Origin of the sequence: Massilia niabensis, assembly GCF_042655085.1 — a bacterium.
GTDB classification, from domain to species: Bacteria; Pseudomonadota; Gammaproteobacteria; order Burkholderiales; family Burkholderiaceae_D; genus Telluria; species Telluria niabensis.
The window spans coordinates 115344-172356 of the sequence record NZ_JBHSMU010000019.1 but is presented as its reverse complement, the minus strand read 5'-3'; the positions used below and the strand labels follow the sequence as shown (position 1 = coordinate 172356).

The following is a 57013-nucleotide window of genomic DNA, read 5'->3' as shown; positions in this document are numbered from 1 at the left end:
GTCGGCCTCGGTGCTTTCCCAGACCAGCCCCCCCGATCCCACGCCGGCGTTATTGAACACCAGGTGGATCCCGTGGAAGCGCGCGATGGCCGCGTCCGCCAGCTCCTGCACATGGGCGCCCTTGGCGACGTCGCAGACCATGGCCAGCACTTCGGCGCCCTGCGCCAGCAACTCGTCGGTGGTACGCTCGAGCGCATCGGCCTGCACGTCGGCGATCACCAGTTTCATGCCGAGCCCGGCAGCGACGCCGGCGAATTCACGGCCCAGGCCGCTTCCGGCGCCGGTGATGACGACCACCTTGCCATTGAAATCCTTCATGCGTTTTCCTCCTTCGCTCCCCTTCAGACGGCGGAGACGCCGCCGTCGACGGCCAGGATCTGGCCGGTAATGTGCTTGCCGGCGCTTGATGCGAACAGCACCACGGCGCCCTTCAGGTCTTCGTCGTCGCCGAGGCGCCCGAGCGGCGCGTCTTTCGCCAGCGCGTCGGCCCCAAAGGTGGCCAATACGCCCTTCGTCATTTTAGACGGGAAGAAGCCCGGCGCGATTGAATTGACGGTAATGCCATGGCGGCCCCACTCGCCGGCCAGGGCGCGCGTGAAATTGACGAGCGCGCCTTTCGAGGTGTTGTAGGCGATCGTGCTCATCGTGCCGGGCGGATTGCCGGCCAGCCCGGCGATCGAGGAAATGTTGACGATGCGCCCGTAGCGGCGTGGGATCATCGACAGTTTTCCCACTGCCTGCGACACCAGGAAAATGCTGCGCACGTTCAGGTCCATGACCTTGTCCCATGCCTCCAGCGGGTGCTCCTCGGCCGGCGCGCCCCAGCTGGCGCCGGCATTGTTGACCAGGATGTCGATGTGGCCCAGGCGGCGCAGCGCTTCCTCGACAAACGGCAGCACGTTCTCCTCCGCGGCGAGGTCGACGGCGATGCTCGACGCATCGATGCCGCGCGCTGCCAGGTGGCCGACGGCCGCATCGAGTTCTTCCTGCCGGCGCGAGGAAATGACGATCCTGGCGCCCTGCTCGCCAAGCGCTTCAGCCATCTGCAGCCCGAGGCCGCGCGAGCCGCCGGTCACCAGCGCCGTCCTGCCCTGCAATGAAAAGAGTTCCTGGGTGGTGCGCATGCGCTCTTCCTTCTCGTTAGTCGATGCGTTCGTCGATGGTCAGACTTCGTAATCCATGCACTGGCGTCCCTCGCGCACCGCCTTGAAGAAGGGCATCAGGGCCTGGTGCGTCGGGTGGGCCGCGTAGGCCTCGAGCGCCGCCTTGTCCTCGAATGCCGAGTACAGCACGACGTCGTAGGTCGCTTCCAGGCCCGGCTGGGCGAGGGCCACCTCGAAGGAGAGGATGCCGGGCACGATCTGCGCGCATTCCTCGAGGCGGCGCTTCATTTCGCGCGCATTCGCGAGGCGGTCCGCGCCTTCGGCCTCTTCCTTCAACTTCCACATGACGATGTGTTTGATCATATCTTTTTCGAATCTTTCAAGTTGGTACGAAAGGGTTGTGCCTGTCAGGGCGCGATCTTGCCTGCGGCCTGTTGATCATGTCAAACGAGCATAGCACTTCAGTCCGCTCCCTCGCAAAATCCGGGTGCAAAAAGGGCCTGTTCGGGATCTTCCAGCCGGGGACGCTGTCGAACAGCGCAGGCGAGCCACCATGGCCCGAGCCACAAGCGGCCACATCAATTCAAGCGTAAGTTTGGAGTAAGTTTGGAGCAAGCATGACGTAAGTTTAACGGTCCACACTGCGTCACAGCTGACCGAGTATCGGCTATCCGATAACTTATATTACTAGACGGAGACATATAACATGGCAATCACACCCGGCATGGCCGCGGGCGGGAAGGCAGCACCTTCCTCCCAAGCGATGACCAAGGAAGAGCGCAAAGTGATTTTTGCTTCCTCGCTTGGGACGGTTTTTGAATGGTACGACTTCTACCTCTACGGTGCGCTTGCCGCCATTATCGGCAAGCAGTTCTTCCTCGGTGATCCCACCACCTCCTTCATCTTCGCCCTGCTCACCTTCGCGGCCGGCTTCATCGTGCGCCCGTTCGGTGCGCTCGTGTTCGGCCGCTTGGGCGACATGATCGGCCGCAAGTACACCTTCCTGGTCACCATCCTGATCATGGGCGCCTCGACCTTTCTGGTCGGCCTGTTGCCGGGCTATGCCACGATCGGCATCGCGGCGCCAATCCTGCTCGTCACCTTGCGCGTCCTCCAGGGCCTGGCCCTCGGCGGTGAATACGGCGGCGCGGCGACCTATGTGGCCGAGCACGCGCCGGAAGGCAAGCGCGGCTTCTTCACTGCCTGGATCCAATGCACCGCCACGCTCGGCCTGTTCCTGTCGCTGCTGGTCATCCTCGGCACCCGGACTGCCATCGGCGAAGCGGAGTTCGTCGCCTGGGGCTGGCGCGTCCCGTTCCTGGTGTCGGTGATCCTGCTGGGCGTGTCGGTCTGGATTCGCCTGGCCATGGCCGAATCGCCGGCCTTTGTCAAGATGAAATCCGAAGGCAAGACCTCGAAAGCCCCACTATCGGAAGCCTTCCTGAACTGGAACAACGCCAAGATCGCGCTGCTCGCCCTGTTCGGCCTGACGATGGGCCAGGCCGTGGTCTGGTACACCGGCCAGTTCTACGCCCTGTTCTTCCTGACCCAGACGCTGAAGATCGACGGCCCGACCGCCAACATCCTGATCGCCATCGCGCTCGTGCTGGGAACGCCGTTCTTCCTCGTGTTCGGCATCCTGTCGGACAAGATCGGCCGCAAGTGGATCATCCTCGGCGGCATGGTCATCGCCGCGGCGACCTACTTCCCGATCTTCAAGGCCATCACCCACTACGGCAACCCGGCGCTGGCACAGGCGATTGAAACCTCGCCGGTCGTCGTCGTTGCCGACCCGGCGTCGTGCAACTTCCAGGTCGACCCGAGCGGCACGCGCAAATTCCCGGCGTCCTGCGACATCGCCACGCGCATGCTGACCAACGCTTCCGTGAACTACACCACGGTCGACGCGCCGGCCGGCTCGGTGGCGCAGATCAAGGTCGGCGACAAGGTCATCCAGTCGTTCAATGCGAACATGACGGCCGACGGCATCGACTTCGACGCCGACAGCAAGGCGCGCAACACCGCGCTGACCAAGGAGGTTACCGCCAGCCTGAAAGCGGCCGGCTATCCGGAGAAGGCCGACCCGAACACGATCAACAAGCCGATGCTGGTGCTGCTCCTGTTCATCCTGATGATCTACGTAACCATGGTGTATGGCCCGATCGCGGCAATGCTGGTCGAGATGTTCCCGACGCGGATCCGCTACACCTCGATGTCGCTGCCGTATCACATCGGTAACGGCTGGTTCGGCGGCCTGCTGCCAACCATCTCGTTCGCCCTGGTGGCGGCCAACGGCAACATCTACTACGGCCTGTGGTATCCGATCATCATCGCCCTGATATCGTTCGCCATCGGCGCCCTCTTCGTCCGGGAAACGAAGAACAACAACATCTACGCCAACGACTGATGTAAGGCTGGAGGTTTGATAACGAAAATGCCGCTGGAGACAGCGGCATTTTTTTATGGGTGGAGGCACCGGCAGCACGCGCCGGCCGGGCTCAATCCGCGTGGCTGACCAGGTAGGCACAGCGCCGCGCCCCCTCGAGCTGGTGCTCGATGCGCACCACGGCCACGCCAGGCCCGAGCACGCGCCGGAATACCTCCAGCTCCGAGCGGCAGAACTGCTGGCAGGCCCGGGCCGCCGAGCAGATCGGGCAATGGTTCTCGATCAGGAGCAGGCTGCCATCGACGCGGGGCTGGACTTCGGCCATGTAGCCGTCGAGCGAGCGTGCGTCGGCCAGCGCCGCCACCCGGTCCTCGAGCGTGGCGCAGCCTGCTACCCGCTCGCGGTAGGCGCGCTCGGCCGTTTCCTCGCGGGCGGCAATCAGGCGCTCCAAGCCCGTTTCCCCGAACAGGGTGCGCACGCCCTGGATCAGGTCGAGCGTCAACTCCGCATGGCGGTCCGGGAAACGCTCCTGGCCCAGGTCGGTCAGCAGCCAGCGGCGCACCGGGCGTCCGACCTTGCCGGAGGTGTCGGTATGGGTGACGAGCCCCTCGTCTTCGGCTGCCTCGAGCTGGCGCCGCACCCCCATCGGGGTCAGGCCGACCAGGCCAGCCAGGGCCTGCGCCGTCTGCGCGCCGCGCGTCTTGAGCAGCATCAGGAGCTGGTCGCCGGTATTCATTTCGCCTCCATGGTGACTGCCACGGTCGCTGTTACTGCGCGCGCGCTCCAGCGGCGCATCGCGAAGGCCGCCCAGGCCGCAAGCAGGCCGCCGACGATCAGCACCAGGCGCGTGTCCACCAGGGTGAGGATGCCGCCCGCCAGCGCCATCACGATGTTCGCCAGGCAGAATGTGGTGGACAGCAGGCCCATCACCGCGCCCTGCCCATGCATGGCGAACTGGTCGGCCGACCAGCCCTGCAAGGTCGCGTTGTAGTAGGCGTGCGGCAGGCCGAACAGGACGATGGCGGCCAGTCCGACCCACAGGTTGCCCAGGCCCACCGCCAGGATGGCGATCGCGGCGATGGCCGCATGGCCGCTGGCCCGCCGCCGCGGCTCGACCGGGCTGGCGCGGCCCGCGAACAGCGCCGCGAAGGTCATCAGGGCGCACATGCCCATGTTCACGAACGCGATCTGGCGCGTGTCGTAGCTGCCGATGTCCACCAGCCACAAGGGAAAGAATTCGTAGAACGAGGCCACGCCGCAGGCATACGCGAAGTGGACGACAAACAGCGTACGCAGCGGCGCGTGGCGCAGGAGCGTGAGCGAATGGCCCTGGCGCGCCACCGTCCACCAGCTGCCGGCCCGGGGTGTCACATATTCGCGCTCGAGCGCGACGGCGGCCATGCCGGCGCCAAGCAGCAGCGCGCCGGCGGCGATGTAGAACGGGACGCTGATCCCCGCGCCGACGGTAAAACCGGCCAGCAGCGGACCGACCAGCCAGCCCAGGTGGAAGGCGCCGTTCAGCCACGACAGCGCATGGTTGCGTAGCGGCCCGCTCAATCGTTCGGCCAGCATGGCACGCATGATCGAGCCATTGCCTTCCAATAGCCCGGTCGCGAATCGCGCCAGCAGGAACAGGGGATATGACCCGGCCACCAGTGCGGCGGCGGTTAACGCGTGGCCGGCGGCCGCGCCGATACTCGTCGCCAGCAGCACACGGCGCCGCCCCAGGCGGTCCGAGATCGGCCCGAGCATCGCACTGCCGATCAGCAGGCCCAGCGGGTTGACCATGAGCGCAATCCCGAACAGCAGCTTGGGCGGCAGGCCGAGGAAGCCCGTCAGGTCATTCGCGGGGTTACCGGAACCGCCGGCAAACAGCGGCGGCAGGATCGGATACGGCAGCGAGGCCCCGGTCGTGGACAGCAGACCCAGCAGGCAGGCACTGGCGATCAGGAGCGCGGTCTTCACGGGATGTCCATTCGGTTGCAATAGAAGCATCGTATGCTTGAGCTAAGGATAAGTAAACGAATTTGTTTATTTATTGCCGAACCGGTCCAGACGCGCAAAAAAAAGCGGCAGACACCCGTCTGCCGCTTGGCGTCAATCGTGGCGGGCTCAGCCGTTAAAACCCTTGCCCTCGCCGGCAAGGCGCGCGAGCAGCGGCGCCGGCGCCCAAGCCTCCCCGTGGCGCCCCTGCGCAAATCCGCGGATCGCGTCCAGCACCTTCGCCAGGCCCACCGTGTCCGCGTACAGCATCGGACCACCGCGATGCAGCGGGAAGCCGTAGCCGCTCAGGTAGACCATGTCGATATCCGAGGCCCGCAAGGCGATACCCTCTTCCAGGATGCGCGCGCCCTCGTTAACAAGTGCATACACCAGGCGCTGCACGATCTCGTCATCCGGAATCGCGCGGCGCCCGATCCCTTCGGCAGCCGATTGCGCGACGATCATGTCGTTCACCGCCTGCGACGGATAGGCGGTGCGGTCGCCCGCCTTGTAGTCATACCAGCCGGCGCCGGTCTTCTGGCCGAAGCGCCCCTGTTCGCACAACAGGTCGGGCACCTTCGAGTACACCAGGCCCGGGGACTCGACAGCGCGGCGCTTGCGCACATACCAGCCGACGTCGTTCCCGGCCAGGTCGCTCATGCGGAACGGCCCCATCGAAAAGCCGAACTGCTCGATCGCCTTGTCCACCTGCTGCGGCAGCGCGCCTTCTTCCAGCAGGAAGAAAGCCTGGCGCAGGTATTGCTCCAGCATGCGGTTGCCAATGAAGCCGTCGCACACGCCCGACACCACGCCGGTCTTCCTGATCTTTTTCGACAGCGCCAGCGCGGTCGCCAGCACGTCCTTGCCGGTCTGCGCGCCGCGCACGATTTCCAGCAGCTTCATCACATTGGCCGGGCTGAAGAAATGCAGGCCGATCACGTCCTGCGGGCGGCTCGTGAAGCCTGCGATGCGGTCGAGGTCGAGCGTGGAGGTATTCGAGGCCAGGATTGCACCGGGCTTCATAGTCGCATCGAGCTGGCGGAACACGGTTTCCTTGACCCCCATGTCTTCGAACACCGCTTCGATCACGATGTCGGCCTGGGCGATGTCCCCGTACGAGAGGGTGCCGCGAATCAGGGCAAGGCGCTCCTCGGCCTTGTCCTGGGTCAGCTTGCCCTTCTTGACCGTGTTTTCGTAATTCTTGCGGATGGTTGCCAGGCCCTTGTCGAGCGCTTCCTGTTTCGTCTCCAGGATGGTGACCGGGATGCCGGCGTTGGCGAAGTTCATGGCGATGCCGCCGCCCATGGTGCCGGCGCCGACGACAGCGGCCGCCTGGATAGTGCGGGTCGGCGTGTCGGCCGGCACATCGGGCACCTTGCTGGCGGCGCGCTCGGCAAAGAAGGCGTGGCGCAGGGCTTTCGATTCGGTCGTCTGCGCCAGTGCCAGGAAGCGGTCGCGTTCGAACTTCAGGCCTTCCGCGATCGGCATGCCGACCGTGGCGCCGACGCACTCGACACAGGCGAGCGGCGCCGGGAAGGCGCCGGCGCTGGCCTTGACCGTCTCGCGGGCCGTCGCCAGGAAGGCTTCGGCATTCGGGTGCTCGACCTTCAGTTCACGCACCTTGGGGAGCGGGCGCAGGTCCGCGATGCCGGCAGCAAATTCCACGCTCGAGGCCACCAGGTCGGCGCCCGCATCGAACACGCGGTCGAACAGTTTGGTGGCCGCCAGCTTCTCGGACAGCACCGGGGTGCCGGTGACGATCATGTTCATGCCCTGCTCCAGCCCGACCACGCGCGGCAGGCGCTGGGTGCCGCCGGCGCCGGGCACCAGGCCAATTTTGACTTCCGGCAGGCCGATCTGTGCGCCGGGCAGCGCGACACGGTAATGACAGCCGAGCGAGAGCTCGAGGCCGCCGCCCATGCAGACACCGTGGATCGCGGCGACCACGGGTTTGCCCAGGTTCTCGGCGGTGGCGATCAGGGTATGCAGGGTCGGCTCGGTCAGCGCTTTCGGCGAATTGAATTCGCGGATGTCCGCCCCGCCCGAGAACACCTTGCCGCCGCCGGTAATGACGACCGCCTTGACCGCCTCGTCCGCTTCGGCGCGCTGCAGCGCCTCGACCGCAGCCGTGCGCGTGGCCAGCCCCAGCCCGTTGACGGGTGGATTGTTCAGGGTGATGACGGCAACGCTGCCATGCACGACGTAGTCTGCACTCATGTCTCTTCCTTATAGTTGTTGGGCCAATCTTTTTACTATAACCGAAAAAAGTACGGTCGTCTTATTCCATCGACCGGCATGCCGGGTATGTCACAATCCACGCCCATAGGTATTTGGAACTGGATGAACTGGATGTCGAGCTGAGCATGGAAAAACTGATTTCGGAATTGCTGCGCCTGTACCTGACGCCGCAGGATGGGCTGCGCGAGCGTCTGGCCGCGCATTTGCTCGGCCAGGATGCGGTCGCCGTTCAGGCCGCGAACGGCATGACGCGCGTACTGGTCATTCCGTTTGACATGCAGAACGACGGCACCGATGCGCACTGGGCCGCTTTATGCGAGCTGGCCAGTACCTTGCAGGTGCAATTCGGTTTTCCAGCCCCTGCCGTGAGCGTTTCCGGCGCGGTCGGCTACCGCCTCTGGCTATCGCTGGCGGCGCCGGTACCGGTTGCCGATGTGCAGCAATTCCTTGAGCGCCTGCATGGTGCGCATGGCTTCGGACTCAAACCTGGCCCCGGGGCTGCCGCCAGCCCCCATGCCATGCCCCCATGTTTGAACGCCGCCAGCGGCAAGTGGGCCGCCTTCATCAATCCGGGCATGGGCGCCTCCTTCGCCGATGAACCCGGCCTGGAAGTCGCGCCGCCCCTCGCCGCGCAAGCTGCTTTCCTGGACGGACTGGAGAGCATCAGCCTTGCGCAATTCGGGCAAGCCCTGCATGCGCTCGAGCCGGTTTCCGAATCGATCGCGCCTGAAGCTCGCCCCGCCGCCTCTGCGCCTGCGGAGGGCTTACTGCTGCGCGACGCCACGCTCGAAGACATCATCGCCCACCTGCACGCGAAGAACATCGAGCCGACCTTTCGCCACCTGATTCCGCGCACCGCATAGGGCACTGCTTGCGGCGGCGGCTATTCACGCCGTCGGCAGCTTGTGCTCGCGGTACTGCTCGCGCAACTTGTTCTTCTGGATCTTGCCGGTCGCCCCCATCGGCAAGGCCTCGACAAACACCACGTCGTCCGGCAGCCACCACTTCGCGATCTTGCCTTCGCAGAAGCCGCGCAGCTCCTCGCCGCTCACTTCCTGGCCCGGGCGCTTGACCACCACCAGCATCGGCCGCTCGTCCCACTTCGGATGGGCCACGCCGATGCAGGCCGCCTGCAGCACCGCCGGGTGCGCCATGGCAATGTTCTCGATGTCGATGCTGCCGATCCACTCGCCGCCAGACTTGATCACGTCCTTGCTGCGGTCGGTGATCTGCATGTAACCATCGGGGTCGATCGTGGCCACGTCCCCGGTCGGGAACCAGCCATCCTTCAGCACGTCGCCGCCCTCGTCGCGGAAGTAGCCGGACACGATCCACGGTCCCTTCACGTACAGGTGGCCGTAAGTCTCGCCATCCCAGGGCAGCTCCTCGCCATCGTCGTTCACGATCTTCATGTCGACGCCGAAGATGGCATGGCCCTGCTTTTGCAGGATCTTGCGCTGCTCTTCTTTCGGCAGCGCCAGGTGCTTCGATTGCAGCCCGCCGGTGGTGCCGAGCGGCGACATTTCGGTCATGCCCCAGCCGTGGATGACGTGCACGTCCAGCTTGTCGATCAGCGTGTCCATCATCGCCGGCGGGCAGGCCGAGCCGCCGATCACGGTGCGCCGGAACGTGGAAAACTTCAGGTTGTTCTGCAGCGCATGGTTGATCAGGCCCAGCCAGACGGTCGGCACGCCCGCCGAAAAGGTCACGCCTTCGGATTCGAACAGCTCGTAGAGCGACTTGCCGTCCAGCGCGGCGCCGGGAAACACCATCTTCGCGCCCGACAGCGGCACCGAATACGGCAGGCCCCAGGCGTTCACGTGGAACATGGGCACCACCGGCACCACCGAATCTTTTGAGGATACGTTGAGCGCGCCCGGCATGGCGGAGGCGTAGGCGTGCAGCAAGGTCGAGCGGTGCGAGTACAGCGCGCCCTTGGGGTTGCCGGTCGTGCCCGAGGTGTAGCACAGGGAAGCGGCGGAGTTTTCGTCGAACTGCGGCCAGGCGTAGTCGTCGCCCGTGGCTGCGATCAGGTCTTCGTAGCACAGCAGGCTGGCGATCTTCGTTTCCGTCGGCATGTGGGCGCGGTCGCTCATCAGCACGAAACTCTTGACCGTCTTGCAGTGCGCGGCCACGGCCTCGATCAGCGGCAGGAAAGTCAGGTCGAAGAACAGGTACTGGTCTTCGGCGTGGTTGACGATATAGGCGATCTGCTCCGGATGCAGGCGCGGATTGATCGTGTGCAGCACCGCGCCCGAACCGGACACCGCGTAGTACAGCTCCATGTGGCGGTAACCGTTCCAGGCCAGCGTGGCGACGCGCTCGCCCATCTGCACGCCGAGACCCTGCAGCGCATGCGCCATCCGGCGCGCTCTCGCCTCGCATTCCCGGTAGGTGTAGCGGTGCAGGTCGCCTTCAACGCGGCGCGATACAATCTCGTTGCTGCTGTAATGGCGCGCGGCGAATTCGATAATGCTCGAGATCAGCAGGGGCTGGTCCATCATCTGGCCCATGACCGGGCTCTTCGGGTACGGCGTCATCGGGGTCTCCTGTGGCGGCGAATGGTAACTGAGTGGCAACTAAGGCAACTCCGGTCGAGTGTGATTCGGCCTGCCCGAGCGCGTCAACAGGTTTCGATGTTGCGCCGCAGCAGCCCAGCCTTCGCCGTCATGCAGGCTGGTTACCGCTTGTAACGGACCTTGCCAACGAGTCGTGCGCCAATAGAATCGGCCCTGTACGGTAGAATCTTGCAGTCCTTCGTCCACCTTGCCCGTTTCACCACCTGGAGCTGCCATTACACCCGACGAACTCACTTTCGGCAGCGGCTTTGCCGCATTGCCACCCGCGTTCTACACGCGGCTGATGCCCACGCCCCTGCCCGCACCCTATTTCGTGGCGAGCAGCAGCCGCGCGGCGGCCCTGGTCGGCATCGACCCTCAGGCCCTGGAGCAGGAAGATTTCGTAGCCGTCTTCACCGGCAACCGCGTGCCCGACGGCGCGCAGCCGCTCGCAGCTGTTTATTCCGGACACCAGTTCGGGGTCTGGGCCGGCCAGCTTGGCGACGGCCGCGCCATCCTGCTGGGCGACCTCGATGGACCTGCAGGCCGCATGGAGCTGCAACTGAAGGGCGCCGGCAAGACCCCGTATTCGCGCATGGGCGATGGACGCGCCGTGCTGCGCTCCTCGATCCGCGAATTCCTCTGCTCAGAAGCGATGGCCGCGCTCGGCATTCCAACCACGCGCGCCCTTGTCATCACGGGCTCGAACCAGCGCGTGATGCGCGAGACCATCGAGACGGCATCGGTCGTCACGCGCATGGCGCCCAGCTTCGTGCGCTTCGGCTCGTTCGAGCACTGGCATTCCCGCGACCGCGAGGAGGAACTGCGGGTCCTGGCCGACTATGTGATCGACACCTTCTATCCCGACCTGCGAAGTGCTGCCAACCCCTACAAGGAATTGCTGGCCGAAGTCACGCGTCGCACCGCGCGCATGATCGCCGGTTGGCAATCGGTCGGCTTCATGCATGGCGTCATGAACACCGACAACATGTCGATCCTCGGTCTGACACTCGACTATGGCCCCTTCGGCTTCATGGAAGCCTTCGACGTCAACCACATCTGCAACCACACCGACCAGGGCGGACGCTATTCGTATGCCAACCAGGTCGCCGTCGGCCACTGGAACTGCTATGCGCTGGGCAATGCCCTGCTGCCGCTGATCGACTCGGTCGACGCCGCCCAGGAGGCGCTCGACGTCTACATGCCCGAATTCGAGCGCAAGCTCGACGAGTTGCTGCACGCGAAGCTGGGGCTGGCGACGGTCGAGGAAGGTGACCGCGCGCTGATCGACGGACTGTTCACGATCATGCAGGCGAGCCACGTCGACTTCACGCTGCTGTTCCGGCGCCTGGGCGACCTGCAGCGCGAGGTGCCCGGCGCCGACACGGCCACGATCGACGCGCCGCTGCGCGACCTGTTCATCGACCGCGCCGCCTTCGACGAGTGGGCCGTGCGCTACCGCGCGCGCCTGGTCCGCGAAGCCGCAAGCGACGAGGCGCGCCGCACCGCCATGAACGGCGTCAATCCCAAGTACGTCCTGCGAAACTATCTGGCCCAGCAGGTGATCGAACAGGCACACAATGGTGACTATTCCGGCGTGCGCGAGCTGCTGGCCGTGCTCGAACAGCCTTTCGACGAGCATCCGGCCCATGAAGCCTGGGCCGCGTTGCCGCCGGACTGGGCAGCCCATCTCGAGGTGAGCTGCTCCTCGTAAGCTGTTCCTCACAAGTTTAAAACGAAAGACCACCATGACCGACAAAGTAAACAAGACCGACGCCGAGTGGCGTGCCCAGCTCGACCCGATGGAGTACCAGGTCACGCGCCATGCCGCCACCGAACGTGCCTTTACCGGCAAGTACTGGGACCACCACGAGCACGGCATCTATCATTGCGTTTGCTGTAACACGCCCCTGTTCGAATCCGACGCGAAATTCGAAAGCGGCTGCGGCTGGCCCAGCTACTTCAAGGCGCTCGATCCGGAGAACGTCATCGAAAAGGTCGACCGCACCCATGGTATGGTGCGTACCGAAATCATTTGCGCCGTGTGCGACGCCCACCTCGGCCATGTGTTTCCGGACGGCCCGCCACCAACCGGGCTGCGCTATTGCATTAACTCGGCCGCCCTGCGGTTCGAGGACATTTAAGAACCATTTTTTGGAGCACCATGAAATTCCTGTTCGACTTCTTTCCGCTGATCCTGTTCTTTCTGGTCTATAAGCTGGGGGGCAGCAACCCGGCGGCGGCAAGCGCCCTCGCCGACCAGTACCTCGGCGGCATGGTCTCGGGCGGCAAGATTATCGCGGACCAGGCACCGATCATGCTCGCCACCGTGGTGGCCATCCTCGCGACCTTCCTGCAGGTCGGCTACCTGATGATGCGGAGGCGCAAGGTCGACACGATGCTCTGGGTCTCCTTCGTCGTCATCGTCGTGTTCGGCGGCGCGACCATCTATTTCCACGACGAGACCTTCATCAAGTGGAAGCCGACCATGCTGTACTGGCTGTTTGCCGCGGCGCTGTTCGTCAGCCAGGTCTTCTTCGGCAAGAACATGATGCGCTCGGTGATGCAGGAAGCACTGCCCCTGCCCGAGGCCATCTGGCCGCGCGTCGGCTACACCTGGATGATCTTCATGTTCCTGATCGGTGCGCTGAACCTGTTCATGGCCTTCGTCGTCTTCCGCGATAACACCCCGGCCTGGGTCAACTTCAAGGTCTTCGGCATGACCGCCATCTTCTTCGTCTTCAGCATGGGACAGGCGATGATGCTGATGAAACACGTCCCGCAGGAGGAAGCATGAACACCGTTGCGAATACAGGCAGCGACACGCGCGTCGAGCGCATTCGCACGGCGCTGCAGGCGGCGCTGGACCCGCTCCAGCTCGAGGTCGGCGACGACTCCGCGCTGCACGCCGGACATGCCGGCGCAGCCTCCGGCGGCGGGCATTACAGCGTGAAAATTGTCTCCAGCCGCTTCGAGGGACTAAGACTCGTCATGCGTCATCGACTGGTGTATGATGCCGTGCACGATATGATGCGGGCCGAAATCCATGCCCTTGCGATCACGGCCCTGGCGCCATCCGAGCGGGACTGAGGCCTGTTCAGGATGGCTTAAGAAATCTATCGCACAATTTGTTGAACTGCTCCGCAAAAGTGTTGAACTGCTCCGCAAAAGAACTAATCTAATCTCGTCCAAGCAACTCCCTCCACAGGAATTCAATAATGACTTTTAAGCCAGCACGGCTGCTGTTAGCCCTGATCGCCGCATTTGCAGCCCTCGCCGCACCCGCATTCGCCCAGAACCTCGCCGTCGTCAACGGCAAGGCAATCCCGACGTCGCGCGTCGACGCGGTCGTGAAGCAGGTCGAGGCTGCGGGCCAGGGCAAGGACTCCCCTGAACTGCGCCAGCAGATCAAGCAAAGCCTGATCGAGCGCGAAGTGCTGATGCAGGAAGCGATCCGTCAGGGCTACGACAAGAAGCCGGAAGTGCGCCAGGCACTCGACAGCGCCCGCCAGGCGATCGTCGTGAACCAGCTGGCACGCGACTACATTGCCAAGAACCCGGTGACCGAAGCCGAGATCAAGGCCGAGTACGACCGCTTCGCCAAGCTCCAGGCCGGCGAAAAGGAATACCACCTGCGCCACATCCTGCTGGAAAACGAAGCGGACGCGAAAGCCGTCATCGCCAAGCTCAAGGGCGGCGCCAAGTTCGAAGAACTGGCCAAGCAGAGCAAGGACACCGGCACCGCTGCCACTGGCGGCGATCTCGACTGGGCCAGCCCGTCGGCCTTCCCTCCTGAATTCGCTGCCGGTTTCACCAAGCTGCAAAAAGGCGGCGTAACCGATACCCCGGTCAAGACCCAGGCCGGCTTCCACGTCATCAAGGTTGACGACGTGCGCGCCGTCAAGGTTCCAGCCATGGCCGAGATCAAGCCGCAGATCACCGAGAGCCTGACCCAGGCCAAGCTTGCTGCTTACCAGCAAGAAATGGTCAAAAAGGCAAAGGTGCAGTAAGATGTTGTGCTACCGGTGTCGCCATGCGACGCCGGGTTTCGTCGCCAGCGGGCGATATTTCGCGTTTTTATAGGATCTGAACAATGATTTTGAAGCCAACCCGCCTGTTGATCGCCATGGCCGCGATGGTGGCACTGCCTGCTCTCGCCCAGAATGTCGCGACCGTGAACGGCAAGGCAATCCCGGCCTCGCGTGTCGACCAGATGGTCAAGCAAGTCGTGGCCCAGGGCCGTGCGACCGACTCGCCGCAACTGCGTGAAATGATCAAGAAGGAACTGGTCGGCCGTGAAGTCCTGATCCAGGAAGCCGACAAGCAAGGCGTGGGCAACCGCGCCGACGTCAAGGCGCAAATCGACAACGCCCGCCAGAGCATCATCATCAACGCGATGCTGGCCGACTACGTCAAGAAGAACCCGGTGAAGGATGCCGAGGTCAAGGCCGAGTACGACAAGGCGAAAGCCGGCGCACCGGACAAGGAATACCGCGCACGCCACATCCTCGTCGAGAAAGAGGAAGACGCCAAGGCAATCATCGCCAAGCTCAAGGGCGGCGCCAAGTTCGAGGAACTGGCCAAGCAGAGCAAGGACCCGGGTTCGGCTGCCAATGGCGGCGACCTGGGCTGGACCGACCCGACCCGTTTCGTGCCTGAGTTCTCGAAGGCCATGGTGGCGCTGCAAAAAGGCGGCATCACCGAGACCCCGGTAAAGACCCAGTACGGCTTCCACGTGATCAGGCTGGAAGAAACCCGTCCAGTGCAGATCCCGCCGCTCGATCAGGTCAAGCAGCAGGTCTCGGAACAGATCCAGCAGCGCAAGCTGGCGGAATACCGCGATTCGCTGATGAAGAAGGCCAAGGTCCAGTAATCCTGGATGGATTGGTAAAGAGAAAGGCGCTTCCAAGGAAGCGCCTTTTTTTATTGCTAACGCTGCTTCGCGCCGGGTCGAGACTCCGCGGCCTCGCTGGAGGGACGTAGGGTGTGCGGCTCCACCCGGGTGCGTGCAGTCCGGCGACCCTGGCGCCGCCCACGCGTTCACCCCCAGCGTGCACCGCCGCGAGGTTTCATGGGCCGCTTGAACGCGTGGGCGGCGCACACGTCGCGACCATGCAGGTGATCCGGTGGAGCCGCACACCCTACCTCCCTGCGCCTGGCGTCTTCCCTGATCCACCAAATGAAAAGCGCCTCCCGAAGGAGGCGCTCTTTGCTCGCCGGCTAAGCGGTCAACCCACCCACTTGCGCGCGTTGCGGAACATGCGCATCCACGGCGCGTCCTCGCCCCACGACTCCGGCGCCCAGGAATGGACCACGGTGCGGAACACGCGCTCGGCGTGTGGCATCATGGCCGTGAAGCGGCCGTCCGCGGTCGTGACGGCGGTCAGGCCGCCTGGCGAGCCGTTCGGGTTGAACGGGTACTGCTCGGTGGCCTGCCCGCGGTTGTCGACATAGCGCAGCGACTGCACGACCTCGTTCAGGTCGCCGGTCAGCGAGAAGTCGGCAAAACCTTCGCCGTGCGCGATCGCGATCGGCGCGTGGGTGCCGGCCATGCCCTCAAAGAAGATCGACGGCGAATCGAGTACTTCGACCATGCCGAAGCGCGCTTCGAACTGCTCCGACTTGTTGCGGGTGAACTTCGGCCAGGCGTGCGCGCCCGGGATGATCGACTTCAGGTTCGACAGCATCTGGCAGCCGTTGCACACGCCCAGGCCAAAGGTATCCTGGCGCGCGAAGAAGGCGGCGAACTGGTCTGCCAGCGCATTGTTGAACAGGATGGTCTTGGCCCAGCCCTCGCCGGCGCCGAGCACATCGCCGTAGGAGAAGCCGCCCACCGCGATCACGCCATGGAAGTCAGCCAATTTCGCGCGGCCTGCGATCAGGTCGCTCATGTGCACGTCGATCGCCGCGAAACCGGCCTGGTGCATCGCCCAAGCGGTTTCGATGTGCGAGTTGACGCCCTGCTCGCGCAGGATCGCCACGCGCGGGCGCACGCCCGTCGCGATGAACGGCGCGGCGACGTCCAGGCTCGGATCAAAGGTGAGCTTCGGGCTCATGCCGGGATCGGTTTCATCAAGCAAGCGCTCGTATTCCTGGTCGGCGCAATCCGGATTGTCGCGCAGGCGGGCGATGCGCCAGCTGGTATCGGACCACAGGCGGTGCAGCTCGCGCCGCGGCTGGTTGTAGACCACTTTAGCGTCGCGCGTGAATTCGATCACGCCTCTAGCGTTGACCTTGCCGATGATGTGGCTGCAGGCGCCCAGGCCCAGTTCGCGCAGCACGTTCATCACCAGCGTGCGGTCCTCATGGCGCACCTGGACCACGGCGCCGAGCTCTTCCGAGAACAGGGCGCGCAGCGTCAGTTCGTTGCGGCGCTCGCCGACCTGGCTGGCCCAGTTCTTGGCGTCGCCCCAGTCGGCGGCATGCTCGCCTTCCATCGCCAGGATGTCAAGGTTGACCGACACGCCGGCGCGGCCGGCAAAGGCCATCTCGCACAGGGTGGCGAACAGGCCGCCGTCGGAACGGTCGTGGTAGGCCAGCAGCTTGCCTTCATTGTTCAGGCGCTGGATGGCGGCGAAGAAGGCTTTCAGGTCTTCCGGCGAATCGACGTCCGGCGCGGAGTCGCCCAGCTGCTGCGTGACCTGGGCCAGTGCCGAGGCGCCGAGGCGGTTCTTGCCGCGGCCGAGGTCAATAAGAATCAGTTGCGTCTCGCCGGCGTCGAGACGCAACTGGGGCGTGAGCACGCGGCGCACGTCCGGCACCGGCGCGAAGCTCGACACGATCAGCGACACCGGCGAAATCACCGACTTGTCCTGGCCCTCGTCGTTCCAGGTGGTGCGCATCGACAGCGAATCCTTGCCCACCGGGATGCTGATGCCGAGCGCCGGGCACAGTTCCATGCCAACGGCTTTGACGGTGTCGAACAACGCCGCGTCCTGGCCCGGCTGGCCGCAGGCCGCCATCCAGTTGGCCGACAGCTTGATGTCCTCGATACTGCTGATTGGCGCCGCGGCGATGTTGGTAATGGCTTCGCCCACGGCCATGCGGCCGGAAGCGGCGGCGTCGATCACGGCCAGCGGGGTACGCTCGCCCATCGCCATCGCTTCGCCGGCGTAGCCTTCGTGGCTCATGGCGGTGACGGCGCAGTCGGCGACCGGCACCTGCCACGGACCGACCATCTGGTCGCGCACGGTCATGGCGCCGACGCTGCGGTCGCCGATCGTGATCAGGAAGGATTTGTCGGCAACGGTCGGCAGCAGCAGCACGCGGCGCGCGGCTTCTTCCAACTCGATGCCGGTCAGGACGACGGCCGGCAAGCTGCGCTGGACGTGCTCGACGTCGCGCGTCATCTTCGGCGGCTTGCCGAGCAGGACGTCCATCGGCATGTCGACCGGCGCATTGTTCCCTGAACTGCCCGCTTGCTCGTCGACCAGCTTCAGCTGGCGCTCTTCGGTAGCAACGCCGATGACGGCGAACGGGCTGCGTTCGCGCTCGCACAGCGATGCGAACAGGGGCAGGCTTTCCGGCGCGATCGCCAGCACGTAGCGCTCCTGCGATTCGTTCGACCAGATTTCCTTCGGCGCCATGCCGCTCTCTTCGAGCTGGATCTTGCGCAGGTCAAAGATGGCGCCGCGCTTGGCGTCGTTCACGATTTCCGGGAAGGCGTTCGACAGGCCGCCGGCGCCGACGTCGTGGATCGAGATGATGGGATTGTCCGCACCCATCTGCCAGCAGCCATTGATGACTTCCTGGGCGCGGCGTTCCATTTCCGGGTTGCCGCGCTGGACCGAGTCGAAGTCGAGGTCGGCCGTATTCGTGCCGGTCGCCATCGACGAGGCAGCCGAGCCGCCCATGCCGATGCGCATGCCCGGACCGCCGAGCTGGATCAGGAGGCTGCCGACCGGGATGTCGTTCTTGTGGGTGTGCTGGTCGGCGATGTTGCCGATGCCGCCCGCGATCATGATCGGCTTGTGGTAGCCGTAGACGCCGCCGGCCGCCTGCGCGTTCTGCTCGTAGGTGCGGAAATAGCCGCCCAGCACAGGGCGGCCGAATTCGTTGCTGAACGCGGCGCCGCCGAGCGGGCCGTCGATCATGATCTGCAGGGGCGAAGCAATGCGTTCCGGCTTGCCGTAGACGGGGGCATCGCCCTTCTCTCCGGCGCCGGTCACGTCCGCCGCGTTCTCCCACGGGCGCTGCGCATCCGGCAGCAGCAGGTTCGAGACCGTGAAGCCGGTCAGGCCCGCCTTAGGCTTGGCGCCGCGGCCGGTCGCGCCTTCGTCGCGGATTTCGCCGCCGGCGCCGGTCGAGGCGCCCGGGAACGGCGAGATCGCGGTCGGGTGGTTATGGGTTTCCACCTTCATCAGGGTGTGGGTCAGGTCCTGGGCAGGGGCGTATTCCTGGCTGTCGCCGCGCGGGAAGAAGCGCGTGACGACCGTGCCTTCCATGATCGACGAGTTGTCGCTGTAGGCCACGATCGTGCCCTTCGGCTGCAACTGGTGCGTGTTCTTGATCATCTGGAACAGCGACTTGTCCTGCTTGACGCCGTCGATGATCCAGTCGGCATTGAAGATCTTGTGGCGGCAGTGCTCGCTGTTGGCCTGGGCGAACATCATCAGTTCGACGTCGGTCGGGTTGCGCTTCGCCTTGGTGAAGGCTTCGTACAGGTAGTCGATCTCATCAATCGACATGGCCAGGCCGAGTTCGGTATTCGCCCGTACCAATGCGTCGCGTCCGACGCCAAGCACATCGATCGATTCCAGCGCCTTGCCTTCGAGTTCGCGGAACAGTTGCGAAGCGTCGCTTGCACTGCGCAATACGGTTTCCGTCATGCGGTCGTGCAGCAGGTTCGAGACCGCCGCGCTCTCATCTGGCGACAGCTTCTTCGGCGCGCCGAAGCTGCTGCCGAGGATGCCGCTCTTCAGGACCACCGTGTAGGCGACGCCGCGCTCGATGCGGTGCACGTGCGTCATGCCGCAGTTGTGGGCGATGTCGGTCGCTTTCGAGGCCCAGGGAGAAATCGTGCCCAGGCGCGGGATCACGAAGAACTCTTCGGTCACGCCCTCGTACAGCACCTCGGGAACCGGCTCGCCATAGGTCAGCATGGCGGAGAGGCGCTCGGTGTCGCCCGTGGACAGGGGCGCGCCCGTGTCGATGAAATGATAGAAACGTGCCTGGACCTGGGCGATCGCGGGTGCGGCGGCTTGCAGTTGGCTCAGGAGGCGTTGGCTACGAAAGACGGACAGGGCATTGGAACCCGGCAGAATCAACATGGCTGGAAGTCGGTTGATGCAGCGTGGCTGCGGGTGGAAGATAGCCCGCAATTATACAGGGTTGACAATGTTGCCTATGCACGGGGCCAAGTCCGGCACAGACTGGCAGTTGCCCGTTGGGACGCTTGGCGTTATTGTTGCGCCTGAGACGGCCCGAGCAGGTCACGCAGTTCATTGGGAAAGCGCGGCGCAAACGAGAGAATGATGCAAGAAAACAGCAACCTGTCGGTCCTGATAATCGACCCCAACCCGGGCATGCGCAGCAACCTGCAGAACATGCTGAACCTGACGGGTATCAGCAAGGTCGAGTACGCCGTGAACGCGGGCACCGCCATCCGCCAGCTGGCGCGGCGCAGCTACGACATCGTCCTGTGCGAATACGACCTCGGCGGAGGCGGGAGTAGCAGCAACAGTGGCGCCGGCGGCGGCCAGGACGGCCAGCAACTGCTGGAAGACCTGCGCCACCATCGCCTGCTGAGTCCCTGGGCAATCTTCATCATGCTGACCTCGGAAGCCGTGTACGGCAAGGTGATCGGCGCGGCCGAACTGGCGCCCACCGATTACGTACTCAAACCCTTCACGGCCGAGACGCTGGGCGCGCGCATCGCGCGGGCGATCGAGCGGCGGGCGGTGTTCCTGCCGGCTTACCAGATGGTCGCGCAAGGCAAGGTGCTGGAGGCCATCCGCACGGCCGCTGCGCTCGAGGTCGCGCAGCCGCGCTACGCGCTCGACTGCGCGCGCCTGCAGGCTGAGCTGCGCGCCAGCCTGGGCCAGCACGCTGAAGCCGAGTACATCTACCGCAAGGTGCTGGCCTACAAGCCGCTCGGCTGGGCCAGCCTGGGCGTGGCGCGGGCCGAGTTCGCGCAGGGCCGCATCCAGCAGGCGCGCGACACGCTGCAGGGGCTGGTCGCCGCCAACCCGCGCCTGATGGCCGCCTACGACCTGCTCGCGCGCTGCCATGAGGCCGCCGGCGAGCACACGCAGGCGCAGAAGATCCTCGAGGAAGCGGTCGCCATCTCGCCGCACCTGGTGCGGCGCTTGCGCAAACTCGGTGAGGTCGCGCTCGAAGCGGGCGACGCGCAGGCGGCGGAAAAGTCGTTCAAGCAGGTCGTCAGCAAGGCGCGCTACTCGGAGTTCCGCGACCCCGAAGACCATGTGCGGCTGGTGAACGCGCTGGTGCGGCGCGGCGACATGCTGGCAGCGAGCGGCGTGGTGCGCGACCTGGAGCGCTCGATGCGCGCCAGCCCCGAACTCGACGCCTGCATCGGCGTGGCCAACGCGGCCCTGCACGACGCCGCCGGCAACCGGGACGCCGCCGTGCTCGGGCTGACGAATGCGGTGGCGGCGGTACGAACCAGCACGACCCTGTCGACCGGCCTGAAGGTGGGCCTGGTGCGCTCCTGCCTCGAGCACCGCCTCGACGCGCCGGCACAGGACGTGATGCTGGCGGTGGTGAACGACGCCGGCAGCGGCGTCACCTCCCAGGACGCGCTGCGCATCTTCACCGACGCGGGCCGGCGCGACCTGGCCGACGGCATGAGCCAGCAGCTCAAGGCGCAGGCGCAGATCCTGCTCGGCGTGGCCGACGAGAAGCGCAACATGGGCGACGTGCGCGGCGCGGTGCAGACCCTGCTCGAGGCCCTGCACATGGCGCCGCAGAACCTGCAGGTGATGATCGCGGTCGCCGGCGGGGTGCTACGCCAGATCAACGAACTCGGCTGGGACCATCCGCTGGGCGAGCTGTGCCTGGCGCAGCTGGAAAAGATCCGGGCGGTCGACGCCCAGCATCCGAGGTTGGGGCCTTTGATGGAGGAGTATGCGGCGATGCGCAGGAAGTACGGTATTTCGACATAACCGCATCCGGCGGCGCACAGCTCATTGCCCCTTGCCATACCCTCCCCCGCCGGGCGTTTCGATCACGAACATATCCCCGGCGGCCATCTCGACCTTGCCGATATGCCCGATGCGCTCCTCGCGACCATCGGCGCGCACCACGGTGTTGACCCCGCGCTGCGCTGCTTCGCCGCCGGCCATGCCGAACGGCGCATACACCCGGTTGTTCGACAGGATCGCCGCCGTCATCGGCTCCAGGAAGCGCACCTTGCGCACGCCGCCATTGCCACCGCGCCAGCGCCCCGCTCCGCCGGACCCCGGCCGGATCGCATAGCTTTCGAGCCGCACCGGGAAGCGAAATTCCAGGATCTCGGGATCGGTGAGCCGGGAATTGGTCATGTTGGTCTGCACCACATCGGTCCCGTCAAAGCCCTCGCCCGCGCCACTGCCGCCGGAGATGGTCTCGTAATACTGGTACTTCGCATTCCCGAATGTAAAATTGTTCATCGTCCCCTGCGAGGCCGCCATCACGCCCAGGGCGCCGTACAGGGCGTTGGTGATGCAGGTCGAGGTCTCGACGTTCCCCGACACCACCGAGGCCGGATAATGCGGGTTCAGCATCGAGCCGGGCGGGATGATGACCTCGAGCGGTTTTAGGCAGCCGCCGTTGAGCGGGATCTCGTCGTTCACCAGCGTGCGGAACACGTACAGCACCGCAGCCATGCACACGGCGGACGGCGCGTTGAAGTTGTTCTCGAGCTGGGGCGAGGTGCCGGTGAAGTCGATCTGCGCGCTGCGCGCCGCGCGGTCGACGCGCACCGCCACCACGATCTTCGCGCCGTTGTCGAGGTCGACGGTAAAGGCGCCATCCTTCAGGGCCGTGATCACGCGGCGCACCGCTTCCTCCGCGTTGTCCTGCACATGACCCATGTAGGCGCGCACGACGTCCAGCCCGAAATGCGCCACCATGCGCCGCAGCTCCTCGACGCCCTTCTGGTTGGCGGCTACCTGCGCGCGCAGGTCGGCCAGGTTCTGGTCAGGGTTGCGCGCGGGGCAGCGCGCGCCGGTGAGCAGGCTTCTGGCTTCCCCCTCGCGCAGTACGCCGTCGGCCCCGTCGACCAGCTTGAAGTTGTTGATCAGGACGCCCTCGTGCTCGATGTGGGTCGAGTCCGGCGGCATCGAGCCGGGGGTGGTGCCGCCGATGTCGGCATGGTGGCCGCGCGAGCCGACGTAGAACAAAATGCTGTCGCCGGCTTCGTCGAACACGGGGGAAATCACGGTCACGTCCGGCAGGTGAGTGCCGCCGTTGTACGGGTCGTTGAGCACATACACGTCGCCCGCGCGCATGCGCCCGGCATTCGCGCGCATGACGGTCTTGATGCTTTCGCCCATCGAGCCGAGGTGCACCGGCATGTGCGGCGCGTTGGCGACCAGGTTGCCGCCGGCGTCGAAAATCGCGCAGCTGAAGTCGAGCCGCTCCTTGATGTTCACCGAATAGGCGGTGTTCTGCAGGCGCAGCCCCATCTGCTCGGCGATCGACATGAACAGGTTATTGAAGATCTCGAGCATCACCGGGTCGGCCGTGGTGCCGATCGCATGCCGTTCCGGCAGCGCCTCCACGCGCGTGAGCACCAGGTGGCGGTAGGACGTGACCTCGGCCTGCCAACCCGCCTCGACGATTGTGGTGGCGTTGTCCTCGGCGACGATGGCCGGGCCGCGGATCACGTCGCCCGGCTTGAAGTCGGCCCGGCGGTAGACGCCTGTATCGCGCCACTGCCCGCCTGCGAACATGCCGACCATATCGAAAGCCGCGGCGGCGCCGCCCGGTTCACCGCTGGGCGCGGGCGTCTCCGGCGGCGCTTCCGAGCGGCCCAGCGCTTCGACCGACACCGCCTCGACCACCAAAGCGCGCGAGGGCATCAGGAAGGAAAAGCGCCGCTTGTACGCCGCTTCGAACTCGGCCTGCATGGCCGGGGCGTCGCCGAAAGCGACGACGAGCGCCGAGTCGGTGCCTTCGTAGCGCAGGTGGACGCGCTTGACGACGTCGATGCATTCGGCGCCGACGCCCTGGGCCCGCAGTTCGTTCCTCGCCGCATCGGCCAGCCCGTCCAGCCGCCTTGCCAGCACGCCGCCTGTCACGGCATCAAGCCTTTCCTCGACGGCCTGCTCGCGCATCGCGCTCTGGTCGGCCAGGCCCATGCCGTAGGCCGACAGCACGCCGGCCAGGCTGTGGATGAAGACCGTCTTCATCCCGAGCGCGTCGGCCACCAGGCAGGCGTGCTGGCCGCCGGCGCCACCAAAACTGGTGAGCGCATACTCGGTCACGTCGTGCCCGCGCTGCACCGAGATCTGCTTGATCGCGTTGGCCATGTTGCCGACCGCGATCTGGATGTAACCTTCGGCGACCTGCTCCGGGGTGCGCACGTCGCCCGTGGCGGCCTCGATCTCGCGGGCCATGCCGGCAAAGCGCGCGCGCACCGTCTCCCTATCGAGTGCTTCCTCGCCACTGGCGCCGAACAGGTGCGGAAAATGCGCGGGCTGGATCTTGCCGAGCATGACGTTGCAGTCGGTGACCGTGAGCGGTCCGCCGCGGCGGTAGCAGGCCGGGCCGGGATTGGCGCCGGCGCTGTCCGGCCCGACGCGGTAGCGGCTGCCGTCGAAATGCAGGATCGAGCCGCCGCCGGCGGCCACCGTGTGGATGCTCATCATCGGCGCGCGCATGCGCACGCCAGCCACCAGGGTTTCGAAGACGCGCTCAAACTCGCCGGCGAAATGCGACACGTCGGTCGAGGTGCCGCCCATGTCGAAGCCGATGATGCGCTCGAAGCCCGCCAGGCGGCTCGCCCTGACCATGCCGACGATGCCGCCGGCCGGGCCAGAGAGGATGCTGTCCTTGCCCTGGAAGGCGCGCGCATCGGTCAGGCCGCCGTTCGACTGCATGAACTGCAGGTTCACGCCGGGCAGCTCGCATGCCACCTGGTCGACATAGCGGCGCAGGATCGGCGACAGGTAGGCGTCGACGACTGTGGTGTCGCCCCGGGCCACCAGCTTCATCATCGGGCTCACCTCATGCGAGGCCGAGACCTGGGTGAAGCCGATCTCGCGCGCGATGCGCGCCACCGCCGCTTCATGCGCGGTATAGCGGTAGCCATGCATGAAGACGATGGCCAGGGCGCGCGCGCCACGGTCGTAGGCAGCCTGCAGGCTGCTGCGCGCCGCTAGCTTGTCGAGCGGCTGCACGACGTCGCCGTGGGCGCCGATGCGCTCGTCGATCTCGATGACTTCGCCGTACAGCAGTTCCGGCAGCACGATGTGGCGCTCGAACAGGCGCGGGCGGTTCTGGTAGGCGATGCGCAGCGCGTCGCGGAAACCGCGGGTGATAGCCAGCAGGGTGCGCTCGCCCTTGCGCTCGAGCAGCGCGTTGGTGGCGACGGTGGTGCCCATCTTGACCGCCTCGATGGCATGCACCGGCAGCGGATCGCCGGGCGCGACGCCCAGCAGGTGCCGGATGCCGGCCACCGCGGCGTCCCGGTACCCCTCCGGGTTCTCCGACAGCAGCTTGTGGGTCACCAGCTGCCCCCCGGGCGTGCGCGCGACGATGTCGGTAAACGTGCCGCCGCGGTCGATCCAGAACTGCCAGTCCATATGCGTTTCCTCATGCCGATTGAAGTATGGCGCCTATTGTATTCGCGCTTACGGCCGAAATTGGCGAAAATGCATGCTCATGGAACCCGAATGGAGTTGGAATGGACAATGGTCTCTACAGCGTGGCGCAAATCCGTGCGATCGAAGGCGCAAGCGCGCAAGCAACGGCGGAGGGAGAAGCCGGTGAGGCCGGGAGCCTGATGCGCCGCGCCGGCCGTGCGGCGGCAAACCTCGCCCTGGAACTGATCGGCACCGCGCGCGAGGAGTCGCGACTGCGGCCCGTGCTGGTGCTGGCCGGGCCGGGCAACAACGGCGGCGACGCCCTGGAACTGGCCGCCAACCTGGGCGAGGCCGGGGTCGATGTGGTGGTGCTGCACCTGGCCGGCAGCGGACCCAGTTCGCCGGAAGCGGCGCAGGCGCTGGCCCGCGCCCGTGCCAGCTCGGCCAATTTCGCCGACGTGGCGCCGGACGTGCGCGAATGGGCGATGGTCGTCGACGGCCTGTTCGGCATCGGCCTGGCGCGTCCGCTGGAGGGGCGCTACCGCGAGCTCGTCACGGCGATCGACCGGCTGCGCTGCCCGGTACTTGCCCTCGACGTGCCGAGCGGGCTCGATGCGGATACGGGCGCCGTGGTGGGCCCCGGCGGCGTCGCTGTGCGCGCCACCCACACCATCACCTTCATCGGCGACAAGGCGGGCCTGCACACGGGCGAGGGACGCGATTACGCCGGCGTCGTACACGTCGCCCGCCTCGGGCTCGATACCGCTGCCTTCGAGCCGCCACGGGCGCGCCTGGCCGGCCCTTCCCTATTCGCGGCCCACCTGGCGCCGCGCCGGCAGAATTCGCACAAGGGGCAGTTCGGGGATGTTGCCGTGGTCGGCGGCGCGCACGGGATGGTGGGCGCGGCCGTGCTGGCCGCGCGCGTGGCCCTGCATGCCGGTGCCGGGCGTGTGTTCGCGGTGGGTGTCGACGCCGAGGCCGGGCCGCAGTTCGACCCCATGCAGCCCGAGCTGATGTTCAGGACATCGGCCGCCTTCGATACCGACGGCCGCGTGCTGGTCCTCGGCCCCGGCATGGGCGACTCGAGCGAGGCCATGCGCGTGCTGGGCCACGGGATCGATGGCGCAAGCGCGATCGTCATCGATGCCGATGGCCTGAACCTGGTGGCGGCGAGCACCGCCCTGCAGGAGCGCGTGGCGCGGCGCCAGGGCGGCACCATCGTCACGCCCCATCCGCTGGAGGCGGCGCGCCTGCTCGGCACATCGAGCGCTGAAGTACAGGCCGACCGGCTGGGCTCGGCGCGCGAGCTGGCGCGGCGCCTGCAGGCGGTGGTCGTCCTCAAGGGGTCGGGCACGGTGGTGGCGCAGCCCGATGGCGAGGTGGCCGTCAACCCGACCGGCAATCCCGGGCTGGCCAGCGGCGGCAGCGGCGACGTGCTGGCGGGGGTGTGCGGCGCCCTGCTTGCACAGGGGTGGCCGGCATGGGAAGCGGCCATCGGCGCCGTGTGGATGCACGGTGCTGCGGCGGACCGGCTGGTCGAGGAAGGCGTGGGGCCGGTCGGGATGACGGCGGGGGAATTGCCGAAGGCGGTGCGGGCGGTGTTGAACGGGTTGGTTTCAGAGGCAGGCGCGAACCGTTCATAAACTCGTTGAACGCGTGAGGTAATTCAGGCAGGGGGCCGGAATTACGCACCGCCCACGCTACACCAGCTTCCCCGCCGCAATCGTGATCGTCCGCCCGCAACGCGCCGCCATCGCCGGATCGTGCGTCACGAGCACCAGGGTCGACCCGCGCTCGCGGTTCAGTTCGAACATCAGGCCAATGATCGATTCGCCGGTGGTCGCATCCAGGCTGCCGGTCGGTTCATCCGCGAACAGCAGCGGCGGCTCGGTGACGAAGGCGCGCGCCAGGGCCACCCGTTGCTGCTCGCCGCCCGACAGGTATTTCGGATAATGCTTCAGGCGGCTCGACAGGCCGACGCGCCCGAGCATGGCTTCCGCCTTCTCACGCGCCGCGCCGTCGCCGCGCAACTCGAGCGGCAGCATGACGTTTTCGACGGCATTCAGGTGCGCCAGCAACTGGAAGGACTGGAACACGAAGCCCAGCTTGGCCATGCGAAACGCGGCGCGGCCGTCCTCATCAAGCGCAAAGATATCGGTGCCGTCGAGGAGCACCTTGCCGCTGCTGGGCGAGTCGAGGCCGGCCAGCAGGCCCAGCAGTGTCGACTTGCCCGAGCCCGAGGCACCGACGATCGCGAGCGTCTCCGCCGGTTGCACGGTAAAATCGATGCTGTGCAGGATGGTGAGTTCGCCGCTGGCGTCCGCTACCCGCTTCGACAAACCCGCCACTTGAATCGCGGCCGGCCGGCCCGACATGGCGGTAACGTCATTTTTTAAAGCCTCGGGGTTATCACGCATGCTTGCTTTTCTCAAGAAATTAACTGTCGCCGCAAGCCTGGTGCTTGCGTCGGCGAGCGCCTATTCTGCACCAAAAACCGTACTCGTGGTGGGTGACAGCCTGTCGGCCGAATACGGCTTGACGCGCGGCGCGGGTTGGGTTGCGCTGCTCGAACAAAAGCTCAAGGCGAGCAAGATCGACGCCAACATCGTCAACGCGAGCATCAGCGGCGAAACGACGAGCGGCGGCCGCGCGCGCCTGCCGGCCCTGCTGAACCAGCACAAGCCCCAGGTCGTCGTCATCGAACTGGGCGCCAACGACGGCTTGCGCGGCCTGCCGGTGCCCGCTGCCGAAAGCAATTTGCGGCAGATGATCACGATGTCGCAGCAAAAGGGCGCGAAGGTGATGCTGGTCGGCATGCGCATGCCACCAAACTATGGCCGCGCCTACACGGAACGCTTCTTCGGCATGTTCACGACCCTGTCCAAAGAGTACAAGGCGCCGCTGGTGCCGTTCATGCTCGAAGGCATTGCCGACAAGCCGGCGCTGTTCCAGGCCGACCGCCTGCACCCGAATGCCCAGGCCCATCCCATCATCCTGAATAACATCTGGCCGACTTTCTCCACCTTGATCACATCCCGATGAAATACCCTGCCGTACTGAGCTTTGCCGACATCCTCCCCCAGCTGCACGAATTCGACGCCATCATCGACGCGCGCAGCGAAGGCGAGTTCGCACTCGACCACCTGCCCGGCGCCATCAATTGTCCGGTGCTGCACGACGAGGAGCGCGTGCGCGTCGGCACGCTCTACAAGCAGGTCAATGCCTTCGAGGCGAAAAAGGTCGGCGCGGCGCTGGTCGCGTACAATATCGCGCGCCACCTCGAAACGCTGTTCGCCGACAAGCCGCGCGACTGGAAGCCGCTGGTCTACTGCTGGCGCGGCGGCAACCGGAGCGGCTCGCTGGCACACGTCCTGGCCAAGGTTGGCTGGCCGGCGATCCAGCTCGACGGCGGCTACAAGGCCTATCGCGCGCACGTGAGCAGCGCGCTCGACAACCCTCCCGAGCTGCAGTTCCGCGTCATTTGCGGCACCACCGGCAGCGGCAAGAGCCGCCTGCTGGAGACCCTGGACGCCATCGGTGCACAAGTGCTCGACCTCGAACGCCTGGCCGCCCACCGCGGCTCCGTATTGGGCCACCTGCCGAACGAAGCGCAGCCGACGCAAAAGATGTTCGAGAGCCGGATCTGGGACAAACTGCGCCACTTCGACCTGGACAAGCCGGTGTTCGTCGAATCGGAGAGCAAAAAGGTCGGCAACCTGCGTGTGCCGGACGCCGTCATGGAGCGCATGCGCGCCTCGCCCTGCGTCGCCCTGACGCTGTCGCGTCCGAACCGCGTGCGCCTCCTGATGGAAGACTACAACCACTTCGCCCAGGACCCGCAGGCGCTCAACGGCCAGCTGGATCACCTGGTGCAATTGCACGGCCGCGCCAAGATCGACGCCTGGCATGCGCTCGCCAACAGCGGCGCCATGCCGGAACTGGTCGACCAGCTGCTCGTCGAACACTACGACCCTGCCTACCTGCGCTCGATCGACCGCAATTTCGTCCAGTACGGGCAGGCGCAGGTGCTGGAGCTGGGTGACATCGGGCAGGATGATTTCGTCGGCGCGGCGCGGGCCTTGCACGCGGCCTGAGGGCCTGCGTCCCTCGACAATCGTTCCGCCCTACTCCACGACGTAAAAAAACCCGGCTGCGCAAACAGCCGGGTTTTTCTTTTATCGCATCAACGAAGAGCCTTTACTCCGTCTTGGCAGCCCCTGCGTTCGCATTGATTTTGACCTTCGCCTTGGCCTTGATGGCTTCCACAAAATTGTAGAGCTCAGCCTGGCCGGCCAGCTGCGAGATCTGCTGGGCTTCCTGCGAGCGGCGTGCCTGGTCCAGCTGGGGTGGCTGCGACACCTTGCCGATGCGGTAGACGCCGTAGCCGACGCCTGGAAGCTCGACGCCCACGTAGGCAGGCAGCTTCGTCGCGTCCGCTTTCAGCGCGGCCAGCGCACCGGCAGGGTTGATGGTCGGCTCCTGGGTGCGCGAGATCAGCTTCGGCTCGCCGAAACCGGTGGCGTCGCCGGATGCCTTGGCAGCGGCCAGCTTCGCTTCGCCGGCCTGGCGTGCCAGGCGCAGTGCCTCTTCCTGCATGACGCGCTGGCGGATCGCCGCTTCGACTTCGGCCAGCGGACGCTTGGTCGCCGGCTTGAATTCGAGTACGCGGCCCGCGATCAGCACAGCTGGCGCCACTTCGACGGCTTCCGTGTTGCGCTTGTTCTTGATCGAGTCGGTCGAGTACAGGGCGGCAAGGAATTTCTCGTTATTGAACGGCGCCGCACCCAGGGCCGGGTTCGGCTTACGGGTCAGGCCATCGGCGACCTGGATCTTCAGGCCCAGCTTGCCGGCGGCGGGCTTCAGGCTGTCGGCCTGCTCGTAGACGATGTCGTTGAACTGCTCGGCCAGCTCCGAATACTTCTTCGACAGCTTCGCCTTCGACAGTTCGGCCGCGATTTCGGGTTTTGCGGCCTCGAGCGACTTCTGCGACGCCGGCGTGACCGAGGTGACCTTGATGATGTGGAAGCCAAATTCCGACGGCACGATGCCCGACACTTCGCCCTGCTTCAGGCCATAGATCGCGTCTTCGACCGACTTGACCAGGCTGCCGCGCTCGACCGCGCCGAGGTCGCCGCCGTTAGCCGCCGAACCCGGATCCTGCGACTGGGTCTTGGCAATCTCGGCAAAGGCGGCCGGGTTCTTGCGCACCTCGGCCAGCACCGCTTCGGCTTTCGCCTTGGCGGCCGCCGCTTCAGCCGGCTTGGCGCCTGCCGGGTTGGTGATCAGGATGTGGCTGGCGGTACGCTGCTCGGGCGTCGTGAAGCGCTTCTGGTTGGCATTGTAGAACTGCGCCACTTCGGCGTCGGTCGTGGTGACCTGGCTTTCCACGGCGGCGCTGTCGAGCACGACGTACTCGGCCTTCACCTGCTCGGGAATCAGGAACAGGTTGGCGTTCTTGTCATAAAACGCCTTGACCATGTCGTCGGTGACTTTGACTTGCGGCAGGTAGTTCGCGATCGGGAACACGAGTTCCTGGACTTCGCGCTGCTGGTCGTTGATGTTCGAGATGCGCTCGGCCACCGAGCGCGGCACGAAGGCGGTCGCGCCGACCGAACCGGCCAGCTGCTGGATCGCCATGTCGCGGCGCATGCGGGCATCGAAGGCTTCCGGCGTCATGCCCTGGGCTGCCAGGGCGGCGCGGTAGCCGTCCATGTCGAAGCTGCCGTCGGGCTTGCGGAAGGTGTCGATGGCGCTGATGGCCTTGGCCAGGCTCTGGTCGCTGACGGTCAGCTTGCTGCGTGCGATTTCGGCGTTCACGGCGCGTTCGGCGACCAGGTTCTCAAGTACTTCGCGTTTCGCTTCAGGAGTCTCGAAGAGCTTCTGGTCGAACTGCGGCCCCATCTGCTGACGGGCCTGGTCGATCTGGCGGCGCTGCGCCTCTTCCCACTCCTGCTGCGTGATGTTGCGGCCGTCCACTTCGGCCACGCCGACACCGCTGTCGCCGCGGTCCTGGTAGCTGTCGACGCCGACCAGTACGAACGAAGGCACAATCAACAGGCCCAGGATGCCGTACATGACGCGTTTGTTATTACGTACAAAATCAAACATGGTCCACCAATCGATATTGACGCTTCAGTCAAGTTAAAAAAAAAGGCGAACTCGCGTTCGCCTCTTCTGTCGTCCCAGCACTGCTTGTAAGTACCGGACATACTGCTCAATCTGGCGGAGCGGACGGGGCTCGAACCCGCGACCCCCGGCGTGACAGGCCGGTATTCTAACCAACTGAACTACCGCTCCAAATTCGTGTATGTTTCGTGGCGGAGCGGACGGGGCTCGAACCCGCGACCCCCGGCGTGACAGGCCGGTATTCTAACCAACTGAACTACCGCTCCACGAAAATACTGGGTGCTGCATCATCCCTGCGGCGAAAGCTGAGAGGCTTAGCTCCCTACCCGCTTGAGGACGTTTTCTCTGCATGTCACTGCAGAGAAGGCATTAGTTTACAGCATCTTTTAACGCTTTACCAGCCTTAAATTTCGGAACCTTTGCAGCTTTAATCTTGATTGGTTCCTTGGTGCGCGGATCGCGGCCCGTGCGCGCGGCGCGGTCGCCGACGGTGAAGGTGCCAAAGCCGACCAGGGTCACGCTGTCGTTGTTCTTCAGGGTGTTCGTCACCGCTTCGATCATCGCATCCAGCGCACGCGTGGCCGAGGCCTTGGTAATGTCCGCGGATTTCGCGATCTCTTCGATCAGTTCAGTCTTGTTCACTCGTATCCTCTTGGTCGTTCTTGACGCGGCGGCGCTGCGCCTTCCTGCAAAAGTGCAAGCGCGTATTAAACCGGGGTGATTTGCTTCTGTCAAGCAACATTCGTCGAGGAATGTCTCAGCTTGCGTGTTCACCCCACAAAAAAAGAGGCGCCGCACGGGCGCCTCCTTTAGCCGGTTATCCCAGCGATCAGTGCTTGACCACCTCGCCCTGCCCTTCGGCGGTCGGGGCCGGCGTGACCGACACCGCCGGCACGTCGGCCAAGGCCTGCGGCTGGCGCTCCAGCGCGATCTCGAGCACCTTCTCGATCCAGCGCACCGGCACGATCTCAAGCTTGTTCTTGACGTTGTCCGGAATCTCGGCCAGGTCCTTCACGTTCTGCTCGGGGATCAGCACCGTCTTGATGCCGCCGCGGTGCGCCGCCAGCAGCTTTTCCTTCAGGCCACCGATCGGCAAGACTTCGCCGCGCAGCGTGATCTCGCCCGTCATCGCCACGTCGGCGCGCACCGGGATGCCGGTGAAGGCCGACACCAGCGCCGTCGTCATGCCGATACCCGCGGACGGACCATCCTTCGGTGTCGCGCCCTCCGGCACGTGGATGTGGATGTCGTTCTTCTCGAACGCTTCGGCCTTGATGCCGAAGCGCTGGGCACGGCTGCGGACAACCGTGCGCGCCGCTTCGATCGACTCCTTCATCACGTCGCCCAGGGTACCGGTGCGGATGATGGCGCCCTTGCCGGGCACGTTCACCGCCTCGATCGTCAGCAGGTCGCCGCCGACTTCGGTCCAGGCAAGGCCCACCACCTGGCCGACCTGGTTTTCCTTCTCGGCCACGCCGAAATCGTAACGGCGCACGCCCAGGAACTTGTCCAGGTTCTTGCCGTTGACGATAACCGCCTTGTCCGACTTTTTCAGCAGCAGCATCTTGACGACCTTGCGGCAGATCTTCGAGATTTCACGCTCGAGCGAACGCACGCCGGCTTCACGGGTGTAGTAACGGATGATGTCGCGGATCGCCGATTCCTCGACCTTGATCTCCCCATCGCGCAGTCCGTTTGCCTTGACCTGCTTCGGCAGCAGGTAACGCTGGGCGATGTTGGTCTTTTCGTCTTCGGTGTAACCCGACAGGCGAATGACTTCCATCCGGTCCAGCAGTGCCGGCGGAATGTTGAACGAGTTCGAGGTCGCCACGAACATCACGTCCGACAGGTCGAAGTCCACTTCCAGGTAGTGGTCCGAGAACGTGTGGTTCTGTTCCGGGTCCAGCACCTCGAGCAGGGCCGACGACGGGTCGCCGCGGAAGTCCGCGCCCATCTTGTCGATCTCATCGAGCAGGAACAGCGGGTTACGCACGCCGACTTTCGCCAGCGACTGCAGCACCTTGCCCGGCATCGAGCCGATATAGGTACGGCGGTGGCCGCGGATCTCGGCTTCGTCGCGCACGCCGCCCAGGGCCATGCGCACGAACTTGCGGTTCGTGGCACGGGCGATGGACTGGCCGAGCGAGGTCTTACCCACGCCCGGAGGACCCACGAAGCACAGGATCGGGGCCTTCAGCTTGTCGACGCGCTGTTGGACTGCAAGATACTCAAGAATACGTTCCTTGATCTTGTCGAGGCCGTAGTGCTCCGCTTCCAGCACTTTTTCGGCGTTCGACAGGTCGTGCGTGACCTTCGACTTTTTCTTCCACGGCAGCGATACCAGGGTGTCGATGTAGTTGCGCACCACGGTCGCTTCGGCGGACATCGGCGACATCAGTTTCAGCTTCTTGATTTCGGCGGTGGCCTTGTCGAGCGCTTCCTTCGGCATTTTAGCGGCGATCACCTTCTTCTCGAGCTCGTCGATGTCGGCGCCGTCTTCGCCTTCGCCCAGTTCCTTCTGGATGGCCTTGACCTGTTCATTCAGGTAGTACTCGCGCTGCGATTTCTCCATCTGGCGCTTCACGCGGCCGCGGATGCGCTTCTCGACCTGCAGGATGTCGAGTTCGCCTTCCAGCTGGCCGAGCAGGTGCTCGAGGCGCTTGGCGACGTTGAAGATTTCCAGGATCACTTGCTTCTGCTCGAGCTTCAATGGCAGGTGCGCGGCGACGGTATCGGCCAGGCGGCCGGCGTCATCGATACCGGCCAACGAGGCGAGGATCTCGGGCGGGATTTTCTTGTTCAGTTTGACGTACTGGTCGAACTGCTGGACGATCGCGCGGCGCATCGCCTCGACTTCGGAATCGTCGCCGACTTCCGAACGCAGCGGGGTCAGCTCGGCGATGAAGTGGGTCGCACCGTCGCTGATGTTATCGATTCGGGCACGCTGGGCCCCTTCCACCAGCACCTTCACGGTACCGTCGGGAAGCTTCAGCATTTGCAGGATGTTCGCGACGCAGCCGATCTCGTAGATGTCTGCGGCGGAAGGTTCGTCTTTGGCAGCCGCCTTTTGGGCGGCGAGCATGATGCTCTTGCCCTGTTCCATCGCGGCTTCGAGTGCCTTGATCGACTTTGGGCGACCGACGAACAGTGGTATCACCATATGGGGAAACACGACCACGTCGCGCAACGGCAGGAGGGGCAGCGTCGTTTGCTCGGTTAATTTCGAAGTTGTCATGGTATACCTTATAAAAAGCGTGTTACCGATGTTGGGTGAACACGGTTAAAACTCAAGACCGGCCAACGAATATTTTCTTTGAGTAAAAAAACATGAGTTGCGAAATTCAAATCTAGCCGTTCCAATAAATCCCTTGCGTGAAATGAAAAAGCCACCACGCGACCGTAGTCGCGAGTGGCTTTTCGATTGAAGCCGGATGCTTTTATTGAGGTAAATTGTACCTCCAAGCCTCCAGCGCACAAGTGCTTTTGTCGTTTCCGAGCGGATATTTTTTAGTTTTCTCCGCTCGCTTTTGCGCTTTCGCTGTAAATCAGCAAAGGCTTGGCGCCATTTGTGATCGTATTTTCATCAATAACGACTTTCACGACGTTTTGCTGATTCGGCAATTCGTACATGACGTCGAGCAGCGCGTGTTCCAGGATCGAGCGCAGGCCGCGAGCGCCGGTCTTGCGTGCCAATGCTTTTCGGGCAATGGCGTGCAATGCGGCCGGGCGAATCTCGAGTTCCGAGCCTTCCATCTCGAGCAGCTTCGAATATTGCTTGATCAGCGCATTCTTCGGCTCGATCAGGATCTGGATCAGGGCTTCTTCCGTTAACTCGTTCAGCGTAGCTACGACAGGCAGACGGCCGACAAGTTCCGGAATCAGACCAAATTTGATCAGATCTTCCGGTTCGGCTTCCATCATGATCTCGCTGTTCGAGCGCTGGGTTGCGCTCTTGACGCTGGCTGCGAACCCGATGCCGCCCTTTTCCGAACGGTTCTGGACGATCTTGGCCAGGCCGTCGAAGGCGCCGCCGCAGATGAACATGATGTTGGTCGTGTCGATCTGGACGAAGTCCTGGTTCGGGTGCTTGCGCCCGCCCTGTGGCGGTACCGAGGCCATCGTACCCTCGATCAGCTTGAGCAGTGCCTGCTGCACGCCTTCGCCTGAGACGTCGCGCGTGATCGACGGATTGTCGGACTTGCGCGAAATCTTGTCGATCTCGTCGATATAGACGATGCCGCGCTGGGCCTTCTCGACTTCGTAGTTGCAGCTCTGCAGCAGCTTCTGGATGATGTTCTCGACGTCTTCGCCGACATAGCCGGCTTCGGTCAGCGTGGTCGCGTCAGCGATGACGAAGGGCACGTTGAGCATGCGCGCCAGCGTCTGCGCCAGCAGCGTCTTGCCCGAGCCGGTCGGGCCGACGAGCAGGATGTTGCTCTTGGCCAGCTCGACGTCGTCTTTCTTGCCGAGGTGCTTCAGGCGCTTGTAGTGATTGTACACGGCGACGGACAGGATGCGCTTGGCAGTCTGCTGGCCGATCACGTACTGGTCGAGCAGTTCCGCGATCTCGTGCGGGGTCGGCAGGTCGGACTTGGCGCCCGCCACCGATTCCACGTTCGAGGTCTCGTCGCGGATGATGTCATTGCACAGGTCGATGCACTCGTCGCAGATGAAGACCGATGGTCCCGCGATGAGCTTTTTGACCTCGTGCTGGCTCTTGCCGCAGAAAGAGCAGTACAGAAGCTTTTCGCCGCTGGAAGATTTTTTGTCAGACATGGGGCAGGTTTCTAGTATAGAACTACGGATGAAAGAGCGATCGGCCTGGCAGGTCCTGGCGTCCCGAACTTCCTCAATATAACGCGATCACGGAGCACGCGACAATACCTGCGTACAACGCCATGCTACCCGAAATAAAAAGCAAACGCCCGAACGTGTTGGCGCCCGGGCGTTTTTCAGCAACACCTATGTGGTGCATCAAGCGCGGGTCGTCAACACCTTGTCGATCAGGCCATAGTCAACGGATTCCTCAGCCGACATGAAACGGTCGCGGTCGGTATCACGGTGGATCTGCTCGACGCTCTGGCCGGTGTTCTCGGCCATGATGCGCGCCAGGCGCTCACGCAGGTACAGGATTTCCTTGGCCTGGATTTCGATATCCGAAGCCATGCCCTGCGAGCCGCCGGACGGCTGGTGAATCATGACGCGCGAGTTCGGCAGCGAGAAACGCTTGCCCTTCGCGCCGGCCGCCAGCAGGAAGGCGCCCATCGACGCCGCCAGGCCGGTGCACAGGGTCGACACGTCAGGCTTGATGAAGTTCATCGTGTCGAAGATCGCGAGGCCCGCCGACACCGAACCGCCAGGCGAGTTGATGTAGAGCGAGATGTCCTTGTCGGGATTCTCGCTTTCCAGGAACAGCATCTGGGCGACGATCAGGTTGGCCATCTGGTCGTTGACAGGGCCGACGAGGAAAATCACGCGCTCCTTGAGCAGGCGCGAATAAATATCGTACGCGCGCTCGCCGCGGCCGCTTTGCTCAACTACCATCGGCACGAGGCCGAGTGCTTGGGTGTCCAATGCCGGATTACGGTTCATACCTGTCTCGTTCCTTGTAAGTAGGCAAATTCAGAGGGTAAGCTTTCGCTCAGCCCTGTGGGTTGCTGCCCATCAATTCATCGAAAGCGACGGTCTTGGTACTGACCTTCGCCTTGCCAAGCACATAGTTGACGACGTTTTCTTCCAAAACAAGGGCTTCCACTTCACCCAGGCGGCGACGGTCGCTGTAGTAGTACTTCAGCACTTCTTTCGGGTCTTCGTAGCTCTGTGCGAAGTCTTCGATCTGTGCCTTCACCTGCTCTTGCGTTGCCTGCAGGTTGTTTTCCTCGACCAGCTTCGACAGGATCAGGCCCAGGCGCACGCGGCGCTCGGCCTTTTCGGCGAACAGTTCGGTCGGGAACGGCATATTTTTGACGTCCATGCCGCGCTGCGCCATGTCCTGGCGGGTCTGCTCGGCCAGGCGCTCGGAGTCCTGCTGGATCATAACGGTCGGCACGTCCATCTCGGTGGCCTTGACCAGTGCGTCCATCACGGCATCCTTGTTGCGGGCCTTGACGCGGGCGTTGACTTCACGCTCGAGGTTGGTCTTGATGTCCTGACGCATTTTCTCGATTGAACCGTCTTCGATGCCGAGCGACTTGGCGAACTCGTCGTCGACTTCCGGCATGTGCGCCCATTCCAGCTTCTTCAGCGTGATGGTGAAGTCGGCGGTCTTGCCGGCGACATCCTTGCCGTGGTAATCCTCAGGGAAAGCCAGCGGGAAGGTCTTGCTTTCGCCGACCTTCAGGCCGATCGTCGCGGCTTCGAATTCCGGCAGCATGCGGCCTTCGCCCAGCACGAAGGCGTAGTCGTCAGCCTTACCGCCCGGGAATTCAACACCGTCGATGACGCCGACGAAGTCGACGGTTACGCGGTCGCCGTTGGCGGCAACCGGCTCGCCGCCGTCGCCATGCTCGCCGGCCTCGCCCTTGGTGTGGTAGTGCACGCGCTGCTTGCGCAGGATGTCGATGGTCTTGTCGATTTCCGCGTCCGACACGTCGGCGGCCACGGTTTCGACTTCAACGGCGGCCAGGTCGCCGATCACAACTTCAGGGAACACTTCGAAGGTAGCGTCGAAAGCCAGCATGCCTTCCGGTGCGTCCTCTTTTGGTTCGATTTTCGGGAAACCGGCAACGCGCAGCTGGTTTTCGTTGGCGGCGTCGTTGAAAGCACGGCCCACGCGGTCGTTCAGCACGTCCGACTCGATCTGGTAGCCATATTGAGCAGCGACCATTTTCAGAGGCACTTTACCCGGACGGAAGCCAGGCGCCTTAGCAGTCTTGGCCTGCTTCTTGAGGCGTTTTTCAACTTCCGTACGGACGTCACTCAGCGGAAAAGTGATCGTCAAGCGACGCTCGAGTTTATCCAGGGTTTCGACTGCAGTTGCCATTGTAAAAATCGTCCAAAAAAATAATTATTCGTGGTGCGAGGAGGGGGACTCGAACCCCCACACCATTGCTGGCGTCAGGACCTAAACCTGGTGCGTCTACCAATTTCGCCATCCTCGCGCAGGATTGCATATTGCCACATAAACAAAGGGCGCCCGACAATGAAACCGGCCGCCCTGCACTCCTTTGTTTATGGGCTACAACTTCAACCCGGTATTTTACTGGATTTTCTGATACTAGAGTGGTGAATTTTGCAGTGGTGCGGGGCGTCGGGTCGTCTGCATATTAGTCAGCGGTTCGCAGGAGCAGCGTTAATTGTCCGGTGGCGCCATTGATTATGGGGTGAGACCACGTGGGCACAAGTGCCCACCCTACGTTGCGACCGGGGTTTCGTAGGGTGGGCACTTGTGCCCACGCGGTATGGAGCTTCCGCGCACCCGAGCGCCACACTCACCCGCATCCTTCAAACCACCGGCTTCTTCACCCTGAACCACGCCGCATACAGCGCCGGCAGGAACAACAAGGTCAGCGCCGTCGCCACCAGCAAGCCGCCCATGATGGCCACCGCCATCGGCCCCCAGAACACCGAGCGCGACAGCGGGATCATCGCCAGCGCGGCCGCGGCGGCCGTCAGCAGGATCGGGCGGCACCGGCGCACGGCCGCTTCGATGATCGCATCCCAGGCTTCGGCCCCGCCCTTGATGTCCTGCTCGATCTGGTCGACCAGGATTACCGAGTTGCGGATGATCATGCCGAACAGCGCGATCACGCCCAGGTTCGCGACGAAGCCGAAGGGCCGGTCGAGCACCAGCAGGGCCATCGCCGCGCCGGCCACGCCGAGCGGCCCGGTCAAAAATACCAGCAGCGCGCGCGAGAAGCTGTGCAGCTGGAGCATCAAGAGCGTAAACACGATGAACAGCACCAGCGGCACGTTCGCCGCGATCGAGGCTTCGGCCTGCGAACTGTCGGCCGCCGCGCCCTCGAGGGTAATGCGGTAGCCGGCCGGCAGCCCGGCGCGCAAGCCGGCCAGCGCCTCGCCCACCTGGGTCGACACGGTCGGCCCCTGGATGCCAGGCACCACGTCCGACTGCACCATGATCGCCCACTCGCGCCCCTCGCGCCAGATGACGCCCGGCTCCCAGACGAAGGCCACGCGCGCCACCTGCCCGATCGTCACCGGGCGGCCCGATGCGGTAGGGATATTCGTGTCCTTCAGCGCCGTGATGGTGGTGCGCTCGTCGGCCGGCTGGCGCACCACGATGTCGATCAGCTCGTTCGTCTCGCGGAACTGGCCGATGGTCGTGCCCGTCAACACCGTCTGCACGGCGCGGCGCACCCCTTGCGAGGTGACGCCGAGCGCGCGCAATTTATCCTGGTCGAGGTCCAGGCGCAGCATCTTGACCGACTCGTTCCAGTTGTCGTTCACGCCCACCGCGTTCGGATTCGCGCGCAGCACGTCCTTGACCTGGTCGGCTACGCCGCGCACGATGCCGATGTCCGGCCCGGCTACCTGGAACTGCACCGGATACGGCACCGGCGGCCCGTTCGGCAGCAGCTTGACGCGCCCGCGCACCTCGGGGAAATCGTCGCGGAAGGCGGTTTCGATGGACACGCGCAGGCGGTCGCGCGCCTTGGCGTCGATCGGCAGCACCACCAGTTGCGATACGTTCGACTGCGGGAAGATCTGGTCGAGCGGCAGGTAGAAGCGCGGGCTCCCGGTGCCGACATAACTGGTGATGCTCTCGACACCCTGCTGCCCGCGCACGAAAGTCTCGAAGCGCTTGACGATCGCCTCGTTGGCGGCAAAGCTGGTGCCTTCGGGCGACCACATCTCGACCATCAGCTCGGGGCGGCTCGAATCCGGGAAGAACTGCTTTTCGATGAACTTGAAGCCAAAGACGCCGAGCGCAAACACGGCCAGGCTGAGCGCAATCGTCAGCTTGCGGTACTCCACGCACCAGGTGACGACTCGGCGGAAGCGGCGGAACCCCGGCGTGTCGTAGACGTCATGTTCCGAATGGCCCTGTCCGTGGGGTTTCACTTTCAACAGCACGAAACCGATATACGGCGTGAAGGTCACCGCCACCACCCACGACACCAGCAGCGCGATCGCATTGACCGAGAACATCGAGAACGTGTACTCGCCGGCGGTCGACTTCGCCAGGCCGATCGGCAGGAAGCCGGCGGCGGTGATCAGGGTGCCGGTCAGCATCGGCATCGCCGTCGAAGTGTAGGCGTAGGTCGCTGCTTCCAGGCGCGACAGGCCCTCCTCCATCTTGCGCACCATCATCTCGACGGCAATGATGGCGTCGTCCACCAAAAGGCCGAGCGCGATGATCAGGGCGCCGAGCGAGACCTTGTGCAGCGAGATGTCGAGCAGGCGCATGAAGAGGAAGGTGACCGCCAGCACCAGCGGAATGGTGAGTGCGACCACCAGGCCCGGGCGGATGTCGATGGAGAGCTTCGGCCTGGTGTGCAGGCCGAGCGCGAGGAAACTCACGGCCAGCACGATGAACACCGCTTCGACCAGGGTCTGGATGAACTCGTTCACCGAGCTCGTCACCGCGCGCGGCTGGTCGGACACGCGCTCGAGCTCGATCCCGACCGGCAGCTGCGCGCGGATGCGCGCCACCGTGCTGGTCAGGGACTCACCCAGCGTGATGATGTTGCCGCCCTTTTCCATCGACACGCCCAGGCCGATGACTTCCTTGCCGTTGAAGCGCATCTTCTCGACGGGCGGGTCCTGGTACTCGCGCTTGACCGTCGCGAAGTCGCCCAGGCGGAAAGTCGTGCCGCCGGCGCGCAGCTGCAGGTCTTCGAGTTCCTTCGTGGTCCGGATGGCGCCGCTCACGCGCACCTGCAGGTTGTCGGTCGGGGTGACGAGTACCCCGGAGGCCTCGACCCCGTTCTGGGTGGCGAGCTGGTTGACGATCTGCTCCATCGGCACGCCGAGCTGGGCGAACTTCTTGTTCGAGAACAGGATGTTGACCTTTTCGCTCTGCACGCCGAACTGCTCGACCTTGGCCACGAGCGGCACCCCAAGCAGCTGCTGGCGCACGAAGTCGGCGTATTCCTTCATCTCGGCATAGGTGAAGCCGTCGCCCGAGAGCGCGAAGATCGAGCCGTAGGTGTCGCCGAATTCGTCGTTGAAGAAGGGGCCGATCACGCCGGCGGGCAGCGTGCCGGCGATGTCGCCGATCTTCTTGCGTACCTGGTACCAGGAGCCCGGCACATCCCTGGGCGGGGTCGACTCGCGCAATTCGAGGATGATGGTTGTCTCGCCCGGCTTGGAAAAGCTGCGGATGCGGTCGACATACGGCGTTTCCTGGAGCTTGCGCTCGAGCTTGTCGGTGACCTGCTCGGCCATCTGCACGGCCGTCGCACCCGGCCAGACGGCGCGCACGACCATCGCGCGGAAGGTAAATGGCGGGTCCTCGTCCTGCCCCAGGCGGCCATAGCTGACGATGCCGCCGATCAGCAGCGCGGCGATCAGGTAGCGGGTAAGCGGAATGTTCTCGAGCGCCCAGCGCGACAGGTTGAAACCCCTCATTTCGCGGCCCCGGCGCTGATACCCGCACTGGCGCCCGCGGCCGCGGCTTCCGTATCACCGCGGCGCGCCACGTCGGCCGTCAGGATGCGCACCTTCTGGCCGCTGCGCAGCAGGTTCACGCCCGCCGTGACGACCGTCTGGCCAGCTTTCAGGCCCGCCTTTGCGCCCTCCTCCAGCAGCACGTCGTTCCCGGCCTGCCCCACGATCTGCACGGGCACCAGGCGCACCGCGCCATTTTCCACCAGCCAGACGCTGGTCACGCCCTTCTGGTGGTGCAGCGCCGTGAGCGGCGCGCGCAGGCCGGCGCCGTGATTTTTCGAGGCAATCTGCACCACGGCCGTCATGCCCAGGCGCACGCCGGGGCTCGGGGGAATCGCCACCTTGGCGGTATAGGTGCGGGTGGCGGCATCGGCCACCGGCGACACCTCGCGCACGCGTCCCGGAATGGCGACGGCCGGCGCCGCCCACATGCGCACCGTGACCGAGCTGGCCTTGCGCAGGTCGCCCACGCGGTCTTCCGGAATGCCGATCACGACCTCCACCTGGTCAGTGCGCGCCACCCGCACCACCGGGGTGCCGGCGGCCACCACCTGTCCCACTTCGGCGTCGATGCCGGTCACCACGCCATCGATGTCGGCCGCCAGGCTGGCATAGCCAGCCTGGTTCGACTGCGCGCGGAAGGCGGCCAGCGCGGCGTCCGCCTCGGCTTGGGCCGCGCGCAGGGCGGCGCGCTTGGTATCGAGCACCGACTGGCTGACGAAATTCTTCGCGCGCAGCTCCTGGTAGCGCTTGTAGTCGGCGCTCGCCAGGTCGCGGCTGGTTTCGGCCGCGCGCAGCGTGGCCTGGGCGGCGGCGGCGGCGAGCTTCAGGTCCTGCGGGTCGAGCTGCATCAGGACCTCGCCCTTCTTCACCGCCGCGCCGACGTCGACTTCGCGCCTGGTGATCTTGCCGGCCACGCGAAAGCCCAGGCGCGACTCGAAGCGCGGGCGCACGTCCCCGGAAAACTCGGCGCTGGTGCCCCCTGCTCCCTCGGCCAGCACGGCTGCACGCACCGGGCGCACGTTCTCGATCTTCGGTTCTTCCTTCGAGCAAGCGGCCAGCAGCAGCGCGCACAGGGACATGGCCAGGGCCGCCACGGGCCGGCATTTGTAGATCGAGGAGAGCACGTTGTCGTTCCTTGGGTTGGATGGTGGAGCGGCGCAGGCGCGTTTGTGTTCGTGTAAGCGTTCAACCTTGTGAGTCAAATCCCGGCGCTTTCTACAGCCCGGCAATTATAATCATGCAAACTCAACTCTCAAATGACTTTGCAGTCAACTGGACCCGGATGTCGATCGAACACTACGAAAACTTTCCTGTCGCCTCGATCCTGATGCCGCGCCGCCTGGTCCCGGCCGTGGAAACGATTTACGCTTTCGCGCGCGGCGCCGACGACATCGCCGACGAAGGGGATGCGGCGCCGGCTGAACGCCTGGCCGGCCTGGCCGAATACGAAGCGGCGCTGGACGATATCGCAGCAGGCCGGCCACCTGCGCGCCCGCTGTTCGCGCGCCTGGGCCAGGTCGTGGCGCAATACCAGCTGCCGCTGCAGCCCCTGCACGACCTGCTGTCGGCCTTCCGCCAGGACGTCGTCACGACGCGCTACGGCGACTACGCGCGCCTGCTCGACTATTGCCGCCGCTCGGCCAATCCGGTCGGGCGCTTGATGCTGGCCCTGTACCGCGTCGAGGGCGAACGGGATCTCGTGGAAGCCGACGCCATCTGCAGCGCCCTGCAACTGATTAACTTCTGGCAGGACGTCGGCATCGATATGGCCAAGGGACGCATCTACCTGCCGCTGGAAGACCTGGCGCGCTTCGGCGTGGCGGAGGCGGACATCGAAGCCGGGCTCGATACGCCGCCCTGGCGCGCGCTGATGGCCTTCGAGCTCGAACGCGCGCGTGCACTCATGCTGTCGGGCGCGCCGCTGGCGACACGGCTGCCGGGGCGCATCGGCTGGGAGCTGCGCTTCGTGGTGCAAGGCGGGCTGCGCATCCTGGAGGGGATCGAGCGCGCGAATTACGATGTGTACCGGCAGCGTCCGACCATCGGCAAGCGCGATTACCTCGTCATGCTGGGCCGCGCATTACGGATGTGAACTGATCCGGGAGCAGAAAAACCCGCCGAGCGACCCCGGCAGTAGGCGGATGGACGACGCATCGGCTAAGATAGCAGCTTCGCATGCTCTAACATTGCTGCTTAACATTTTCACCCTTTACATGTCTCCCGACGAATACTGCCAGCAAAAGACTGTCCAGAGCGGTTCCAGCTTCTATTACAGCTTCCTCTTCCTCGCCCCCGAACGCCGCCGCGCGATCACGGCCCTGTACGCGTTCTGCCGCGAGGTGGACGACACCGTCGACGAGGCCACCGACGCCTCGCTGGCACGCATCAAGCTGGCCTGGTGGCGCACCGAAGTGTCGACCATGTACAAGGGCACGCCGACCCACCCGGTGACCCAGGCCCTGAAACCCCATACCGGCGTCTACGGGCTCGAAGAGCAGCACCTGCAGGCCATCATCGACGGCATGGAGATGGACCTCGACCAGAGCCGCTACCTCGACTACCCGGGCCTGCGCAAGTATTGCTGGCACGTGGCGGGCGTGGTCGGCATCCTGTCGGCCAGCATTTTCGGCTACAGCAACCCGCAGACGCTGGCGTATGCCGAAAAGCTCGGCCTCGCGTTCCAGTTAACAAATATTATTCGCGACGTCGGCGAAGATGCGCGCAAGGGCCGCATCTACCTGCCGGTCAACGAACTGCAGCAGTTCGGCGTGACGGCGGCCGACCTGCTCAATGCGCGCCACAGCGAGAAGTTCGAGGCGCTGATGCGGTTCCAGACCGAGCGCGCCCAGAAGATGTACGACGAGGCCCTGCTTCTCTTGCCGAAGGAAGACCGGCGCGCCCAGCGCCCGGGCCTGATGATGGCCGCCATCTACCGCACCCTGCTCGATGAGATCGAACGCGACAACTTCCACGTGCTGACCCAGCGCATTTCCCTCACGCCGCTGCGCAAGCTCTGGCTGGCGTGGAAAACCTATGTACGCAGCTAAAAAAGCCGCCAGTCCGGCCGTCGGGGCGCAGGTTGCGGTCATCGGCGGCGGCTGGGCCGGCTGCGCCGCGGCCGTCGAACTAGCCGGCAAAGGAGCGCGCGTCACCCTGTTCGAGTCGAGCCGCACGCTCGGCGGGCGAGCGCGCGCCGTCGAGGTGCAGGGACGGCTGCTCGACAACGGCCAGCACATTCTGCTCGGCGCCTACAACGAAACCCTGGGCCTCCTGACCCGCGTCGGCGTCGACCCGGCCGGCGCCCTGCTGCGCCTGCCGCTGCAGATGCGCTATCCGCCAGACAGCGGCGCGCTCGATTTCGCCGCTCCGCGCCTGCCGGCGCCCTGGCACATGATCGTCGCCCTGGTGCGCGCCACTGGCCTGGGGCGCGACGACAAGCTGGCGCTGGCCCAGCTCTTCACCGGCCTGCGCTGGATGGGCTGGCGCCTGGACCAGGACGTCAGCGTCTCGACCCTGCTCGAGCGCTACGGGCAGACCCCGCGCCTGGCGCGCCTGCTGTGGCATCCGCTCTGCCTGGCCGCGCTCAACACGCCGCCCGAGCGCGCCTCGGCCAACGTCTTCATGGCGACCCTGCGCGACAGCCTCGGCGCCAGGCGCGCCGCCTCCGACATGCTCATTCCCCGCCTCGAGCTGAGCGCGCTGTTCCCGACGGCGGCGGCGCGCTACATCGAGGCGCATGGCGGCGTGCTCAAAACCGGCGCCAAGGTCGGCGCGCTGGCGCGCGCGGCCGGCGGATGGGAACTGGAAAGCGGCGAACGTTTCGACGCCGTCGTCCTGGCCACGCCGCCGGGCGCCGCTGCCGCCCTGCTCGCTCCCCATGCCGAAGCGGCAGCGCTCGCAGCCCAACTGAACGCGTTCGAGCACGAGCCGATCGCCACCTGCTATCTGCAATACGACGCCGGCATGCGCCTGCCGCTGCCGTTCTGCGCCCTGCTCGACGAGCCGGCGACGGGGCGCTTCGGCCAGTTCGCTTTCGATCGCGGCCAGCTCGATCCCGGCCAGGCCGGCCTGCTGGCCGTCGTGATCAGCGCGGCCGCCGGCGCCGCCGCGCTGGAGCAGGAGGCGCTGGCGCAGCTGGTAGCGGCCCAGCTGGCCGAGGCCTTCGCCGACCCGCGGCTCGCCGCACCGCTCTGGAGCCGCGTGATTACCGAAAAGCGCGCGACCTTCTCCTGCAGCCCGGGCCTGGTTCGGCCGGGCAACCTGACCGCCCTGCCCCGCCTGGTGCTGGCCGGCGACTACACGGCCAGCGACTACCCCGCCACGCTCGAGTCGGCGGTGCGCAGCGGCCAGGCGGCGGCCAGGGCCATCCTCGCAGGCGACCGCCTGCCGCCCGAAAACAGCAGCTCGTCGCACGCCGCTGGCGACGGGGCGGACGGCCCGGTACAGTAACAGCATCTGATCAACCGAACTGCGTAACCGCACTGCGAAACCGAACCCCCATGGGCAAACTGGAATACCTCGACGCGCTCAAGCGGTCCATGCTCGGCCTGCCGCCGGAACTGCAGGCCAAGACCCTGGCCTGGTACGAGCAGCGTTTTGTGGACGGCATGGCGGCCGGCCGGGCCGAAGCCGACATCGCCAGCGAGCTGGACGACCCGAAAAAGGTCGCCCTGACGCTGCGCGCCAACACCCACATGCATGCGTTTGCCGAGCAGAAGAACCCTGCCAACCTGGTGCGCATGCTGGTCTCCGCGGTCGGGCTGCTGATCTTCAACCTGTTCATGCTGATCCCGGCGGCGGTCGTCGGCTCGCTGCTGGCGGCGCTCTACGTCAGCGCATTCGCCTTCTATGTCGGCGGGATCGCAGTCACCGCCAGCGGGCTGTCCGGCGCGAACGAACTCGTGCTGGACGGGCCGCTGCGCGAGGTCATCGAGGACGGCGGCCGCGACGAGGATGCGGCGACGCGCATCTCGATCGGCGAAACCGGCATCCATGTGCGCAAGGGAAGCAGCGAGACGGTCATTGGCGAGGCACGCGACGGCGCCGATTCGCCCTCGCGCGTCGTGCGCGGCGCCGAACGCGTGGCCGGCCGCGGCATCCATATCACGACCGAGATGGACGAAGAATCGCGCGCCACCCAGACCGCGCTCGGCCTGGCGTCCGTGCTGGGCGGGATCGTGCTGTTCCTGGTGTCGCTCGTCCTGACGCGCTATGCGGCACTGGGCGTGAGACGCTACGTGCAGATGAACCTGTCGCTGCTGCGGGGGGCGTGAGCATGCCGATACGTACTTTGTTCAGGGTGGGCCTGAGCCTGCTGGTGCTGGCCTTTGTCCTGATCGGCCTGTCGTACAGCGTGCTGCGCGCCCAGGGCGTATCGGTGCGCCACGAGGGCCGCATGGTGGGCGAGGAAACCCGCCCCATCAAACGCGACATCCGCGCGGTCGAGCTGAGCGGCCCGATCGACATGGTCCTGCACTACGGCGCCCAGCCGAAGCTGGTGGTGCGCGGCGAGCAGCGCCTGCTGGCCAACATCGAGACGACGCAGGATGGACGGGTGCTCCACATCGGCACGCGCGGCATCGTGCTGCGCCATCGCCAGCCGATCGTGGTCGAGCTGACCCTGCCGGCCCTCGACCGTGTCGGGGTCGACGGCAGCGGCAACACCGAGGTAAACGGCTTCACCGGCGAACGCATCGACCTCGAACTGAATGGCTCCGGCAGCCTCGAATTCAACGGCCGCTACCGCCAGGCCCACGCCGTCATGCAGGGCAGCGGCGAGCTGACGCTCGACGCCGGCAATGGCGACCGGGTCGAAGCGCAATTGTTGGGTTCAGGCGAGATGACCCTGGCGGGCGCCGCGCGCAGCGCCAAGCTCGAGTCGAGCGGCTCCGGCAGGCTCGATGCCCAGCGCCTGCGCGCCGACGATGTCGACGTCCGCCAGACCGGCTCCGGCAACGCCAGCGTGACCGCCCATGCCACGGTCGCGGCAGCCGTCAGCGGCAGCGGCGACATCGACGTCCACGGCAACCCGCCGCAGCGCAGCATCAGCCGCACCGGCAGCGGCGACGTGCACTTCGATCACTGAGCTGCCAGCCAGCGCAGCACGCCGTGTCCGGCCGCCCGCCCGCTGGCGAAGCAGGCGGTGAGCAGGTAGCCGCCGGTCGGCGCTTCCCAGTCGACCATTTCGCCGGCGACGAACACGCCGGGCAGCGCGCGCAGCATGCCGTTCGCATCGATCGCCTCGAAACGCACGCCGCCGGCGCTGCTGATGGCCTCGTCGATCGGGCGCGGGCGTTTCAGCACGAGCGGCAGCGCCTTGAGCGCGGCGGCCAGCCGTTCATGATCCGCGTAGTCGTCCTGCGACAGGCACTCGCGCAGCAGGCCCGCTTTCACTCCCTTGATCCCCAGCCGGCTTTGCAGGTGGCTCGACATCGAGCGCGAGCCGCGTGGCCGCGCCACTTCGTCGCGCACGCGCTCGGCGCTATGGTCGGGCGCGAGGTCGAGCCAGATCGTGGTGCTGCCGCGCGCCGCAATCTGGTCGCGCAGGGGCGCCGACAATGCGTATACCAGGCTGCCCTCGATGCCGGTGGCGGTGACCACGAACTGGCCCTGGCGCCGGGCACGCTCGCCGCTGCGGTCTTCATAGGCGATGGCGACGGTGGGGAGCGGCGCGCCCGCGTGCTTGTCGCTGAAGTGGGTGCTCCAGTCGGTATCGAAGCCGCAGTTCGACGGCCTGAGCGGCGCGACGTCCACCACACGCGATGCCAGCAAGGGCGCCCAGGCGCCGTCGGAGCCGAGCCGCGCCCAGCTCGCGCCGCCGAGGGCGAGGATGGTGGCGCCGGGCCGCACGTCGAGCTCTCCGTCTGGCGTGGAGAAACGCAGCGCACCATCCTGCCAGCCGAGCCAGCGGTGGCGCATGTGGAAGCGCACCCCGTTTTCCCGCATGCGGTGCAGCCAGGCGCGCAGCAGGGGCGCCGCCTTCATGTCGGTCGGGAAGACCCGGCCCGAGGTACCGACGAAGGTCTCGATGCCGAGGCCGTGGATCCACTCGCGCACGGCGCCCGGACCGAAGCCCTCGATCCAGGCAGCGACCTCTTTGCTGCGCGCGGCGTAGCGGCCGATAAAATCCTCGACCGGCTCGGAATGGGTGATGTTCATGCCGCCCTTCCCGGCCAGCAGGAATTTGCGCGCCACCGAGGGCATGGCGTCGTACACGTCCACCGCCGCACCGCCCGCGGCCAGCACTTCGGCGGCCATCAGGCCGGCGGGACCGCCGCCGATGACGGCGACGCGGGGACGATGCGGAAGAGTTGCGGGCATGCTGGGCTGGCTGAAGGATATGGATAAAGAAGAAGTGCGGCATTGTAGTCGAGATTGCGCACCGCGAGACAGGTGTAAAGGGAGCTTGACATGTCGATTTGGCTCGCCTACGATGTAAAGCATACTTTACATGGAGACGTGTCATGCGTGAAAAGCGTATCGCGAGGATTTACCACCGCGAGCTGTTTGCTGCCATTGCGCTGTATGCGGTGTTGCTGACGGCAGCCATCCACTTCGGGAAAACGATGGCGCCCGGGGCACTGCGCACCGTGATCCTGACGACCCCGATGATCGGCTTTGGCGCCGCCATCTGGGCGATTGCCCGCCATCTGTGGCGCCAGGACGAGTACATGCGCCGGCGCCTCATGGAAAATATTGCCCTCGCCGCCGCAATCACTGCCGGCCTCACGTTTACCTACGGCTTTCTCGAGCTCGCCGGCTTTCCGCGCCTGTCGATGTTTACCGTCTGGTGCGTCCTGTGCGGCGCGACCGGCGTGGTGCAGCTGGTGCGCAAGCTTACCAACCGATGAAAAACCATATCCGCGAGCTGCGCGCCGAGCGCGGCTGGAGCCAGGCCCACCTGGCCGAGCTGCTCGACGTCTCGCGCCAGACCATCATCGCCATCGAAACCGGCCGCTACGACCCCAGCCTGCCGCTCGCATTTGCGATTTCCAGGCTGTTCCAGCAACCGATCGAATCGATCTTCACCCCAACCCAGGAGCCTGCATGAAATTCAAAGCATCCCTGTTGTTCGCCCTCTGCCTCGCGGCCGGGTTGCCGGCCCTTGCCGCCGGCCAGCCCGCGGCGCCCAACCCGCCTGACCCGGCCAACCGCTTTGCAGCGGCGGCCGCCGCCCCGGCCGAGCGCTTCGAGCTCAAGGGCATGCTGGTCGAGCGCCACGGCAGCGGGGGGCTCCGGGCCCTGATCCTGATTCCGGGCCTGGCCAGCGGCAGCTGGGTATGGCAGGAGACTGCGCGCGAATTCGCCGGCTCGCACACCGTATACGTGGTCACCCTGCCCGGCTTCGACGGCCGCCCCGCCGCCGAGGGGAACCCGCTCGAGGCGGCGCGCGTCGCCTTGCTCGAGCTGGTTGCGTCGCGGCGCCTGGTCAAGCCGGTGCTCGTCGGCCACAGCCTCGGCGGCACGCTGGCGATCGATCTCGCCGCCAGCGAACCGGGGCGCATCGGCGGCGTGTGAGCGTCGACGGCCTGCCTGTCATGCCGCGCACGGAAGACGTTCCGGCCGAGGGGCGTGGCGCGATGGCCGAAGGCATGCAGCGCCAGATGGCCGGCCTGGCCGGGCCCGCGTTTGCGGCGCAGCAGCGGCAGTACATGCGCACGATCGGCATGGTCGACATGGGCAAGGCCGATGACGCAGCCCAGCTCACGGCACGCAGCGACCCGGCAGCGGTGGAGCGCTATATCGGCGCGGTGCTGGCCCAGGACCTGCGCCCGCGGCTGCCCTCGATCACGGCGCCGGTACTCGTGCTGGCGCCCTATTTCGCGCCCGACCTGGCCGAGGGGGGGATTACCGCGCTGGAGAAGGTCGCGTATTATCGGGAACTGATGACGGGAACCAAACGCCTGGAAGTCGCGCCGGTCGACAACGCCCGTCATTTCGCAATGATCGACCAGCCGCGCGCCTTCAACGAGGCGCTGCGACAGTTCCTGAAAACCCTTTGAGGAGCATGCCATGCCAAAGTTGTCCTACTGGATCGGCCAATACCTGATCGCTGCCGTTTCGATGTTCGTGCTGCTGCTCGTCATCGACGTGCTCATGCGCGGCGAGACGCTCGAGCGTGCCTGGCCCTCGTCGCTGGGCTGGGCAGCGGTCGCGTCCGCCATCTTCATCGGCTCGCGTTACCGCAACATGCGCAACGGCATCGCCTGCCGCGCCTGCGACGTCCTCGACAAGAAATAAAGTCCGATCCACCTTGATGTATGCGGAGTCCGCCTGTCCCGGCGGACGCTACCCTGTCCCGTTATTCACGCTGCATTTGTTAAGAATATAAGATTCTGCTTGACAAGCATTATGCAAAGAATATTCTTACAGGCAGCGAACGATGCGAGCCCATGAGGCCCGCACGATTCGCCCGGTAGTCCGTTTCACCCATCTTGGAGGATGAATATGTCGTTGAAGACAGGGCCAAACACGGCCCGCAGGACCGTACTGGGCGCAATCGCGTCCAGCCCGCTGTGGCTGCAAAGCGCATGGGCCGCTTCGCAGTCGATGAAGATCTCGCACCAGTTCCCCGCCGGCAGCCTGATGGCAGGCGATTTCCGTGACCGTCTCTGCCGCATGTTCGCGGCCGACGTCGAAAAACGCACCCGCGGCAGCCTCAAATTCTCGATCTACGCCAACTCGTCGCTGATGGCGCCGAACGCCCAGTTCGGCGCTCTGCGCAAGGGCGGGCTCGATCTCGCGCTGGTGCCGCTATCGTATGCGGCCAACGAGGCGCCGGAAGCCAATATCGGCCTCATGCCCGGCCTGGTGACCTCCTACTCCCAGGGCTACGGCTGGAAGAACGCCGAAATCGGCAAGGAACTGAGCCGCATCCTCGGCGAGCAGGGCCTGGTCATTGTCAGCTGGATCTGGCAGGCCGGCGGCGTCGCCTCGCGCGGCAACCCGATCGTCGCGCCCGAAGACGTGCGCGGCATGAAAGTGCGCGGCGGCTCGCGCGAGATGGACCTGATCCTGCAGGAAGCCGGCGGCACCGTCGTCAGCATGCCCTCCAACGAGATCCATGCGGCGATGAAGAGCGGCGCGCTCGACGCGGCCTTCACCTCGTCGACCTCGCTGATGTCGTTCCGGCTGCAGGAAGTATCGCGCGCACTGACCAGCCCGCGCGGCGGCGGCTACTGGTTCATGCTCGAGCCGCTGCTGATGTCGAAGACGAAATTCGACCGCCTGAGCAAGGACCAGCAGGCCGCCGTCATGGCAGTCGGCGCCGACCTCGAGAAGTTTGCGCTGCGCATGGCGCAGGCGGACGATGCGGCCGTTGCCAGGGTCTACGCCCGCAGCGGCGCACGCGTGGCGGAGATGGATGCGGGAGCGCTGGCGAAGTGGCGCGACATGGCGCGCAACACGGCCTGGCGCGATTTCAGCAGCCGCAGCGAGAACTGCGCCAGGCTGCTCGCGCTGGCGGAAAAGTCGATGGCCTTCCTGTAGGCCTTGCGATGAGGGGCGGGCTTAGCCCCCCGACCGGCGGTATCTACCCGCCGGTCACAGGCGGGAAGAAGGCCACTTCCCCGCCCTCTTTTACCGCGGTCTCCGGATCGCACATCACATGGTTGAACGCCATGCGCAGGGCGCGCTCGTGGCCGAGCGCCGCGCGCCAGGCACCGCCACGTTCGATCAGGTGCTCGCGCACCGCGCCCACCGTGGTCACCCCGGCAGGCAAGTCGATGCGTTCGTTCGAGACGCCAAGGGCCTCGCGTACGGAGGCGAAAAATCGCAGTTCAATGTGCATGTTTTCAGTACTGTAATTCTGCGAAAGGAATGAAGCGCACCATGTCGCCTTCGTGGATGATGCGTCCGGGTGGATTGTCAACCAGGCCGTCGCCCCATACCGTCGACGTGAGCACGCCCGAGCCCTGGTTCGGGAACAGGTCGAGCCCGCCGCCGGCATTCACGCGCGCGCGCAGGAATTCGTTGCGGCGGTCGGCCTTGGGCAGGCTGAAATCGGCCCGTACCTGCCAGGCGCGCGCCTCCACAGGCCCGCTCACGCCCTGCAGGCGCAGCAGGAAGGGCCGCACGAACAGCAGGAAGGTGATGAAGCTCGATACCGGATTGCCCGGCAGGCCGATGAAGAACGCGCTATCGGCTCCTTCCGCCCGGCGCACCTCGCCGAAGGCCAGCGGCTTGCCGGGCTTGACCGCGATCTGCCACATGTTCAGTTGGCCTTCCGCCTCCACCGCCGGCTTGATATGGTCCTCCTCGCCGACCGAGACGCCGCCCGAGGTGATGATCAGGTCGTGTTCCTGCGCCGCTGTGCGCAGGGTGCCCCGCGTGGCCTCGAGCGAATCGGGCACGATGCCGAAATCGGTGATGGCGCAGCCGAAGTTCTCCAGCAAGCCGCGCAGCAGGAAGCGGTTCGAATTGTAGACGGCGCCGGGCGCCAGTTGCCCGCCCGGCGCTTCGCCCGGCATGGTCAGCTCGTCGCCGGTAAAGAACACCGCTACCCGCAGGCAGCGCCGCACCGGCAGGCTGGCCAGCCCCACAGAGGCGGCCAGGCCCAGCTCCTGGCTGCGCAGGCGCGTGCCGGCAGGCAGGATGGTCGAGCCGGCCTGGATGTCCTCCCCCGCGCGGCGGATCCACTCGCCGCTGGTCGGCACATGGCGTATCGTCACGCTGTCGCCTTGCACCTCGCATTGTTCCTGCATCACGACCGCGTCTGCTCCCTCGGGAATCATCGCGCCCGTGAAGATGCGCGCGGCGGTGCCGGGTTCGAGCGGCTGGCCGACCGTGCCGGCCGGGATCCGCTGCGCCACGCGCAGGAGCGCGCCGCCACTCAGTCCATCAATCGAGCAATCGGCCGCGCGCACAGCATAGCCGTCCATCTGCGTGTTGTCGTGCGACGGCACGTCGATGGTCGAGGCCACGTCCAGCGCGAGCACGCGCCCGTTCGCCTCCAGGGTCGGCACCTGCTCCACTTCAAGCACCGGGCGGGCCGCGGCGAGCAAGGTGTCGAGCGCTTCGCGCACCGACAGCATCGGGCGCGCCGCAGGTTTGTCGTTCGGCGCCGCCACGATCACAGTCCCGTATGCGCGGCGATGAAGGTCTTCATCTCGCCGACGTTCGGCCGCATCAGGACGAACTTCTGCGGCAGCGCTTCGATGTTCTCGAAGCCGGGCGGGCGCTCGGCATCCATCCCCAGCGCTTCCAGGATCGTCTCGTTGAATTTGGCAGCCAGCGCGGTCTCGAGGACGATCATCGGCACGCCGGGCGTGATGTGCTCGCGCGCGACCTTCAGGCCGTCGGCGGTGTGGGTGTCGATCGTGAGGCCATAGTCATCGAAAGCCATGCGGATCGTCTCGAGGCGCTCGGCGTGGGTCGATTTGCCGGAGACGAAACCGTACTCGCCCACGCGCCGGAACTCGTCGCCGTCCGCGCCGGGGCCGCCCGACAGGTCGAAGCCGCCGTGCGTCTCGACTTTGCGGAACAGCGCGTGCGTGCGCTCGCTGTCGCGGCCGACCAGGTCGTAGACGAAGCGCTCGAAGTTCGACGCCTTCGAGATGTCCATCGACGGGCTGCTGGTGTGGAAGGTCTCGCTCGACTTGCGCACGCGGTAGACCCCGGTGCGGAAGAATTCGTCGAGCACGTCGTTTTCGTTGGTGGCGACGACCAGCTTGTCGATCGGCAGGCCCATCATGCGCGCGATGTGGCCGGCGCAGATGTTCCCGAAGTTCCCGGACGGGACCGTGAACGACACCTTCTGGTCGTTACCCGTGGTCGCCGCCAGGTAGCCGCGGAAGTAGTACACGACCTGGGCCACCACGCGTGCCCAGTTGATCGAATTGACGGTGCCGATCTTGTGGCGCGCCTTGAAGGACAGGTCGTTCGAGACGGCTTTCACCAGGTCCTGGCAGTCGTCGAACACGCCTTCGACGGCGATGTTGAAGATGTTCGGGTCCTGCAGGCTGAACATCTGCGCGGTCTGGAAGGCGCTCATTTTCCCGCTCGGGGACAGCATGAAGACGCGCACGCCGCGCTTGCCGCGCATCGCGTATTCGGCGGCGCTGCCGGTGTCGCCCGAGGTGGCGCCGAAGATGTTCAGTTCCTCGTCGTCCTTGGCCAGCGCGTATTCGAACAGGTTGCCGAGCAGTTGCATGGCCATGTCCTTGAAGGCCAGCGTCGGGCCGTTCGACAGGGCCTGCAGGATCAACTTGCGCCCGCCCTCGTCTTCCAGCAAACGCAGCGGGGTAATGTCCGCGGCGCGCTCGCCTTCGCGTGCATTGCGGTAGACCTCGGGCGTGTAGGTCCTGGCGGTGAGCTCGCGCAGGTCGGCGTCCGGGATGTCGGTGGCGAACTTGCGCAGAATCTCGTAGGCCAGTTCGGCATACGACAGGCTGCGCCAGGCGTGCAGTTCGTCCGGGGTGACCTGCGGGTACTCGGCCGGCAGGAACAGGCCGCCGTCGGGCGCCAGGCCGCCGAGCAGGATGCTCGAGAAGGTTTCGGGATTACGGGAAGCGGACGCGCTCGTTGCGCGGGTAGACACGTATTGCATACAGTTCGATGATCCGGTTGGGCTCGCGTTGATTCTTTTATTATAGTGCGGGCCGGGTAATCCTGTCTGTATGCTCGAGTTTACGCTGGTTGTTAAAGTTGCAGGCCTTGTAGGGTGGGCTCGGGAGTCCACCCTACGAACCCGATCAGCAAGCTGCGTGATTCACCGTCACCACATGAATCGCCAGCCCGCCCAGCGAGGTTTCCTTGTACTTCACCTGCATGTCGGCCCCGGTCTGGCGCATCGTTTCGATGACGTTGTCCAGGCTCACGAAGTGGGTGCCGTCGCCCTTGAGCGCCAGCGAGGCCGCGGTGATCGCCTTGATCGCGCCCATGCCGTTGCGCTCGATGCAGGGGATCTGCACCAGGCCGCCGATCGGGTCGCAGGTCATGCCGAGGTGGTGTTCGATGCCGATTTCGGCCGCGTTCTCGATCTGCTCGTTCGTGCCGCCGAGCGCCGCCACGAGGCCCGCCGCCGCCATCGCGCAGGCCACGCCGACCTCGCCCTGGCAGCCGACTTCGGCGCCCGAGATCGAAGCGTTCTTCTTGCACAGCATGCCGATCGCCGCCGAGGTCAGCAGGAAGTCGCGGATGCCGCGCACCGCGTCCGTCGGGCGGCAGTCTTCGGCGTAGTAGCGCACAACGGCCGGGATGATGCCGGCCGCGCCGTTCGTCGGCGCCGTGACCACGCGCCCGCCGGCCGCGTTTTCCTCGTTGACCGCCATCGCGTACAGCGTGACCTGGTGGGTCGAATCGTGCGGCAGTTCGTTGACGCGCTTGCCTTCGACGCAGTGCGCCTGCTTCCACAGCTTCGCTGCGCGGCGCTTGACGTTCAGGCCGCCCGGCAGCTGGCCTTCGGTCACCAGCCCGTGCGCGATGCACTCGCACATCACCTGCCAGATCTTGTCCAGGCCCGCGTCCAGCTCCGCTTCGCTCATGCGTGCGAGTTCGTTCGCGCGCAGCATGTGCGGGATGGAGATGCCGTGCTCCCGGCCATGCGCCAGCAGCTCGACCATCGTGCTGAACGGGAACGGCACAGGCGCTGGCGCCGACACATCGGCAGGCTCCTGCGCGGCGCGTTGGGCTTCGCCGGCCGCGGTGATGAAACCGCCGCCGACCGAGTAAAAAATGCGCTCGATGACGCTGCCGTCACGCAGCTGCAGCACAAAACGCATGCCGTTCGGGTGTTCCGGCAGGCTCGAGGCCTTGTGCCAGAGCAGCCCGGTGCGGGCGGTGAACGGCACCTCTTTCGTCCCGAGCAGGCGCAGCACGCCATCGAGTTCGGCTTCGGCCAGCTTGTCCTCGACGGTGTCGGGGTCGATCCCCTGCGGGGTCTCGCCCATCAGGCCGAGGATCACGGCCTTGTCGGTGGCGTGGCCGACGCCGGTCAGCGCGAGCGAACCATACAGGTGCGCTTCGACGCCGACGGCCCGATCGAGCGGGCCGCACTCGAGCAGGAAGCGGCGCGCCGCGACCATCGGGCCCACGGTATGCGAGCTCGAGGGGCCGATGCCGATCTTGAACAGATCAAAAACACTCATGTCCATCTGGTTTGTCTCCGCTTTTCTTCTATTTATATTGTGTTTAAGCGGTGGCGCCAATGTCGATATTCTCGAGCATGCTGGCGACCATCTCCTCGGTGCCGACGCGGGCCTTCCAGCCCCAGTCGGCGCTGGCGCGGCTGTCGTCGAGGCTCTTCGGCCAGCTGTCGGCGATCGCCTGGCGGCTGTCCGGCTTGTAGGCAATCCTGAACTC

At 65.4% G+C, this 57013-nt stretch carries 47 protein-coding genes and 3 tRNA genes (2 of these 50 only partly in view); 23 read left to right on the top strand and 27 right to left on the bottom strand.

The genetic code is table 11. The annotated features are described in order from the left end of the window. The 3 genes in view from ACFPN5_RS24060 to ACFPN5_RS24050 are tightly spaced (at most 39 nt apart) and all read right to left on the bottom strand, a layout consistent with a single transcriptional unit that may run on beyond the window. Positions 1-318, bottom strand: partial view of an SDR family oxidoreductase gene (locus ACFPN5_RS24060; protein WP_379786379.1) — the 5' end (the start) only. Its footprint begins 579 nt before the window's first position; the window shows 318 of its 897 coding nt (coding positions 1-318); its start codon is at positions 316-318; its stop codon lies beyond the left edge, outside the window. A 23-nt stretch (positions 319-341) separates the two neighbouring features. Beyond that, the gene (locus ACFPN5_RS24055) at positions 342-1124 is read right to left on the bottom strand and encodes an SDR family oxidoreductase (RefSeq protein ID WP_379786378.1); all 783 of its coding nucleotides are present in this window, start codon (positions 1122-1124) and stop codon (positions 342-344) included. A 39-nt stretch (positions 1125-1163) separates the two neighbouring features. Then, on the bottom strand, positions 1164-1466 hold the full coding sequence (locus ACFPN5_RS24050) for a Dabb family protein (RefSeq protein WP_379786377.1): 303 nt from the start codon (positions 1464-1466) through the stop codon (positions 1164-1166). A gap of 343 nt (positions 1467-1809) precedes the next feature. Between ACFPN5_RS24050 and ACFPN5_RS24045 the strand changes: the two genes are divergently transcribed. Beyond that, complete coding sequence (locus ACFPN5_RS24045) at positions 1810-3510, top strand: MFS transporter (RefSeq protein WP_379786376.1); 1701 nt, start codon at positions 1810-1812, stop codon at positions 3508-3510. A 91-nt stretch (positions 3511-3601) separates the two neighbouring features. Here the strand turns inward: ACFPN5_RS24045 and ACFPN5_RS24040 are convergent, their stop codons facing one another. The 3 genes from ACFPN5_RS24040 to ACFPN5_RS24030 form a co-directional block, all read right to left on the bottom strand. Beyond that, positions 3602-4225, bottom strand: a complete 624-nt coding sequence (locus tag ACFPN5_RS24040) for a helix-turn-helix transcriptional regulator (protein WP_379786375.1) — start codon at positions 4223-4225, stop codon at positions 3602-3604. After that, on the bottom strand, positions 4222-5454 hold the full coding sequence (locus tag ACFPN5_RS24035; RefSeq protein WP_379786374.1) for an MFS transporter: 1233 nt from the start codon (positions 5452-5454) through the stop codon (positions 4222-4224). The genes ACFPN5_RS24040 and ACFPN5_RS24035 overlap by 4 nt, the downstream gene beginning before the upstream one ends. A 147-nt stretch (positions 5455-5601) precedes the next feature. Next, the gene (locus ACFPN5_RS24030) at positions 5602-7689 is read right to left on the bottom strand and encodes a 3-hydroxyacyl-CoA dehydrogenase NAD-binding domain-containing protein (RefSeq protein WP_379786373.1); all 2088 of its coding nucleotides are present in this window, start codon (positions 7687-7689) and stop codon (positions 5602-5604) included. 146 nt (positions 7690-7835) lie between these two features. Between ACFPN5_RS24030 and ACFPN5_RS24025 the strand changes: the two genes are divergently transcribed. Then, positions 7836-8573, top strand: coding sequence for a hypothetical protein (locus ACFPN5_RS24025; RefSeq protein ID WP_379786372.1), 738 nt, complete (start codon positions 7836-7838; stop codon positions 8571-8573). Positions 8574-8597: 24 nt separating this feature from the next. Here the strand turns inward: ACFPN5_RS24025 and ACFPN5_RS24020 are convergent, their stop codons facing one another. Then, complete coding sequence (locus tag ACFPN5_RS24020; protein WP_379786371.1) at positions 8598-10250, bottom strand: 3-(methylthio)propionyl-CoA ligase; 1653 nt, start codon at positions 10248-10250, stop codon at positions 8598-8600. A gap of 226 nt (positions 10251-10476) precedes the next feature. Here ACFPN5_RS24020 and ACFPN5_RS24015 point away from each other — a divergent pair, with 226 nt between their 5' ends. From ACFPN5_RS24015 to ACFPN5_RS23990, 6 genes are all read left to right on the top strand, one after another. Further along, positions 10477-11982 (top strand): protein adenylyltransferase SelO, encoded by a 1506-nt coding sequence (locus ACFPN5_RS24015; protein ID WP_379786370.1) that lies wholly within the window; start codon positions 10477-10479, stop codon positions 11980-11982. Positions 11983-12016: 34 nt separating this feature from the next. Continuing rightward, a complete protein-coding gene (gene msrB, locus ACFPN5_RS24010; RefSeq protein ID WP_379786369.1) occupies positions 12017-12412 on the top strand; it encodes a peptide-methionine (R)-S-oxide reductase MsrB in 396 nt (131 codons plus the stop codon). Positions 12413-12432: 20 nt separating this feature from the next. Beyond that, positions 12433-13065: a septation protein A gene (locus ACFPN5_RS24005; RefSeq protein ID WP_379786368.1), complete on the top strand. Its 633-nt coding sequence runs from the start codon at positions 12433-12435 to the stop codon at positions 13063-13065. After that, positions 13062-13358, top strand: coding sequence for a BolA family protein (locus ACFPN5_RS24000; RefSeq protein WP_379786367.1), 297 nt, complete (start codon positions 13062-13064; stop codon positions 13356-13358). The genes ACFPN5_RS24005 and ACFPN5_RS24000 overlap by 4 nt, the downstream gene beginning before the upstream one ends. A 128-nt stretch (positions 13359-13486) precedes the next feature. Further along, a complete protein-coding gene (locus ACFPN5_RS23995) occupies positions 13487-14278 on the top strand; it encodes a peptidylprolyl isomerase (protein WP_379786366.1) in 792 nt (263 codons plus the stop codon). 83 nt (positions 14279-14361) lie between these two features. Next, entirely contained in the window at positions 14362-15141 is a 780-nt protein-coding gene (locus tag ACFPN5_RS23990) for a peptidylprolyl isomerase (protein ID WP_379786365.1), read from the top strand. A 355-nt stretch (positions 15142-15496) separates the two neighbouring features. Here ACFPN5_RS23990 and purL read toward each other — a convergent pair whose 3' ends face one another. Further along, on the bottom strand, positions 15497-19537 hold the full coding sequence (gene purL, locus ACFPN5_RS23985; protein WP_379786364.1) for a phosphoribosylformylglycinamidine synthase: 4041 nt from the start codon (positions 19535-19537) through the stop codon (positions 15497-15499). 201 nt (positions 19538-19738) lie between these two features. Here purL and ACFPN5_RS23980 point away from each other — a divergent pair, with 201 nt between their 5' ends. Continuing rightward, positions 19739-21391 (top strand): response regulator, encoded by a 1653-nt coding sequence (locus ACFPN5_RS23980; protein WP_379786363.1) that lies wholly within the window; start codon positions 19739-19741, stop codon positions 21389-21391. A gap of 21 nt (positions 21392-21412) precedes the next feature. On the opposite strand, the gene ACFPN5_RS23975 is transcribed toward ACFPN5_RS23980, so the two are convergent. Beyond that, on the bottom strand, positions 21413-25015 hold the full coding sequence (locus ACFPN5_RS23975; protein ID WP_379786362.1) for a hydantoinase B/oxoprolinase family protein: 3603 nt from the start codon (positions 25013-25015) through the stop codon (positions 21413-21415). 101 nt (positions 25016-25116) lie between these two features. On the opposite strand from ACFPN5_RS23975, the gene ACFPN5_RS23970 reads away from it, so the two are divergent. Continuing rightward, positions 25117-26658 carry an NAD(P)H-hydrate dehydratase gene (locus ACFPN5_RS23970; RefSeq protein ID WP_379786361.1) on the top strand — a complete coding sequence of 514 codons (1542 nt, stop codon included), beginning with the start codon at positions 25117-25119 and terminating at the stop codon, positions 26656-26658. Positions 26659-26715: 57 nt separating this feature from the next. Here the strand turns inward: ACFPN5_RS23970 and ACFPN5_RS23965 are convergent, their stop codons facing one another. Beyond that, positions 26716-27390 carry an ABC transporter ATP-binding protein gene (locus ACFPN5_RS23965; protein WP_379786605.1) on the bottom strand — a complete coding sequence of 225 codons (675 nt, stop codon included), beginning with the start codon at positions 27388-27390 and terminating at the stop codon, positions 26716-26718. Between the two features lie 40 nt (positions 27391-27430). Here ACFPN5_RS23965 and ACFPN5_RS23960 point away from each other — a divergent pair, with 40 nt between their 5' ends. Together ACFPN5_RS23960 and mnmH are read left to right on the top strand one after the other, a co-directional pair. Then, entirely contained in the window at positions 27431-28057 is a 627-nt protein-coding gene (locus ACFPN5_RS23960; RefSeq protein WP_379786360.1) for an arylesterase, read from the top strand. Next, positions 28054-29109 carry a tRNA 2-selenouridine(34) synthase MnmH gene (gene mnmH, locus ACFPN5_RS23955; RefSeq protein ID WP_379786359.1) on the top strand — a complete coding sequence of 352 codons (1056 nt, stop codon included), beginning with the start codon at positions 28054-28056 and terminating at the stop codon, positions 29107-29109. Before ACFPN5_RS23960 ends, mnmH begins: the two co-directional genes overlap by 4 nt. Before the next feature lie 103 nt (positions 29110-29212). Here mnmH and ACFPN5_RS23950 read toward each other — a convergent pair whose 3' ends face one another. From ACFPN5_RS23950 to ACFPN5_RS23900, 11 genes are all read right to left on the bottom strand, one after another. Continuing rightward, complete coding sequence (locus tag ACFPN5_RS23950) at positions 29213-31123, bottom strand: SurA N-terminal domain-containing protein (protein ID WP_379786358.1); 1911 nt, start codon at positions 31121-31123, stop codon at positions 29213-29215. A 112-nt stretch (positions 31124-31235) separates the two neighbouring features. Beyond that, a tRNA-Asp gene (locus ACFPN5_RS23945) sits at positions 31236-31312 on the bottom strand. 18 nt (positions 31313-31330) lie between these two features. Beyond that, positions 31331-31407: transfer RNA gene (locus tag ACFPN5_RS23940), tRNA-Asp, on the bottom strand. 103 nt (positions 31408-31510) lie between these two features. Beyond that, positions 31511-31783, bottom strand: a complete 273-nt coding sequence (locus ACFPN5_RS23935) for an HU family DNA-binding protein (RefSeq protein ID WP_056335784.1) — start codon at positions 31781-31783, stop codon at positions 31511-31513. 187 nt (positions 31784-31970) lie between these two features. Next, entirely contained in the window at positions 31971-34376 is a 2406-nt protein-coding gene (gene lon, locus ACFPN5_RS23930) for an endopeptidase La (RefSeq protein WP_379786357.1), read from the bottom strand. 272 nt (positions 34377-34648) lie between these two features. Beyond that, positions 34649-35917 (bottom strand): ATP-dependent Clp protease ATP-binding subunit ClpX, encoded by a 1269-nt coding sequence (clpX, locus tag ACFPN5_RS23925; RefSeq protein WP_379786356.1) that lies wholly within the window; start codon positions 35915-35917, stop codon positions 34649-34651. A 198-nt stretch (positions 35918-36115) separates the two neighbouring features. Next, complete coding sequence (gene clpP / locus ACFPN5_RS23920; protein WP_379786355.1) at positions 36116-36733, bottom strand: ATP-dependent Clp endopeptidase proteolytic subunit ClpP; 618 nt, start codon at positions 36731-36733, stop codon at positions 36116-36118. Positions 36734-36782: 49 nt separating this feature from the next. After that, the gene (gene tig / locus ACFPN5_RS23915) at positions 36783-38123 is read right to left on the bottom strand and encodes a trigger factor (RefSeq protein WP_379786354.1); all 1341 of its coding nucleotides are present in this window, start codon (positions 38121-38123) and stop codon (positions 36783-36785) included. A gap of 31 nt (positions 38124-38154) precedes the next feature. Beyond that, positions 38155-38241 (bottom strand) — tRNA-Leu (locus ACFPN5_RS23910). Positions 38242-38584: 343 nt separating this feature from the next. After that, entirely contained in the window at positions 38585-41671 is a 3087-nt protein-coding gene (locus ACFPN5_RS23905; protein WP_379786353.1) for an efflux RND transporter permease subunit, read from the bottom strand. Beyond that, positions 41668-42837: an efflux RND transporter periplasmic adaptor subunit gene (locus ACFPN5_RS23900; protein WP_379786352.1), complete on the bottom strand. Its 1170-nt coding sequence runs from the start codon at positions 42835-42837 to the stop codon at positions 41668-41670. The genes ACFPN5_RS23905 and ACFPN5_RS23900 overlap by 4 nt, the downstream gene beginning before the upstream one ends. 158 nt (positions 42838-42995) lie before the next feature. Between ACFPN5_RS23900 and hpnC the strand changes: the two genes are divergently transcribed. From hpnC to ACFPN5_RS23875, 5 genes are all read left to right on the top strand, one after another. Continuing rightward, a complete protein-coding gene (gene hpnC / locus ACFPN5_RS23895; protein ID WP_379786603.1) occupies positions 42996-43805 on the top strand; it encodes a squalene synthase HpnC in 810 nt (269 codons plus the stop codon). A gap of 121 nt (positions 43806-43926) precedes the next feature. Further along, the gene (gene hpnD / locus ACFPN5_RS23890) at positions 43927-44760 is read left to right on the top strand and encodes a presqualene diphosphate synthase HpnD (RefSeq protein WP_379786351.1); all 834 of its coding nucleotides are present in this window, start codon (positions 43927-43929) and stop codon (positions 44758-44760) included. Next, a complete protein-coding gene (gene hpnE, locus ACFPN5_RS23885; RefSeq protein ID WP_379786350.1) occupies positions 44747-46162 on the top strand; it encodes a hydroxysqualene dehydroxylase HpnE in 1416 nt (471 codons plus the stop codon). Before hpnD ends, hpnE begins: the two co-directional genes overlap by 14 nt. Positions 46163-46212: 50 nt before the next feature. Then, entirely contained in the window at positions 46213-46986 is a 774-nt protein-coding gene (locus ACFPN5_RS23880) for a DUF1700 domain-containing protein (protein ID WP_379786349.1), read from the top strand. Between the two features lie 2 nt (positions 46987-46988). Continuing rightward, complete coding sequence (locus ACFPN5_RS23875) at positions 46989-47798, top strand: GIN domain-containing protein (protein WP_379786348.1); 810 nt, start codon at positions 46989-46991, stop codon at positions 47796-47798. Here the strand turns inward: ACFPN5_RS23875 and ACFPN5_RS23870 are convergent. Next, complete coding sequence (locus tag ACFPN5_RS23870) at positions 47792-49033, bottom strand: TIGR03862 family flavoprotein (protein WP_379786347.1); 1242 nt, start codon at positions 49031-49033, stop codon at positions 47792-47794. The genes ACFPN5_RS23875 and ACFPN5_RS23870 overlap by 7 nt on opposite strands. 143 nt (positions 49034-49176) lie before the next feature. Between ACFPN5_RS23870 and ACFPN5_RS23865 the strand changes: the two genes are divergently transcribed. From ACFPN5_RS23865 to dctP, 6 genes are all read left to right on the top strand, one after another. Further along, positions 49177-49563, top strand: a complete 387-nt coding sequence (locus ACFPN5_RS23865) for a hypothetical protein (RefSeq protein WP_379786346.1) — start codon at positions 49177-49179, stop codon at positions 49561-49563. Then, positions 49560-49763: a helix-turn-helix transcriptional regulator gene (locus ACFPN5_RS23860; RefSeq protein WP_379786345.1), complete on the top strand. Its 204-nt coding sequence runs from the start codon at positions 49560-49562 to the stop codon at positions 49761-49763. Before ACFPN5_RS23865 ends, ACFPN5_RS23860 begins: the two co-directional genes overlap by 4 nt. Further along, complete coding sequence (locus ACFPN5_RS23855) at positions 49760-50230, top strand: alpha/beta fold hydrolase (protein ID WP_379786344.1); 471 nt, start codon at positions 49760-49762, stop codon at positions 50228-50230. Before ACFPN5_RS23860 ends, ACFPN5_RS23855 begins: the two co-directional genes overlap by 4 nt. Positions 50231-50250: 20 nt before the next feature. Continuing rightward, positions 50251-50715, top strand: coding sequence for an alpha/beta fold hydrolase (locus ACFPN5_RS23850; RefSeq protein ID WP_379786343.1), 465 nt, complete (start codon positions 50251-50253; stop codon positions 50713-50715). 10 nt (positions 50716-50725) lie between these two features. After that, complete coding sequence (locus ACFPN5_RS23845; protein ID WP_379786342.1) at positions 50726-50953, top strand: hypothetical protein; 228 nt, start codon at positions 50726-50728, stop codon at positions 50951-50953. A 207-nt stretch (positions 50954-51160) separates the two neighbouring features. Beyond that, on the top strand, positions 51161-52201 hold the full coding sequence (dctP, locus tag ACFPN5_RS23840) for a TRAP transporter substrate-binding protein DctP (RefSeq protein WP_379786341.1): 1041 nt from the start codon (positions 51161-51163) through the stop codon (positions 52199-52201). A gap of 43 nt (positions 52202-52244) precedes the next feature. Here the strand turns inward: dctP and moaD are convergent, their stop codons facing one another. From moaD to ACFPN5_RS23815, 5 genes are all read right to left on the bottom strand, one after another. Next, positions 52245-52502, bottom strand: coding sequence for a molybdopterin converting factor subunit 1 (gene moaD, locus ACFPN5_RS23835; protein WP_379786340.1), 258 nt, complete (start codon positions 52500-52502; stop codon positions 52245-52247). A gap of 4 nt (positions 52503-52506) precedes the next feature. Beyond that, the gene (locus tag ACFPN5_RS23830; protein ID WP_379786602.1) at positions 52507-53745 is read right to left on the bottom strand and encodes a molybdopterin molybdotransferase MoeA; all 1239 of its coding nucleotides are present in this window, start codon (positions 53743-53745) and stop codon (positions 52507-52509) included. A gap of 38 nt (positions 53746-53783) precedes the next feature. Then, positions 53784-55259 carry a threonine synthase gene (thrC, locus tag ACFPN5_RS23825; protein WP_379786339.1) on the bottom strand — a complete coding sequence of 492 codons (1476 nt, stop codon included), beginning with the start codon at positions 55257-55259 and terminating at the stop codon, positions 53784-53786. Positions 55260-55404: 145 nt separating this feature from the next. Next, positions 55405-56805, bottom strand: coding sequence for an L-serine ammonia-lyase (locus ACFPN5_RS23820; protein ID WP_379786338.1), 1401 nt, complete (start codon positions 56803-56805; stop codon positions 55405-55407). Between the two features lie 37 nt (positions 56806-56842). Further along, positions 56843-57013, bottom strand: the end of a protein-coding gene (locus ACFPN5_RS23815) for an NAD-dependent epimerase/dehydratase family protein (RefSeq protein WP_379786337.1). The gene runs 786 nt beyond the window's last position; the window shows 171 of its 957 coding nt (coding positions 787-957); its start codon lies beyond the right edge, outside the window — the gene reads right to left on this strand; its stop codon occupies positions 56843-56845.

What these genes read in the sequence shown, in the direction of transcription:
- purL (WP_379786364.1), bottom strand. Translation starts at nt 19,537, where the DNA reads ATGTTGATTCTGCCGGGTTCCAATGCCCTGTCCGTCTTTCGTAGCCAA.
- mnmH (WP_379786359.1), top strand. Translation starts at nt 28,054, where the DNA reads ATGAAATACCCTGCCGTACTGAGCTTTGCCGACATCCTCCCCCAGCTG.
- ACFPN5_RS24020 (WP_379786371.1), bottom strand. Translation starts at nt 10,250, where the DNA reads ATGACGCCGTACCCGAAGAGCCCGGTCATGGGCCAGATGATGGACCAG.
- ACFPN5_RS23950 (WP_379786358.1), bottom strand. Translation starts at nt 31,123, where the DNA reads ATGTTTGATTTTGTACGTAATAACAAACGCGTCATGTACGGCATCCTG.
- ACFPN5_RS24040 (WP_379786375.1), bottom strand. Translation starts at nt 4,225, where the DNA reads ATGAATACCGGCGACCAGCTCCTGATGCTGCTCAAGACGCGCGGCGCG.
- hpnC (WP_379786603.1), top strand. Translation starts at nt 42,996, where the DNA reads ATGTCGATCGAACACTACGAAAACTTTCCTGTCGCCTCGATCCTGATG.
- ACFPN5_RS23865 (WP_379786346.1), top strand. Translation starts at nt 49,177, where the DNA reads ATGCGTGAAAAGCGTATCGCGAGGATTTACCACCGCGAGCTGTTTGCT.
- hpnD (WP_379786351.1), top strand. Translation starts at nt 43,927, where the DNA reads ATGTCTCCCGACGAATACTGCCAGCAAAAGACTGTCCAGAGCGGTTCC.
- ACFPN5_RS24025 (WP_379786372.1), top strand. Translation starts at nt 7,836, where the DNA reads ATGGAAAAACTGATTTCGGAATTGCTGCGCCTGTACCTGACGCCGCAG.
- ACFPN5_RS23820 (WP_379786338.1), bottom strand. Translation starts at nt 56,805, where the DNA reads ATGGACATGAGTGTTTTTGATCTGTTCAAGATCGGCATCGGCCCCTCG.
- ACFPN5_RS23990 (WP_379786365.1), top strand. Translation starts at nt 14,362, where the DNA reads ATGATTTTGAAGCCAACCCGCCTGTTGATCGCCATGGCCGCGATGGTG.
- dctP (WP_379786341.1), top strand. Translation starts at nt 51,161, where the DNA reads ATGTCGTTGAAGACAGGGCCAAACACGGCCCGCAGGACCGTACTGGGC.
- ACFPN5_RS24030 (WP_379786373.1), bottom strand. Translation starts at nt 7,689, where the DNA reads ATGAGTGCAGACTACGTCGTGCATGGCAGCGTTGCCGTCATCACCCTG.
- ACFPN5_RS24055 (WP_379786378.1), bottom strand. Translation starts at nt 1,124, where the DNA reads ATGCGCACCACCCAGGAACTCTTTTCATTGCAGGGCAGGACGGCGCTG.
- ACFPN5_RS23980 (WP_379786363.1), top strand. Translation starts at nt 19,739, where the DNA reads ATGATGCAAGAAAACAGCAACCTGTCGGTCCTGATAATCGACCCCAAC.
- ACFPN5_RS23870 (WP_379786347.1), bottom strand. Translation starts at nt 49,033, where the DNA reads ATGCCCGCAACTCTTCCGCATCGTCCCCGCGTCGCCGTCATCGGCGGC.
- ACFPN5_RS24005 (WP_379786368.1), top strand. Translation starts at nt 12,433, where the DNA reads ATGAAATTCCTGTTCGACTTCTTTCCGCTGATCCTGTTCTTTCTGGTC.
- ACFPN5_RS24050 (WP_379786377.1), bottom strand. Translation starts at nt 1,466, where the DNA reads ATGATCAAACACATCGTCATGTGGAAGTTGAAGGAAGAGGCCGAAGGC.
- ACFPN5_RS23850 (WP_379786343.1), top strand. Translation starts at nt 50,251, where the DNA reads ATGCCGCGCACGGAAGACGTTCCGGCCGAGGGGCGTGGCGCGATGGCC.
- tig (WP_379786354.1), bottom strand. Translation starts at nt 38,123, where the DNA reads ATGGCAACTGCAGTCGAAACCCTGGATAAACTCGAGCGTCGCTTGACG.
- ACFPN5_RS23845 (WP_379786342.1), top strand. Translation starts at nt 50,726, where the DNA reads ATGCCAAAGTTGTCCTACTGGATCGGCCAATACCTGATCGCTGCCGTT.
- clpX (WP_379786356.1), bottom strand. Translation starts at nt 35,917, where the DNA reads ATGTCTGACAAAAAATCTTCCAGCGGCGAAAAGCTTCTGTACTGCTCT.
- ACFPN5_RS23995 (WP_379786366.1), top strand. Translation starts at nt 13,487, where the DNA reads ATGACTTTTAAGCCAGCACGGCTGCTGTTAGCCCTGATCGCCGCATTT.
- ACFPN5_RS23960 (WP_379786360.1), top strand. Translation starts at nt 27,431, where the DNA reads ATGCTTGCTTTTCTCAAGAAATTAACTGTCGCCGCAAGCCTGGTGCTT.
- ACFPN5_RS23965 (WP_379786605.1), bottom strand. Translation starts at nt 27,390, where the DNA reads ATGTCGGGCCGGCCGGCCGCGATTCAAGTGGCGGGTTTGTCGAAGCGG.
- ACFPN5_RS23880 (WP_379786349.1), top strand. Translation starts at nt 46,213, where the DNA reads ATGGGCAAACTGGAATACCTCGACGCGCTCAAGCGGTCCATGCTCGGC.
- clpP (WP_379786355.1), bottom strand. Translation starts at nt 36,733, where the DNA reads ATGAACCGTAATCCGGCATTGGACACCCAAGCACTCGGCCTCGTGCCG.
- ACFPN5_RS23830 (WP_379786602.1), bottom strand. Translation starts at nt 53,745, where the DNA reads ATGCTGTCGGTGCGCGAAGCGCTCGACACCTTGCTCGCCGCGGCCCGC.
- ACFPN5_RS23875 (WP_379786348.1), top strand. Translation starts at nt 46,989, where the DNA reads ATGCCGATACGTACTTTGTTCAGGGTGGGCCTGAGCCTGCTGGTGCTG.
- ACFPN5_RS23970 (WP_379786361.1), top strand. Translation starts at nt 25,117, where the DNA reads ATGGACAATGGTCTCTACAGCGTGGCGCAAATCCGTGCGATCGAAGGC.
- msrB (WP_379786369.1), top strand. Translation starts at nt 12,017, where the DNA reads ATGACCGACAAAGTAAACAAGACCGACGCCGAGTGGCGTGCCCAGCTC.
- lon (WP_379786357.1), bottom strand. Translation starts at nt 34,376, where the DNA reads ATGACAACTTCGAAATTAACCGAGCAAACGACGCTGCCCCTCCTGCCG.
- moaD (WP_379786340.1), bottom strand. Translation starts at nt 52,502, where the DNA reads ATGCACATTGAACTGCGATTTTTCGCCTCCGTACGCGAGGCCCTTGGC.
- thrC (WP_379786339.1), bottom strand. Translation starts at nt 55,259, where the DNA reads ATGCAATACGTGTCTACCCGCGCAACGAGCGCGTCCGCTTCCCGTAAT.
- ACFPN5_RS24000 (WP_379786367.1), top strand. Translation starts at nt 13,062, where the DNA reads ATGAACACCGTTGCGAATACAGGCAGCGACACGCGCGTCGAGCGCATT.
- ACFPN5_RS23855 (WP_379786344.1), top strand. Translation starts at nt 49,760, where the DNA reads ATGAAATTCAAAGCATCCCTGTTGTTCGCCCTCTGCCTCGCGGCCGGG.
- ACFPN5_RS24045 (WP_379786376.1), top strand. Translation starts at nt 1,810, where the DNA reads ATGGCAATCACACCCGGCATGGCCGCGGGCGGGAAGGCAGCACCTTCC.
- hpnE (WP_379786350.1), top strand. Translation starts at nt 44,747, where the DNA reads ATGTACGCAGCTAAAAAAGCCGCCAGTCCGGCCGTCGGGGCGCAGGTT.
- ACFPN5_RS23905 (WP_379786353.1), bottom strand. Translation starts at nt 41,671, where the DNA reads ATGAGGGGTTTCAACCTGTCGCGCTGGGCGCTCGAGAACATTCCGCTT.
- ACFPN5_RS23860 (WP_379786345.1), top strand. Translation starts at nt 49,560, where the DNA reads ATGAAAAACCATATCCGCGAGCTGCGCGCCGAGCGCGGCTGGAGCCAG.
- ACFPN5_RS23975 (WP_379786362.1), bottom strand. Translation starts at nt 25,015, where the DNA reads ATGGACTGGCAGTTCTGGATCGACCGCGGCGGCACGTTTACCGACATC.